47 protein-coding genes (2 of these 47 cut by a window edge) are annotated in these 57,671 nt (G+C 40.1%); 43 read left to right on the top strand and 4 right to left on the bottom strand.

What is annotated here, in order from left to right:
• The 33 genes from glmM to DW650_RS06085 form a co-directional block, all read left to right on the top strand.
• Positions 1–737: the 3' portion of a phosphoglucosamine mutase gene (glmM, locus tag DW650_RS06245; protein ID WP_117920382.1), read on the top strand. It extends 613 nt beyond the left edge of the window; the window shows 737 of its 1,350 coding nt (coding positions 614–1,350); its start codon lies off the left edge, out of view; its stop codon occupies positions 735–737.
• 69 nt (positions 738–806) lie between these two features.
• Positions 807–1,070 (top strand): HPr family phosphocarrier protein, encoded by a 264-nt coding sequence (locus tag DW650_RS06240; RefSeq protein WP_118209362.1) that lies wholly within the window; start codon positions 807–809, stop codon positions 1,068–1,070.
• A 45-nt stretch (positions 1,071–1,115) separates the two neighbouring features.
• Positions 1,116–1,988 carry a dTDP-4-dehydrorhamnose reductase gene (rfbD, locus tag DW650_RS06235; protein WP_118209361.1) on the top strand — a complete coding sequence of 291 codons (873 nt, stop codon included), beginning with the start codon at positions 1,116–1,118 and terminating at the stop codon, positions 1,986–1,988.
• Positions 1,989–1,992: 4 nt separating this feature from the next.
• On the top strand, positions 1,993–3,624 hold the full coding sequence (locus tag DW650_RS06230; RefSeq protein WP_118209360.1) for a glucosyltransferase domain-containing protein: 1,632 nt from the start codon (positions 1,993–1,995) through the stop codon (positions 3,622–3,624).
• Between the two features lie 109 nt (positions 3,625–3,733).
• Positions 3,734–4,816 (top strand): dTDP-glucose 4,6-dehydratase, encoded by a 1,083-nt coding sequence (gene rfbB / locus DW650_RS06225; protein WP_022112668.1) that lies wholly within the window; start codon positions 3,734–3,736, stop codon positions 4,814–4,816.
• Positions 4,817–4,972: 156 nt separating this feature from the next.
• Positions 4,973–5,851, top strand: coding sequence for a glucose-1-phosphate thymidylyltransferase RfbA (rfbA, locus tag DW650_RS06220; RefSeq protein ID WP_118209393.1), 879 nt, complete (start codon positions 4,973–4,975; stop codon positions 5,849–5,851).
• Between the two features lie 27 nt (positions 5,852–5,878).
• Complete coding sequence (gene rfbC, locus DW650_RS06215) at positions 5,879–6,463, top strand: dTDP-4-dehydrorhamnose 3,5-epimerase (RefSeq protein WP_022112666.1); 585 nt, start codon at positions 5,879–5,881, stop codon at positions 6,461–6,463.
• A gap of 10 nt (positions 6,464–6,473) precedes the next feature.
• The gene (locus DW650_RS06210; RefSeq protein ID WP_022112665.1) at positions 6,474–7,307 is read left to right on the top strand and encodes an ABC transporter permease; all 834 of its coding nucleotides are present in this window, start codon (positions 6,474–6,476) and stop codon (positions 7,305–7,307) included.
• A 59-nt stretch (positions 7,308–7,366) separates the two neighbouring features.
• Positions 7,367–8,644: an ABC transporter ATP-binding protein gene (locus DW650_RS06205; RefSeq protein ID WP_117920392.1), complete on the top strand. Its 1,278-nt coding sequence runs from the start codon at positions 7,367–7,369 to the stop codon at positions 8,642–8,644.
• Positions 8,645–8,670: 26 nt separating this feature from the next.
• A complete protein-coding gene (locus tag DW650_RS06200; protein WP_118209359.1) occupies positions 8,671–10,722 on the top strand; it encodes a hypothetical protein in 2,052 nt (683 codons plus the stop codon).
• A gap of 55 nt (positions 10,723–10,777) precedes the next feature.
• The gene (locus DW650_RS06195) at positions 10,778–12,199 is read left to right on the top strand and encodes a sugar transferase (RefSeq protein ID WP_243102872.1); all 1,422 of its coding nucleotides are present in this window, start codon (positions 10,778–10,780) and stop codon (positions 12,197–12,199) included.
• Positions 12,200–12,213: 14 nt separating this feature from the next.
• Positions 12,214–13,500, top strand: coding sequence for a hypothetical protein (locus DW650_RS06190; protein WP_118209358.1), 1,287 nt, complete (start codon positions 12,214–12,216; stop codon positions 13,498–13,500).
• Positions 13,490–14,563: a DUF6077 domain-containing protein gene (locus tag DW650_RS06185; protein ID WP_118209357.1), complete on the top strand. Its 1,074-nt coding sequence runs from the start codon at positions 13,490–13,492 to the stop codon at positions 14,561–14,563. The genes DW650_RS06190 and DW650_RS06185 overlap by 11 nt, the downstream gene beginning before the upstream one ends.
• A 12-nt stretch (positions 14,564–14,575) precedes the next feature.
• A complete protein-coding gene (locus DW650_RS06180; RefSeq protein ID WP_118209356.1) occupies positions 14,576–15,376 on the top strand; it encodes a hypothetical protein in 801 nt (266 codons plus the stop codon).
• Entirely contained in the window at positions 15,377–16,555 is a 1,179-nt protein-coding gene (locus DW650_RS06175) for a hypothetical protein (protein ID WP_118209355.1), read from the top strand.
• Positions 16,524–17,729 (top strand): glycosyltransferase family 4 protein, encoded by a 1,206-nt coding sequence (locus DW650_RS06170; RefSeq protein WP_117920403.1) that lies wholly within the window; start codon positions 16,524–16,526, stop codon positions 17,727–17,729. Before DW650_RS06175 ends, DW650_RS06170 begins: the two co-directional genes overlap by 32 nt.
• Positions 17,726–18,886 (top strand): glycosyltransferase family 4 protein, encoded by a 1,161-nt coding sequence (locus DW650_RS06165; protein ID WP_118209354.1) that lies wholly within the window; start codon positions 17,726–17,728, stop codon positions 18,884–18,886. The genes DW650_RS06170 and DW650_RS06165 overlap by 4 nt, the downstream gene beginning before the upstream one ends.
• Before the next feature lie 67 nt (positions 18,887–18,953).
• Complete coding sequence (locus DW650_RS06160) at positions 18,954–20,108, top strand: glycosyltransferase (RefSeq protein ID WP_118209353.1); 1,155 nt, start codon at positions 18,954–18,956, stop codon at positions 20,106–20,108.
• An 11-nt stretch (positions 20,109–20,119) separates the two neighbouring features.
• On the top strand, positions 20,120–21,034 hold the full coding sequence (locus DW650_RS06155; RefSeq protein WP_118209352.1) for an NAD-dependent epimerase/dehydratase family protein: 915 nt from the start codon (positions 20,120–20,122) through the stop codon (positions 21,032–21,034).
• A 13-nt stretch (positions 21,035–21,047) separates the two neighbouring features.
• A complete protein-coding gene (locus tag DW650_RS06150; RefSeq protein ID WP_118209351.1) occupies positions 21,048–21,992 on the top strand; it encodes a glycosyltransferase in 945 nt (314 codons plus the stop codon).
• Positions 21,993–22,024: 32 nt separating this feature from the next.
• On the top strand, positions 22,025–22,858 hold the full coding sequence (locus DW650_RS06145) for a glycosyltransferase family 2 protein (protein WP_118209350.1): 834 nt from the start codon (positions 22,025–22,027) through the stop codon (positions 22,856–22,858).
• A gap of 41 nt (positions 22,859–22,899) precedes the next feature.
• Complete coding sequence (locus tag DW650_RS06140; RefSeq protein ID WP_243102868.1) at positions 22,900–23,832, top strand: glycosyltransferase family 2 protein; 933 nt, start codon at positions 22,900–22,902, stop codon at positions 23,830–23,832.
• Between the two features lie 8 nt (positions 23,833–23,840).
• Positions 23,841–24,617: a glycosyltransferase gene (locus DW650_RS06135; protein ID WP_118209348.1), complete on the top strand. Its 777-nt coding sequence runs from the start codon at positions 23,841–23,843 to the stop codon at positions 24,615–24,617.
• A 2-nt stretch (positions 24,618–24,619) separates the two neighbouring features.
• A complete protein-coding gene (locus DW650_RS06130) occupies positions 24,620–26,104 on the top strand; it encodes a flippase (RefSeq protein WP_118209347.1) in 1,485 nt (494 codons plus the stop codon).
• A 61-nt stretch (positions 26,105–26,165) separates the two neighbouring features.
• On the top strand, positions 26,166–27,188 hold the full coding sequence (locus DW650_RS06125; protein WP_118209346.1) for a DUF6077 domain-containing protein: 1,023 nt from the start codon (positions 26,166–26,168) through the stop codon (positions 27,186–27,188).
• A gap of 15 nt (positions 27,189–27,203) precedes the next feature.
• Positions 27,204–28,013, top strand: coding sequence for a hypothetical protein (locus tag DW650_RS06120; protein ID WP_118209345.1), 810 nt, complete (start codon positions 27,204–27,206; stop codon positions 28,011–28,013).
• A 13-nt stretch (positions 28,014–28,026) separates the two neighbouring features.
• A complete protein-coding gene (locus DW650_RS06115; protein ID WP_118209344.1) occupies positions 28,027–29,031 on the top strand; it encodes a DUF6077 domain-containing protein in 1,005 nt (334 codons plus the stop codon).
• The gene (locus DW650_RS06110; protein ID WP_118209343.1) at positions 29,015–29,809 is read left to right on the top strand and encodes a hypothetical protein; all 795 of its coding nucleotides are present in this window, start codon (positions 29,015–29,017) and stop codon (positions 29,807–29,809) included. The genes DW650_RS06115 and DW650_RS06110 overlap by 17 nt, the downstream gene beginning before the upstream one ends.
• A gap of 77 nt (positions 29,810–29,886) precedes the next feature.
• Positions 29,887–33,219 (top strand): hypothetical protein, encoded by a 3,333-nt coding sequence (locus DW650_RS06105; protein WP_118209342.1) that lies wholly within the window; start codon positions 29,887–29,889, stop codon positions 33,217–33,219.
• A gap of 152 nt (positions 33,220–33,371) precedes the next feature.
• Complete coding sequence (locus tag DW650_RS06100; RefSeq protein WP_015559560.1) at positions 33,372–34,733, top strand: sugar transferase; 1,362 nt, start codon at positions 33,372–33,374, stop codon at positions 34,731–34,733.
• Between the two features lie 221 nt (positions 34,734–34,954).
• A complete protein-coding gene (locus DW650_RS06095) occupies positions 34,955–39,328 on the top strand; it encodes an N-acetylmuramoyl-L-alanine amidase (protein ID WP_118209341.1) in 4,374 nt (1,457 codons plus the stop codon).
• A gap of 22 nt (positions 39,329–39,350) precedes the next feature.
• Entirely contained in the window at positions 39,351–40,172 is an 822-nt protein-coding gene (locus tag DW650_RS06090) for a glycosyltransferase (RefSeq protein WP_118209340.1), read from the top strand.
• A 231-nt stretch (positions 40,173–40,403) separates the two neighbouring features.
• Positions 40,404–40,619 (top strand): hypothetical protein, encoded by a 216-nt coding sequence (locus DW650_RS06085; protein WP_118209391.1) that lies wholly within the window; start codon positions 40,404–40,406, stop codon positions 40,617–40,619.
• Between the two features lie 417 nt (positions 40,620–41,036).
• Here the strand turns inward: DW650_RS06085 and DW650_RS06075 are convergent, their stop codons facing one another.
• Positions 41,037–41,513 (bottom strand): hypothetical protein, encoded by a 477-nt coding sequence (locus tag DW650_RS06075; protein WP_118209339.1) that lies wholly within the window; start codon positions 41,511–41,513, stop codon positions 41,037–41,039.
• Positions 41,514–41,766: 253 nt separating this feature from the next.
• Here DW650_RS06075 and DW650_RS06070 point away from each other — a divergent pair, with 253 nt between their 5' ends.
• The 8 genes from DW650_RS06070 (at position 41,767) to DW650_RS06035 (ending at position 50,651) form a co-directional block, all read left to right on the top strand.
• Complete coding sequence (locus tag DW650_RS06070; protein ID WP_118209338.1) at positions 41,767–43,521, top strand: CDP-glycerol glycerophosphotransferase family protein; 1,755 nt, start codon at positions 41,767–41,769, stop codon at positions 43,519–43,521.
• A gap of 290 nt (positions 43,522–43,811) precedes the next feature.
• The gene (locus DW650_RS06065; protein ID WP_006856667.1) at positions 43,812–44,600 is read left to right on the top strand and encodes a LicD family protein; all 789 of its coding nucleotides are present in this window, start codon (positions 43,812–43,814) and stop codon (positions 44,598–44,600) included.
• Between the two features lie 21 nt (positions 44,601–44,621).
• Positions 44,622–45,899 carry a CDP-glycerol--poly(glycerophosphate) glycerophosphotransferase gene (locus DW650_RS06060; RefSeq protein WP_006856666.1) on the top strand — a complete coding sequence of 426 codons (1,278 nt, stop codon included), beginning with the start codon at positions 44,622–44,624 and terminating at the stop codon, positions 45,897–45,899.
• Entirely contained in the window at positions 45,896–46,681 is a 786-nt protein-coding gene (locus DW650_RS06055) for an ABC transporter permease (RefSeq protein ID WP_006856665.1), read from the top strand. Before DW650_RS06060 ends, DW650_RS06055 begins: the two co-directional genes overlap by 4 nt.
• Before the next feature lie 8 nt (positions 46,682–46,689).
• Complete coding sequence (locus DW650_RS06050) at positions 46,690–47,541, top strand: ABC transporter ATP-binding protein (protein ID WP_006856664.1); 852 nt, start codon at positions 46,690–46,692, stop codon at positions 47,539–47,541.
• On the top strand, positions 47,538–48,299 hold the full coding sequence (locus DW650_RS06045; protein WP_006856663.1) for an IspD/TarI family cytidylyltransferase: 762 nt from the start codon (positions 47,538–47,540) through the stop codon (positions 48,297–48,299). Before DW650_RS06050 ends, DW650_RS06045 begins: the two co-directional genes overlap by 4 nt.
• Positions 48,300–48,339: 40 nt before the next feature.
• Positions 48,340–49,401 carry an NAD-dependent epimerase/dehydratase family protein gene (locus DW650_RS06040; protein WP_015559565.1) on the top strand — a complete coding sequence of 354 codons (1,062 nt, stop codon included), beginning with the start codon at positions 48,340–48,342 and terminating at the stop codon, positions 49,399–49,401.
• A 20-nt stretch (positions 49,402–49,421) separates the two neighbouring features.
• The gene (locus tag DW650_RS06035; RefSeq protein ID WP_006856661.1) at positions 49,422–50,651 is read left to right on the top strand and encodes a polysaccharide pyruvyl transferase family protein; all 1,230 of its coding nucleotides are present in this window, start codon (positions 49,422–49,424) and stop codon (positions 50,649–50,651) included.
• Between the two features lie 83 nt (positions 50,652–50,734).
• On the opposite strand, the gene DW650_RS06030 is transcribed toward DW650_RS06035, so the two are convergent.
• Positions 50,735–53,584: a right-handed parallel beta-helix repeat-containing protein gene (locus DW650_RS06030; protein ID WP_118209336.1), complete on the bottom strand. Its 2,850-nt coding sequence runs from the start codon at positions 53,582–53,584 to the stop codon at positions 50,735–50,737.
• 207 nt (positions 53,585–53,791) lie between these two features.
• On the opposite strand from DW650_RS06030, the gene DW650_RS06025 reads away from it, so the two are divergent.
• A complete protein-coding gene (locus DW650_RS06025; RefSeq protein ID WP_118209335.1) occupies positions 53,792–55,534 on the top strand; it encodes an IS1634 family transposase in 1,743 nt (580 codons plus the stop codon).
• Between the two features lie 203 nt (positions 55,535–55,737).
• A complete protein-coding gene (locus tag DW650_RS06020; protein WP_033121501.1) occupies positions 55,738–55,986 on the top strand; it encodes a DUF6061 family protein in 249 nt (82 codons plus the stop codon).
• Positions 55,987–56,035: 49 nt separating this feature from the next.
• Here the strand turns inward: DW650_RS06020 and DW650_RS06015 are convergent, their stop codons facing one another.
• Positions 56,036–57,061: a sensor histidine kinase gene (locus tag DW650_RS06015; protein WP_055228679.1), complete on the bottom strand. Its 1,026-nt coding sequence runs from the start codon at positions 57,059–57,061 to the stop codon at positions 56,036–56,038.
• Positions 57,058–57,671, bottom strand: the 3' portion of a protein-coding gene (locus tag DW650_RS06010; RefSeq protein ID WP_055228678.1) for a response regulator transcription factor. 64 nt of this gene lie beyond the right edge of the window; 614 of the gene's 678 nt are visible here — the last part of the coding sequence; the start codon falls outside the window, past its right edge; the stop codon is at positions 57,058–57,060. The genes DW650_RS06015 and DW650_RS06010 overlap by 4 nt, the downstream gene beginning before the upstream one ends.

Genomic DNA, 57,671 nt, shown 5'->3' with positions numbered 1-57,671 from the left:
ATACAGAACCGGATGGAACCAATATCAATGCAAACTGTGGTTCGACGCATATGGACGAATTAAAAGCCAGAGTAGTTTATGAAAATGCCGCCGTTGGTATTGCATTCGATGGGGATGCAGACCGTATGCTTGCTGTGGACGAAAAGGGCGAACTGGTCGATGGAGATCAGATCATGGCGATCTGCGGTAATTATATGAAACAGAAAGGCACCTTAAAAAAGAATACGATCGTTGTCACTGTAATGACAAATCTTGGTTTTTCATTGATGGGAGAGCGTGAAGGCATTCATGTGGAAAAGACAAAGGTTGGAGACAGATACGTCCTTGAAAATATGAGAGAACATGGATATAATATCGGAGGCGAACAGTCAGGACACGTTATCTTCCTCGATGATAATACAACGGGAGACGGACTGCTTTCCGCACTTCATCTGCTTGAAGTTATGGTAAAAACGAAAAAGCCATTATCAGAACTTGCATCTGTCATGGAAGTATTGCCGCAGGCACTTGTAAATGCAAAGGTGCCAAACCATAAAAAAGATAATTTCATGGATTATCAGGAGATCGCGGATGCCGTTGCAAAATTAGAGCAGAAATTTAATGGAGAAGGAAGAGTGCTGATCCGTCCATCCGGTACAGAACCGCTTGTCCGTGTAATGATCGAGGGAAAAGATCAGCACGTGATCGATGAGGAAGCAAAAAAATTAGCAGACCTGATCACAAAGATCATGCTTTAAGATCTGTATGAAATCAAAGCGGCTGCAGAAAAATGCAGTGATAAAATAAACAGTCTGGAGGGATTTACTATGGTAAGTCAGAAAGTAACGATCAAGAATCCAACGGGGCTTCATTTGAGACCGGCTGGAATTTTATGCAAGGAGGCTATGCAGTTTAAATCTCATGTGACATTTCGGTACAGAGAGAATACAGCAAATGCAAAGAGTGTATTGAGCGTGCTTGGTGCATGTATCAAGTCCGGGGATGAGATAGAACTTGTCTGCGAAGGTGAAGACGAAAAGGAAGCGCTTACTGCAATTGTGACAGCGATTGAAAATGGGCTGGGTGAGTAGTCTGAATATATTATTTTCATAAAAAAGTACAGCAATGGAGAAAAAATGAAGAAGATATTAGTGACAGGATGTAACGGACAGTTAGGACGTGCAATCCGACAGGAGTATAAAGATGAAGATGTTTCCTTTATCAATACAGATGTTGCTGAAGGTGAAGGTATCGTAGCACTTGACATTACAGATGTGAATGCAGTCCTTCGGCTGGTTCGTACAGAAAAACCGGATGTTATTATAAACTGTGCAGCACATACCAATGTGGATGCCTGTGAACAGCAGTGGGATGCTGCATACCGGATCAATGCGATCGGACCGAGAAATTTAAGTATTGCAGCAAGAGAAGCCGGAGCAAAAATGATTCACGTTTCCACAGATTATGTATTTGAAGGAAATGGAACAAGACCGTATACGGAGTTTGATGAGATCCATCCGGTCAGTGCTTATGGAAAGACAAAAGCAGAGGGAGAAAAATTTGTCCGTGAATTTGCAGACAGATATTTCATTTTCCGTACAGCGTGGCTCTATGGAGATGGGAAAAATTTTGTCAAGACAATGCTTCGTCTTGCGGAGTCACACGATGAAGTCAGCGTAGTATGCGATCAGCAGGGTTCTCCGACAAGTGCGGTGGAACTTGCAAGAACAATACATCATTTTGAACCGACAGAAAATTACGGTACATTTCATGCAACCTGTGAGGGCGATACGAACTGGGCGGCTTTTGCGGAAGCAATCTTCAAACGTGCAGGGAAAACAACAAAAGTTAACCATGTCACAAGTGAACAGTATGCTAAAATGAATCCGGCTTCTGCGAACAGACCTGCATACTCGATCCTTGAGAACTATATGATGAAACTGACAGATGGCTACAAAATGGCTGACTGGCAGGCTGCACTTGATGAATATATGAAAACACTGGAATAATACAATGACAGAATATATCAAAAAACATTACCGGCTGATTTTGCTGTCTGTAATTGCAGCACTGGTCTGCTTTGGATATCAGGCGTTTAATACGAATATCAGGATCGATACGGAGGAACTGATCAATCATCCCGGATCTACATTAGGATGGCTTACCATTGGAAGGTTCGGGTTGGTTCTTTTAAAACGGATTCTTGGTCTTGGGGTACACAAAGCGGTAAAGAGCGGTATTCTGATGCTTTTGTTTTTTATCCTTGGTGGTAACGTGCTGACATATGGCTGTTATTATTTTTCCGGGAAAAAGGATGAAAAACCTTATTGGATATTTACCCTGCTTTATATGACATCAAATATATGGAGTTTTCAGTTTTATTTTTCCATGCAGCAGGCGGAGATCGCACTGGCAATGCTCCTGGTGGCAGTTACGGGATTCTGGATGTGTGATATCTGTTTTCTAGAGGAATATAAAGAAAACAGAAGTGCAAAAAATCTGTGTAAAACAGTGCTGTCTGTGGCATTTCTTGTAATAGCGCTTGGAACTTATCAGGCACTGGCAGCTTATTATATCACAGTCTGCACCATGTTTTTCTTATTGATCTTCTGGCAGGTCAATGGAAAAAGAAAAAAATGGGGGCTGCGCATCGTTTTTCTGGCAGTTCACTTTGGAGTTGCTTATCTGATATACAAAATGATCGCAGATACCTGGTTCATGGCGGCTGGTGACTATATGGAAGGACAGAGCAACTGGGGAATGCTGCCGGTCGCTGAGTGTATAAAGAATGTTCTTCGTGTTGTAAAAAACCAGCTTCTTACAGTCGGGCCAAGAAATTTTTCATTTTACGTGATCGGTATATTGCTTGCATTCTTTGCAATATGGGCTGTATGGAACAAAAAGGCAGAAATAGGCCGCACCGGTTTTGGAATATTTACAGCAGGAATGCTTTTTATGCTTATTACGCCATTTTTAATGACAATATATGCTGGTGCAATGCTGGTAACAAGAACGCAGTTAGCACTTCCGGTTGCGGCGGCATTTCTGGCAATGTTTGGTGTGATGACCCTGAAAGAGCGGCAGGCTTCTGTGGCACAATCAGAAAAAGCAGAACAGGACAGAAAAGTGTGTCATAAGCTGCAAATGATAAGCAATGCTGTAGTACTGCTTGTCATTGTGACTGCAGGCGGGCAGATCTGCTATAATTTCAGAATGCATAATGCAGATCAGGTGAGATATGAACAGGATGCACTGCTTGCAGATCAGATTGCAGATGCCTTAAAAAGGGAGAGCTCCAAAGTGGATGCAGATCCTGTGGATAAAAAGGTGATATTTATCGGATACCGTGAGCCGCAGTTAAATGGCTGGAACCGTCGCACCGAAATGTATGGCTGGTCATTTTTTGAATGGGATTATACCAAAGAGCATCCGGCAGGTGCAACACACCGGATCACCGGATTTTTAGAGGCACATAACGGAGTACATCTGGATGATGGCTATTCCTGGGATATGGAAAATAAAGCTGCGGCATTATCGGAAGATATGCCGGTATTTCCGGCGGATGGGGCAATTCGCATGGAGGACGATATGGTGATCGTAAAATTGTCCGAAATTACGGAACGCCCGGCAGTGGACTGGTGGTAGAGACAGTCTGCCTGCAGGATAGATACCTGCTGGTGGTAGTTACTTGTACAGATAATAAAAGTATGGTAAAATGACGAGAGATTTTGCAGATCATAGAATGGAGAAAATTATGAGAACTTATTTGGTAACCGGTGGAGCCGGATTTATTGGATCTAACTATATTCATTACATGTTTCGCAAATATGACAATGAGATCAGGATCATCAATGTGGATGTGCTTACCTATGCAGGTAACCTGGAAAATTTAAAAGACGTTGAAAATCGTGATAACTATACCTTTGTGCGTGCAGATATTACAGATAAAGAGGCAATTACAAAGATTTTTGCAGAAAATGACATTGACCGCGTTGTACATTTTGCGGCAGAGAGTCATGTAGACCGCAGTATCAAAAATCCGGAAGTATTTGTAAAGACGAATGTGCTTGGAACAGCAGTTATGTTGAACTGTGCAAAAGCTGCATGGGAACTGCCGGATGGCAGTTTTAAAGAAGGAAAGAAATTCCTTCATGTATCAACAGATGAGGTATATGGTTCCTTAGAGGATGATGGAACATACTTTTATGAGACAACACCATATGCACCGCACAGCCCATATTCAGCAAGCAAGGCATCTTCGGACATGCTTGTAAAGGCTTATATTGACACTTACCATTTCCCGGCAAACATTACGAACTGTTCTAATAACTATGGACCGTATCAGTTCCCGGAGAAACTGATTCCACTTATCATCAATAATGCGCTGCATGGAAAGAAACTCCCGGTATATGGCGATGGAAAGAATGTCCGTGACTGGCTGTATGTGGATGATCATGCAAAAGCGATCGATATGGTTCAGGAAAACGGCCGTCTTGGTGAGACTTATAATGTTGGCGGACACAATGAAAAACAGAATATCGAGATTATCAATATCATCATAGATACACTGCTTGAGATGCTTCCGGCAGATGATCCGAGACGTGCACTTGTAAGCAAAGATCTGATCACTTACGTGGAGGATCGAAAAGGTCATGACAGACGTTATGCGATCGCACCGGATAAGATCAAGGCTGAGATCGGCTGGGAGCCGGAGACAATGTTCAAAGAGGGTATCAGAAAGACGATCGCATGGTACTTTGAACATGAGGACTGGATGAAAAACGTTACCAGCGGTGATTATCAGAAATATTATGAGGATATGTATCAGAACAGGTAAGAAGATGCAGGCAGCAGTACCGTCAGATGGGGCGATACTGCTTGTTTGCGTTTTATAATGGACGTGAAAACAAGGAGGAAAATCCTCTGCTCACCAGAGGGCAAATTTTACATGATAAAATTGCATTTTCCTGCGGAAAACATGGAGGATTGAATGATGAAGGGTATTATTTTAGCAGGTGGTTCCGGAACGAGGTTATATCCGTTAACAAAAGCGATTTCAAAACAGATCATGCCGGTGTATGATAAACCGATGATCTATTATCCATTATCAACACTGATGTTAGCTGGGATAAGAGAGGTTCTGATCATTTCCACACCGAGAGATCTGCCGGTATTTGAAGAGTTGTTTGGGGATGGAAGCCAGCTTGGAATGAGTTTTTCATATGCAGTGCAGGAGCAGCCGAGAGGACTTGCGGATGCATTTATTATCGGAGAGAAGTTTATTGGAAATGATGCTGTTGCATTGGTTCTTGGAGACAATATCTTTTACGGACAGAGTTTTTCAAAGGTTCTGCGCAGTGCAGCAGATCGTACACAGAATGAAAAGGGTGCAACGATCTTCGGTTATTATGTCAGAGATCCGAGAGAGTATGGCGTGGTAGAGTTTGATGAGAATGGAAAGGCCCTTTCCATTGAGGAAAAGCCGGAGCATCCGAAGTCAAATTATGCGGTGCCAGGACTTTATTTTTATGACAATGATGTTGTACAGATCGCAAAAAATGTAAAGCCGTCTGCAAGAGGTGAGATCGAGATCACATCTGTAAATAATGCGTATTTAGAGCGTGGTGATCTGAGTGTTGAGACACTTGGCAGGGGATTTGCATGGCTTGATACAGGAAACCACGATATGCTGCTTGCGGCTGCAGATTTTGTGTCAGCGATCCAGAAACGTCAGGGACTTTATGTGTCCTGTATCGAGGAGATCGCATACAAACGTGGATTTATCGATAAAGAGCAGTTGTTAAAACTTGCAGAACCGCTTCTTAAGACTGATTACGGCAAATATTTAGTAGAGGTTGCCGAGGGACTTTAAAAAAACAGATAGCGAGGATCAATAATTATGGGAAAAATTAAAGTAACACATGACTGTAATGGAATAGAGGGACTGAAGGTAATTGAACCGGCAGTATTCGGGGATGCCAGGGGATATTTTATGGAGACATACAATTACAACGATTTTAAGGAGGCAGGAATTGACTGCCAGTTCGTACAGGATAACCAGTCTGCCTCAAAAAAAGGTGTGCTCAGGGGCTTACATTTCCAGATCAACCATCCGCAGGATAAACTGGTTCGAGTGGTAAATGGAGAAGTGTTTGACGTTGCAGTGGATTTAAGAGAAGGCTCTGAAACATTCGGAAAATGGTTTGGTATTGTCTTGTCTGCAGAAAATAAAAAACAGTTCTTTGTACCAAAGAATTTTGCACATGGATTCATCGTGCTGTCTGATTATGCAGAGTTCTGCTATAAGGTTACAGATTTCTATCATCCAAATGATGAGGGCGGTATTCTCTGGAATGATCCTGCAGTCGGTGTCGAATGGCCAATGCCGGAAGGAATGACACAGGCAGATCTGATCCTGTCTGATAAGGACAAAGTGCATGGTGGATTTGATGCATACTGCAGGGAACGTGGAATCGTAAGATAGGAGCTTTCATATGACAGAAAACAAAAAAAATGTCTGCCTGCCCAAACGTCTGATCGCCAGCCGGAAACTGATCGTTAATCTTGCAAAAAATGATTTTAAAAAGAAGTTTGCAGGCTCTTATTTCGGTGTGGTATGGGCTTTCATACAGCCGGTGATTACAGTGCTTTTATACTGGTTTGTCTTTGAGTTTGGACTGCATCAGAAAGTAAATGATTTAAGAACAGGGATTGAGGTGCCGTTTGTACTCTGGCTGATGGGTGGCCTTGTGCCCTGGTTTTATTTTCAGGAGGCTTTAAATGGAGGAACCGGCGTCCTGGATGAATACAGTTATCTCGTAAAAAAAGTTGTATTCCAGATCGATGCACTTCCGGTAGTAAAATTAATCTCTGCACTATTTACACATGCATTTTTTGTTGTGTTTATGCTGGTTGTTTTTGCAGTTATGGGATTTTATCCGGATCTTTATGTGCTTCAGATTGTTTATTATTCGTTTTGCATGGTAATCCTTACAGCAGGACTGATTTATGCGACAAGCGCCGTGACGGTATTTTTCCGTGATATGAAAGAGGTTGTTTCCATTCTTTTACAGATCGGAATGTGGGTAACACCGATCATGTGGAATTTTGAGAGCATGCAGGGCATTCCTAAATGGGCTGTGCTCCTGCTTAAGCTAAATCCGATGTATTATATTGTTTCGGGATACAGGGATGCACTGATCAATAAAACGGCATTCTGGGAATATCCGGGACTGACATTGTGGTTCTGGGGAATCACGCTGTTTATTCTCTGGGCAGGAACGACCATGTTTAAGCGTCTGCGTGTACATTTTGCAGACGTGCTGTAAAGCATCGTAAGAATGAAAATGTTGTTTTTATTAGAAAGCAGCGCAAGAATGAGGATAGTATGGATAATTTAGCAATCAGGGTAGAGGATGTCTGCAAGGTCTACAAACTTTATGATAAACCTTCTGACCGGTTAAAGGATGCACTTGGACTGGTCAGAAAGAACCGTTTCAAAGAACATCATGCATTAAAGCATGTGTCGTTTGAAGTAAAAAAAGGTGAGACGATCGGCATCATCGGAACGAATGGTTCCGGAAAATCTACCATTTTAAAAATAATTACAGGTGTTCTGAGTCCGACGAGCGGTGAGGTGGAGATCGATGGAAGAATCTCAGCACTGTTAGAGCTTGGAGCCGGATTTAATATGGAATACACCGGAATTGAGAATGTCTATCTAAACGGTATGATGATGGGTTTTTCCCGCGAAGAGATGGATGCAAGGTTAGATGATATCTTAAAGTTTGCAGACATTGGCGAATTTGTGCATCAGCCGTGTAAGACCTATTCAAGTGGTATGTTTGTCCGGCTTGCATTTGCAGTGGCGATCAATATTGATCCGGAGATCCTTATTGTGGATGAGGCACTGTCAGTCGGAGATGTATTTTTTCAGGCAAAATGTTATAAAAAATTTGAAGATTTCAAGGCACAGGGAAAGACGATCCTGTTTGTAAGCCACGATATCAGCAGTGTGGCAAAATACTGTGACCGTGTGATCCTGCTCAATAAGGGAGACAAGTTAGCAGAGGGAAATGCAAAGGATATGATCAACCTTTACAAAAAGGTTCTTCTCAAAAACTCGGACAAGATTACTGGCGGTAAGATTTTAGAGAATGACGCATCAGATGGAAAGAAACTCTGGAAATCTAATTACCAGCTCAATCCGGATGTCAATGAATATGGAACCGGAGAGGCAGAGATCATTGACTTTGCACTGATCGATGAATATGGAAATTATACGAACTGTATCCAGAAAGGGACGTCTTTTACTATTAAATCAAAGGTAAAATTCCTTTCTGATATACAGGACCCGATATTTACCTATACATTTAAAACAGTGCAGGGGACTGCTGTTACCGGAACAAACACGATGTTTGAAAAAGTGGGGATCGGAATGGCAAAGACGGGAGAAACCTATGTGGCAACGTTTCGTCAGAACATGGATATGCAGGGGGGGGAATATCTGTTATCCATCAGCTGTACCGGTTATGTCGGAGGCGAATTTCGTGCTTACCACAGATTGTATGATGTGGTTGGTGTGACGGTGGTGTCCGACAAAAATACAGTAGGTTTTTATGATATGAACTCGGAAGTTACGATCGAAAAATGTGATGACAAATAGGCAGAGAGTGCGCAAGCAGGAGAACTATGGGACAGGTAATGGTGCCGGAGAGGCTTTTGGAAATCGTACAACAGAATAATGAAAAAGCATATCCACAGATCATCATGGATGAGGCATCTTATCCGTATTTGTTTCATTTGTCGGATATCAGGCAAAATCTGATCGCATTTCTGCCGGTTACAAAACAGATGCGCGTTTTAGAGCGAAACGCAGGCTGTGGTGCATTGACAGGAAAATTACTTTCTATGGCATTGCATGTGACAGCAGCGGTGGAGAGCATGGAGGAAGCAGAAATCCTGCGGGCACGTTACAAAGATGCAGATAATCTTACGGTATCGGTTATTTCAGATGCTGATACAGGAACAGAGAAAAACGTACTTTATCGGGATCAGACGTATGATATGATATTGATCGCCGGAGAATTTTCAAGGTATCAGAAAGAGCTTTCCTGTATGAGAGAACATCTGGCTGACAGCGGAAAACTTTATGTGGCGGATGCCAACCGTCTGGGACTAAAATATTTTGCAGGGTGTCAGGAGGAATACCGCGGTGGATATTTTACCGGACTGGAAAATTACGATGAAAATCCCAGAATATTCACAGCGGATGAGGGGGATGTAAAACCCAGGGTTTACACCAGAAAAGAGTATGAACAGATCTTAAAAGAAGCTGGATTTCCTGAAATTTATGTATATTACCCATATCCGGATCACAAGTTTCCTGCCTGTATCTACTCAGATGAATATCTTCCGGGAAAGGGAGAACTTTCAGATAACCGGAGAAATTTTGACAGGGACAGAGTACAGCTTTTTGATGAAAAAAAAGTTTTTGATACGGTGCTGGCAGAAGGGCTGTTTGGGGAACTTACGAATTCATTTCTGATTGAGGCAGGAAATAAGACAGAAGAAAAACGTGTTATCTACTCGAAATATTCAAATGAGAGAGCAAGGCAGTTTGCCATCCGTACGGATATCTGCAAGAATACAGATGGGGAAAAAAATGTAAAAAAATATGCACTTTATCCGGAGGGAAAAGAACATATCTGTCATATGGAAATGGCATACGAAAGGCTGACGTCATGCTATGAGGATGGCAGAGACAAAATTGCATTTTGCGCCTGTCATACAAAAAATGATGTGTCTGTATCTGCTTTTGATTTGGGAACCACGTTACAGGATGTAATGGAGCGGGCGCTTGAAGCAAACCAGACAGAGCTGGTGAAGAATATTCTTGATGATTATGCAAAGCGTATTATGGAATACGGTGGAAAAAAGAGGTTTTTACTGACCGAAGATTTCAAAAAGGTATTTGGTGAGATAGATTTTACAGAAGAACCAGAAGCGGTGGATACATGCGATATTGATATGATATTTGCCAATATTTTAATACCGAAGGGCAGCGAAAATAAAATCGGGCAGGCTAAGTGGACAGTCATTGATTATGAATGGACTTTTTTCTTCCCGGTACCAAAGTTATTTGTTTTATACCGTGCTCTTTATTTTGCATACTACCAGATAATGGGGGGCAGGGGAACATCCCTTGATGAACTGTTAGCGTCTTATGGGATTGATCAGACATTAAAAGAGCAGTTTGGCAGGATGGAAGAAAATTTTCAGGCATATCTGGGAAAGGGAAATGTTCCGGTGCGTAATATGCAGCGTGTAATGGGAACGAAGATCATTCCGTTCGAACAACTGACTGACCAGGATACAAAGTGCGCAAAGACAGAAGAAAAAATACAGAATGAGCCTGCCGGGGTAAGAAAAATCTTATACCATATTGACAGACAGGAGTATCAGGACGGCAGTGTGGTCTGTAGTGGATGGGCACTTGCAAAGACATGGAGCGGAAAAATACTTCCGGTTGATATAAAAGCCGTGATGCAGGATGGCACTGCGGTTACAGTGGAACTGGCCAGATATGCGAGAACAGACGTTGCCGATGCGTTAAAACTGCGCAGGGCATGTGATGTTAACTGGGGATTTGACTGTGTGTTTGTTGCTCCACGCGAAGAAAGATGGAAACTGGTCTTTTCGTTGGGAAAGCGAAGTGCAGAATACTGTTACCGGAACGAATGACAGTGGGCAGCCGTGCCATCTGACTGTGAAACCGGGGGAAAGGAAAGGACTTGACATGTACCAGACAAGAGAAAAAATTCAGAGTATCATTTTACTGCTGGCAGATTTGGTATGCTTTGCCGTGAGTTATTTCGGGGGCGGGTACCTGTGGCTGGTAGGCTATCGAAATGTTTCCGTTGCGAACATGAAAATAGAGCTGATGGAGAGCTTTGGCATTGTAATGGTTATTTACATGCTGGTAATGCTTTTTTCGGATATTGAAAATCGCTTCATTGACCGCAGTGTATTTCAGGAATTGTGGGCAGCAATCAAAGCCAGTGTTGTACTGATCTTTGTGACAGCACTGACCATCTTTTTGCAGCATAATAATGCGGAGGCGTCACGAGGCGTATATTTTTGTATCGCACTGGTAAATATGTGCCTGTATTTTGGCGTGCATATTGTAATTAAATATTATCTGCTGCGTGTTTACCGGAATAAAAAAGCAAATAATCAGGTCTTTTTGGTCACAACGGCAGACCGCGTGGAAAAGGTCATCGCGGATGCTGACCATTCCGGTGACTGGATACATCGTCTTGCAAGTATTGCGATCATTGATGACAACCAGATCGGAAAATGGTATCACGGTGTTCAGGTCGTTGCGAATTATGATAACATGTTCCAGTATGTAAAAGAACAGATCGTTGATGAGGTTTTCATCAGTGTGCCTTATGAGTCTGGAGATTCTCTCGCGGAAGTTGTTAACCGTTTTGAAGATATGGGGGCAATGGTACATGTGACCATTGAGATCTTAAACAAGTTCGACGATTATCATAAGAGTTTTAATATGATGGGAAATATTCCGGTTGTTACATTTTCCAACCAGTCCTATGACTGGAAAATGCTTTTTATCAAGCGTGTGATGGATATCATAGGTTCGATCATTGGACTTGCGATCACTGCGGTTGTGACAGTATTTTTAGCACCGCCGCTTCTGATCGAGTCTCCGGGACCACTGTTTTTTGCGCAGAAACGTGTCGGTAAGAACGGCAGGTTTTTTAAGATCTATAAGTTCCGCTCGATGTATAAGGACGCGGAGGAGCGGAAAAAGGAACTGGAAAGCCAGAATGAGATGAATGGTCTGATGTTTAAAATGAAAGATGATCCGCGTATCACGAAAGTCGGAAAATTCATCCGCAAGACCAGTATTGATGAACTTCCACAGTTCTTCAATGTTTTAAAAGGCGATATGAGTTTAGTCGGAACAAGACCACCGACGGTAGATGAGTTCAAACAGTATGAATCTCATCAGAAACGCCGTTTAAGTGCCAAACCTGGTATTACCGGGTTGTGGCAGGTCAGTGGACGAAATGAGATCAGTGATTTTGAGGAAGTTGTGAAACTGGATGTGCAGTATATAGATAACTGGAGTATTGGTCTGGATATCAAGATTATCTTAAAGACAATAAAAGTGGTATTTGAAAAAGGCGGAGAATAGAAAGGAGACCTGATATGAGTCAGAGATATGAGAGCAGAAAAGAATACAGTTTGATGGATGTTCTGAAGTATAACTTAAGAAAATGGTGGCTTGCAGCTATTATGGCAGTTCTTTTTGCAGTTATTGTAGGGGGATATAAGGCGAAAACCCTGATGCCTTATATTGAGGCGGAAACTTATGATGAAAAAATGCAGGTGGAAGCATCGGTGCTTTTAACAGAATATAATTCTGAAGGTCTGGTGGAACGTGGCACTAATATTATGAAGATCGCAAAGAGCAGAAGTGTATATCAGGAATTCTGCAAACTGACAGGAATCGAGCTGACACAACAGGCGTTTACAGATATGTTTGACGGTGAGCAGACAGAGGCATCGGACGTTGTTACTTTTTTTGTTGTATATCCAAGAACGAGCTGGGATTATGCTGTAGATGATGAGGAACAGGCAATTACATTTATGAACGGGCTGATCCAGGCATTGGATACTGTGACACAAAAGGGATATGGAACAAAGTGTTTTTCGGTACTTGATGAGCCGGCATCCGTGCGCAGGGTAGAAAAAGTTGCTTCTTATACTATTTCAAATTCAGAGTTCCGGCAGGCAGTGTTAAAGGCGGTCACGGCAGGAATCCTGCTTGGAATTTTACTGGAAGTTGTATGTTACACACTCTGGATCATGATTTATAAGAAACCAAAGGATGCACAGGAAATACAGGAATGTCTGGAAACACAGATCGTTGATGTGATCACGAAAAAGAATGAAGAAGAGGAAACCTACAAAAAAGCAGCATTGTTTTTAAGCAATTCGAAAGGGCAGGGATGTCAGAAAATTAATTGTCTGACTGTCGGAAGATTTGCCGATACGACTGCGTCATGTCTTGCCATGTGTTATGCAAATGAAAAGAAAAAAACACTGCTGATCGATCTGAATGCAGCCGAAAGCGAAGAAGCATCTTTAAGTGCCTATATTATGGGAGATACAACGGAATTAAAACTGCAGCAGATGAATGAATATCTGGATACGGTAAAACGAAATATCAAGCAGGAAAAGGGATTTGATCTTGTAGGTAATGAAAAATTCAAAGAGCTGTTAGAACGTTTTTCAAAACAGTATGAGTATATTATCATTAATGGAAGAGATGCAGAAAAAGTGTCAGAAGGATATAAGGCAGCAGCACTCTGTGACAAAAATCTTGTGGTTTGCGGCCGCAGAAATACAAGAATGGAAACTCTTTACATGATAAAAAATACAACCGAAATTAATCATATCCATCTGGATGGAGTGTTAGTGTATGATTTATAAAGATTTTATTTATATGCTTGTATTATTTGTACTGCTTCCTGTGTGGTTTGGATTGTTGTGGGTTGTGTATCTGGATATAAAAGGAGCCTGTATACGTTTTTGCAGTGCATGGGTACTTGGATTGGTCAGCATGTTTGCATTGGGACAGATATTACTTGTACCAATGATACTGACTGGGAAAACACTGACACAGGCAATAAATCTGTGGAAAATACTTCTCGCAATACTTTCTGTTGTTGAGTTTATCCTGTTGTTAAAAAGACAGGGAAATCTGGCAGCGGAGAAAGACAGGGAAAAAATTAAAAAGAAAATAGACGGACAGACAGTCATATTTGCAGTACTTGCAGCCGTTCTGATCTTTACGCAGGCATGGATATCGTATCATTACCAGCATATTGATGATGATGATGCAAGATTTGTTTCCGAAGAAGTCTCTGCGGTAGTACATGATACGATGCTTGTGGATGATCCGATCACGGATGAATATATGTACTGGGATGTAGGGGAAGTAAGGAAAGATGTAACTTCTCCGTGGACAATGTATGTGTCTATGTACTGCAGGATATCAGGAATTGCCCCTGCAATATTTTCACATACCTATTTCCCATTTTTTATGATCATTATCTGTTATGTGCTGTATGGGATGATCGGAAATATTCTGTTTCGTGGCAATCCGGAGAAAACGGCATTATTTCTGATTGTTTTATCCATATTTCATATTTGGGATTTTACATCAACACATACACTCTCAGCGATGTTTTTACTGCGTATCTGGCAGGGGAAAGCAGTCGTGGCAGGATTTATTCTGCCGTTATTGATGTATTTGTTTTATTCGATCTTTCAGAGTGGAAAGCAGAGTATGAGATGGGTGGCACCATTGTATGTTGTGGGTTTTGCATCGTCCCTTTTATCAGGTATGGGAATTATTATGGCACCTGTCATGATGGGATTATATGGACTTTTAGATGGAATATATTACAGAAATTTTAAACGCGTGCTTTGTATATGGATAGCAGCACTGCCATGTGCTGTTTATATGATTTATTATACAGCGGGAATTTAAAAGGAAAGAAATATGGCAGCAGATTTTTATTCAATACTGGACAATTTTAAAAATTTTATTGGCGGACGTACCGGTCTTTTACACTGGGTACTGTTTTGTGCTGCGGTTGTGGCGATATTTTTCCTTGGAAAAAAGTACAAAGAGGAAAAACAGGCAGTGCGTTTTCTTGTGTGGCCGTCTGTTTTGGTACTGTTATTTATATTTAATCCATTGTTTTACCGTTACGTCGGCAGTCGTTTTTTTGCCGGTGTATACTGGAGATTATTCTGGATGCTTCCAATTTCATTTTCTGTAGCATATGTGATAGTATGGCTGATCTGCAGATGGAAAAAACAGGCAGTGCGTGTGGCAGTCTTTGTGGCGGCACTTGTTACGATCATGGTCAGTGGACAAAGGATTTACAGCGAAAAGACCTTTACAGAGGCAGAAAATGAATATAAACTTCCGCAGGCGGCGATAGATGTTGCTGATATTATAGGAAATTCAGGTTACAGCTGGAAAGTAAAAGCTGTTGTGCCAGATGAGTTATTCTGTTATATCAGACAGTATCGCTGTGATATTGGACTGTTTTACGGCAGAAATGTCGGTGGATTTATCTCCGGCATTGGCGAGGATGAGGATGCTATGCATCAGCAGATGTGCCAGGAAAAACCGGATATGGAAGTAGTGACGGAGATTGCAAAACGAAACGGGCTCGTATTTTTGTGCTTTAACCGCGAGGAGAAGGAACTGCCGGATAATATGACACCGTATGGGTATCACTATTATATGGAAACCGGAGATTATATCATTTATATACGTGGAGAAGAATAGATGGATCAGATCAGGAAATGGATACAGGAAAATGATTGGAAAAGTATAGGGATCATTGCGTATTATGGCTATTTTGCAATCAATGTGTTAGTAAAGGCATTTGGCTATGACAGCAGTGACCAGATCTATAAATTTTTCATGTTATCGGGAATTATCCTTCTTGGTATCAAATTTATTACGACAAGATATACTTTGAGAGAAGTTGTGATCATTGCACTTTTATTGGGTGCCGGAATGTTCATCTGGGTCATGACAAAAAAGGCAACACTGTTGTTTTTGTTCCTGACCATCATAGGAATGAAAGATGTGCAATTTGGGAAATTGATTGGAATTTCGGTATGGATACGGTTATTCGTAGCGGCTGTTATGGTGATAGGATCGGTATACGGGGTTTACGATATTGGTTATAAGACAACCCCGAATGCACAATATGTCGAGGTGCCGGTATACAGCTTTGGATTTAATGAGCCGAATACCGCATACCTTACGATTTTCCTTCTGCTTATCCTGCTGGTTTATTCTTACTATGAAAAACTAAATGGATGGTGGTTTATTTGTACCTTTGCGGCGGCGTTTCTTTTTTATGAGCTGACATTCTGTCGTACCGGTATTCTTGTTTTCATATTTGCATGGGTTCTGATTGCATATGATAAACTGATAAAAAATAAATATGCAAAATTTATTTTTGTGCTGTCAGTTCCAGTTGGAGCATTGTTTAGTTTTGTTATGATGGTATTTTTTGACAATGAAAATTCCGTGATGAAGATGATTGACCGGTATGTATCAGGAAGGGTACATATCATGGGAGAATATTATCAGGATCAGGGACTTGCACTGCTTCCAAGGAATCAGGAACTTTTTTATGCAAGCTATCATGGATTGATCGATAACTCTTACATGCATATTTTACTGTATTGTGGATGGATCTTTGCACTGGTGTTTTTTGCGGTGATCGTTCTGGCAATGGTAAAACTTTATCAGGCAGGCTGTTATAAAGAACTTGTCATGCTTTCTGTATTTTCATTGTATGCGATCATGGAGCAGTTTGTACTGAATGGATTTATGAATCCGTTTATCTTATTGGTGGGGATTCTTTTATATCCGAATCTGTCAAATCAGATCAAAGAAGGTAAAAAAGAGGAGAAACATGGAAAAATATCGTATTCTTCAAATTCATAATTTTTATCAGATCCCGGGTGGGGAAGATGTTGTGGTACGCAATGAAAAGAAACTTTTAGAAGATCACGGGCATGAGGTTTTTACTTATTACCGCAGCAACAAAGAGCTGAATGAAGGAGGAAAGTTAAAAAAACTTCTGATTCCATTTACTGCGATTTATTCATTTAAGACCTGCCGGGAAGTAAAAAAGATCATTCGCGAAAATAAAATTGATATCGTGCATGTACACAATACGCTGATGATGGTAAGCCCATCTGTATTTTATGCAGCATTTGGGTGTAAGGTGCCGGTGGTACAGACGCTTCATAACTTCCGCATGCTCTGTCCGGCAGGATCTTTTTTCCGCAATGATGTGATCTGCGAGGAGTGTGTGGACGGTGGTTTAAAATGTGCGATCAGGCATAAATGCTACCGTGGAAGTAAGATACAGACAATGGTAAGCTCAGCAATTCTTTGGATTCATCGTTTCCTTGGAACTTATTATCGTGTGAACTTTATCTGTCTGACCGAGTTTAATAAAAACAAACTGTTAAGTTCCCTGGATCCTGGAAAAAAGATTGTTGATCCGAAGCGTGTTTATATCAAACCAAACTTTACTTTTGCGGATGGACTCGTTCCGGTCAGGAAGCAGCCCAAAGAGGAATATTATCTTTTTGCAGGAAGAGTCGAAGCATTAAAGGGAATTGATGTTGCGGTAAAGGCATTTGAAAAACTGCCGGATAAAATGCTTTATGTTGCAGGAACAGGACCAATGATGGATGAGATGCAGTCATATGTCAGCACCCATAATATGAAAAATGTCCGGTTTTTAGGTTATCTGCAGAAAGAAGAAATGACTGAGAAATTTTATAATGCAAAGGCAGTCATTATGACCTCCCAGTGTTATGAGGCGTTTGCAATGACGATCGCGGAGGCATATTCCTTTGGTGTTCCGGTAATTGCAGGTCGTGTCGGAAATATGGACGGTATGGTGAATGAGGGTGTGACAGGCGTAAAATTTGAGTACAATTCCGTCGAGGATCTTGCAAAAAAAGTCTGTGAATTTGAACAGATGGATCTGAATACCTTAAAGGAAAATGCGAGAGAGTTTTACCAGCACCGCTTAAGACCAGAGGATAACTATCAGAAACTTATCAGTATCTACCACAGCATTTCAGAGGAAAAAGAACAATGAAAAAAAAGGCAGTATTTATCACAAATATACCATCGCCATACCGGGTGGATTTCTTTTCTTATATGCAGAAAAACTTCCCGGAATATGAATTTCATATTATTTTTTCCGGCGCAGGCATGGAAAACCGGAAGTGGAATGTAGAGATGGAGGAGATCGAACATTATCATTTCTTAAAGTCAAAGACGATCATTATCAGAAAAAGATTTGATGACCGTTATGTGTTTATTCCGACAGGGGTGGAAAAAACTTTGAAAGAGATCGCGCCGGATGCGGTTTTTGCCATGGAGTACAACCCGACGATCCTTCGTGCAGTACATTGGTGCCGGAAGAAAAAGATACCGTTTATCAGCTGGACGGATGGTACCTTAAATTCCGAAAAAAATATCGGAAAAGTACAGCGGCTGTCGAGAAGCTATATCATAAAGAGGGCTGCAGCTTTTATCGCGAGCAGCACAGCATCGAAAAAAGCACAGATCGCTTACGGTGCCGATGAAAAGAAATGTTTTATTTCATATCTGACTGTGGATATTGATAAATATCTGTATAAAAGACCGGATACACCACAAAAAAGCGTGCCGGACAGAAGCACAGATGCTGCTTGTGCAGTACAGGATATGCAGGTTCAGCTTTTATATGTCGGAAGCCTGATCCAGCGTAAGGGACTTGACCTGTTACTGCCGGCAATCGCAAAAACACCGCAGAATGTGAGACTCTGGATCGTCGGAGAGGGGCAGGAAAAAGATCTGCTGAAAAAGCAGTGCGCAGAACTTGGAATTTCCGACCGTGTGGAATTTTTGGGATATCAGGAGGGTGAACCGCTGCAGAAATTATACCGCACGGCGGATGCCTTTGTACTTCCGACAAGGGAAGATTGTTTTGGACTTGTACTTTTAGAGGCAATGTGTGCGTCACTTCCGATCATTTCATCGAAGTATGCAGATGGAGCTTTCGATCTTGTCGAAGATGGCAGAAACGGATATATCATTGATCCGGAAAATACGGATGAATTTGCGGAGACAATAAAAAAGGTTTCTGCGGGAGATACGGCATCTGCCATGGGAAAAAGGAGTTACGAAAAGGCGCATGAATTTTCTTTTGAACAGGTATCAAAGGGCTGTATCGAGGCACTTTCGTATGTGTTGATGCAGAAAAAATGAGCTGCTCAGAACTTAGGATTATCGTGTGAAAAATTATATTTTCCACACACAGGATTGGAGTTTCATAATGAAAAAAAAGATTTTATTTAACGGACTTGGAAACAGAGGATGGATCGGTGGACTTTATTATATTAAGAACATTATATTCAGCTGCCTGCAGAATGAAAATATCATGGAGCGCTTTTCACTGGTGCTTTTGATCGATCCGGAACACGCAGATATCTTTGACTGCTTTAAAGGTAACTCAAATGTCGATGTCCGTATTTTTGATGGAAATAATAAAATAAAACTGGCACTCTATGAGATGCGTCTGATCTGGTTTGGCGGAGTGAAATACTGCTATGCCTTAGAACTCAACAAGATCGGAAAACTCTTTAAAAAGAAAGGTATCTTCTGGATACCTGACTTTCAGCACAGAACCCTGCCGGAGTTTTTCGGCGCAGAGGAGTTGGCACACAAAGAAAAAAATGATCTTGCCATGACAGGAAGCGATAATCCGATGGTTTTAAGCAGTTTCGATGCGGCAAGGGATTTAGAGCGTTTCTATCCGGGACACCGATGCTCGGTTGAAGTGGTACATTTTGTATCTTACATTGAACCGGAAGTGCGTGCCATTACACCGGAATTAGAGCAGAGTGTCCGTGAAAAGTTTGATCTGAAGCGAAAATATATTTATATTCCGAACCAGTTCTGGCAGCATAAAAATCATATCGTTATGGTAGAAGCAATCGAATGTCTGTTAAAAGAGGGCAGACTCTGTGATTATGATTTTGTATTTACCGGCAATCTGAAAGATTACCGTAACCCGGAATATATCGATAAATTGAGAAAGATCATGGAATCAGATGCAGTTTGTGCTAATATAAAATTGTTAGGATTTGTGGAGCGTACCGAGCAGCTTGCGATCATGAAGAATGCACAGTTTATCGTACAGCCATCACTCTGTGAGGGATGGGGGACGGTCTTAGAGGATGCAAAAGTACTTGATAAAGTTGTACTTTTGTCAAACATCCCGGTACATCAGGAACAGCAGAACAAAAAATGTGTTCTTTTTGATCCACATGATCCGAAACAGCTTGCCGAAACGATCGCGCGCACTGCAGCGCGCGCATCCCTGCCAGAGCATGAAGCTGAATATGCCGGCGACATGGAACAGGGAATCGCAAATATGTACCACGAGGCGAGAGAGTATTCGAGGGCACTTGAGAGAGTGTTTTTATAGGAGGTTTGTCCATGAAAAAAATGATCATCACCGGCGTAAATGGTTTTATCGGAAGATGCGCCATGGAATATTTCAGCAAAGATTACGAGATCACCGGCATCGACTTAGCCGACCGTTACTGCGAGGATAGAGCAGAGATCCACTACTATCAGTGTAATATGTCAAAGGACTCGCAGGAACTCGCCAATATATTTACCGGAGTACAGCCGGATGTGATCTTACACTGTGCCGGCAGTGCAAATGTCGGAGCATCGATTGTAAATCCGATGGCGGACTTAGACGGAAATCTGCACAGTTTATATCAGCTGCTTTTAGCATTGCAGTCATTTGAAAAAAGACCGAAGATCATCTTCTTTTCGAGTGCAGGTGTCTACGGCAATCCGAAGCAGCTTCCAATTACGGAAAAGGATGCACTTTCACCGATCTCCCCATATGGTCTTCATAAACAGATGGGCGAGGAACTGTGCAGTTATTATAACAGGGTGCATGGATATCACATCCGCTGTGTGCGCATTTTTTCTGCATATGGAAGCGGTCTGCGCAAACAGCTTTTATGGGACATCTATCAGAAATATTTAAATACCGGACGGATCGATCTGTTCGGAACCGGAAATGAGACACGTGATTTTATCCATATTTCAGATATTTTGCGTGCCTTAGAGCTGATCTTAGGATATCAGGGGTCGGAGGAGATCTTTAACGTTGCAAACGGCGAGGAAGTGTCTATCCGGGAACTGGCTGAGATTTATGCCGCACAGCTTGGAGAAAAAATGGATATCGTGCGGTTCAACGGTGAGACGAAGGTCGGTGATCCGCAGAACTGGCGTGCAGATATCTCTCTTTTGAAAAAGATCGGATATGAGAAAAAAATGGATCTTACCGAAGGAATCCGTGATTATGTAAGCTGGGTAAAACAGCAGGCATAGAAAGGAAAATAGAATGGAAGAAACAAGATGTTTAGCACCGGTCATATTATTTACCTACAACCGGCCGGAGCATACAAAACGTACCATTCAGGCACTTGCAGCGAATGAACTGGCAGAAGAAACCGATCTGTACGTATTTTCTGATGCTGCAAAAAAAGATGCAGATAAAGGAAAAGTGCAGGAAATCCGTGATTATGTAAAGACTGTGCAGGGATTCCGTCACGTGGAACTGACTGCAAGGGAGCAGAACTATGGGCTTGCAAAAAACGTAATCGAAGGTGTGACTGCAATCGTAAATAAATATGGAAAAGTAATCGTGTTAGAGGATGATCTTGTCACAAACCGCTATTTCCTTTTGTTTATGAACGATGGATTAGACCGTTATGAACAGGAAAAGAAAGTGACAGGAATTACCGGATTTTCCCATTTCGGAGATACATTCTCCTATCCGTGTGAATCCTATTTTAATACATTATCAGGTACAAGCTGGTCATGGGGAACCTGGAGTGACCGCTGGAAATATTTTGATGCAGACTGTGATGACTGGACGGATATGGTTTCCGATAAAAAACTGCGGAAAGCATTTAATTATGACAACACCTATGATTTTTACAAGATCATGAAAATGCAGAAAACTGATACAAAAACCAATTCCTGGGCGATCCGCTGGTACTGGACGAATTTCAGAAAGCAGGGACTGATCTTATCCCCGACAAAGTCATTAGTCAGCAACGAGGGCTGGGATGGAACAGGAATCCACTGCGGCAATGAAAAAGGACCGGTATTCGACCACAGACTGACCACGGATCACAGAATTGTGGAATTTCCACAGGAGATCTGTGAAAAGCCCCAAATTCATAAGGCAATGAAAAGAGCACTGATCCATGAGTCACAGCCGAATCTGATCAAACGGATCTACCACATAGTATTCCGGAAAAATTATATCGGACAGGCATAGAATAAATGTGAAATCGGGCAGGAAGGATGAATATGAAGATACTTGCAATTTTTACCTGTTTTAACAGGAGAGAACTGACAGAACGGGGGATGGCAACTCTTTCTGAAAATAAAAATGTTACCTTTGATTATGTGATCTTAGATGACAATAGTTCTGATGGAACACGTGAGATGTTAAAGAAGATGCGTGATGATGGAACATATCAGATCGATCTGATCGAGGGAGACGGAAACAATTTCTGGAATGGCGGCATGCATAAGGCAATCGAGCATATCAAAAAAACACATATGGATTACGATTACTATATGCTGATGAATGATGACACGAAGTTTTTTCCGGGCATTTTTGACGAGATGGCACCGCATCTGAAAAAAGATGAGGTCACTGTCGGAGCCATCTGTGGAGAAAACGGTGGTTTAAGTTATGGTGGCATCAAATATACCAAAGGGATCAAGTATAAAAAGTTAGGACCGGATGCACCGGATGTGAACTGTGACACGTTTAATGCAAACTGTGCGGTCATTCCGAGGGAGATTTTTGAAAAAGTCGGTATCGATCCGTTTTATCAGCACAGCATCGGCGATTTTGATTATGGTTTACAAATCAGCAGGCTTGGATATAAGATCCATATTTATCCAAAGTTTGTGGGTGAGTGCAATGATAATACGCTGCAGAAAACATGGCAGGACGAGACACTGCCGCGCATGGAGCGTATCCGCTTAAAGGAGAGCCGCAAGGGACTTCCGTTCCGTGACTGGTTCCACTTCCTGCATAAAAACTTCGGACTGGGAACGGCAATTGTACGTTCCATCACACCGTATGTCCGTATCATACTTGGAACAAAGACGAGATATTCCGGCGCATAGAATGCCGGTATGACAATGGCATTATTTGAATGAGGATTTATATGGGAACAATCTGTTTTGTGATTTTAAATTATAAAACCTGGCGAGAGGCTGCCGCATGTGCGGAGTCAGTTCTCTCTACACAGCAGGGACAGGATATCCGCATTGTTCTGGTGGATAACGGTTCCGGCAATGGCAGTGAGGAGTCACTTCGGGAAGAATTTGCCGGGGAAAAAAGAGTACACGTGATCGCAAGTGAAAAAAATCTTGGGTTTGCGCGTGGCAATAATCTGGGCATCCAGTACGCAAAATCTCATTTTGAGCCGGATTTTATCGTGGCAGCAAACAGTGATATCATCTTTGAGCAGAAAGATTATTGTGAGAAATTACGTGAGATTTATGCGGAAGAACGTTTTGACATTTTAGGCGGTGATATCGTGGATGCAAGCCGCAGCAGACATTTTAATCCGGTGGCGAGAAACAGGCAGTATACATTAAACTATATGCGAAAGCAGATTGCGGTTTCCTGGGCAAAATGTAAAATGTTCCAGATGATCAAATTATTGCATTTAAAGAAAGCCATTGCTGGTCATTATGGAGTTGTTTCCGATGAAGAGGGACGTGATGTCAAAGATGGAAGCAAGAATCTTACCACGCGCGAGGAGGATGGAAAATCTGTATCTGCGGACAGCCGTGTGAATGAACGGATGAGAGATGTCCTTCTGCATGGCTGCTGTCTGGTATTTTCAAAAGATTTTTTTGGAAAGATGGACGGATTTTATGACGGGACGTTTCTCTATGCAGAGGAGGAGATCCTCTATTATCTTGCAAAGAAAAAAGGCATGACGCTATTGTATGCACCGGAGGTCGGCTGCATGCACAAGGAGGCAGTGTCCACTAATTTTGTGATGAAAGATTTTTGTGATGCGAAGATTTTTTATTTCGGGAATATCACGAAATCCTATCGGACATTTTTGAAGTTGATGAAAGAGTGACAGGGAATATGGACAGAGCAGATGTGACGGTGGTATGCTGTTATAATGATCCAAAACAGTACAGAAAGCTGACGGAGGATCTGGCAAGACAGCATTACAACTATACGCTGATAGGAATCGATAACTGCGGGAAGCAGTACAGCTCCTGTGCAAAAGCATTGAATGCGGCAACCGCACAGGTGAAAACAGAATATGTGATATATTCTCATCAGGATATAGAACTGCCGGATGCAGATATGCTGGAGAAGTTTGTAAATTATCTTTTGATGACGCAGAAGGAAGATATTCTTGGAGTGGCAGGTGCTGTGGAGGATAATGACAGACAGGCAAGAGAACATACCTGTGTGTTATCAAGAGTCCGTCATGGCAGGAAACAGGTAGTGGCAGGAGAAAGGGAGTACAGCGGCATGACTGGCTGTGAGACAGTGGATGAGTGTTTTTTTGGCGGTCATACGGAGTTCTTTTTGCAGCATCCGTTTGATGAGATAATTTGTGATAACTGGCATTTATATGGCGTGGAGCGCTGTATGTATACCCGTGCAAAAGGAAACAAAGTCTATGTATGTGATATCCCATTGATCCACACATCTACAGGAACGATTGGCAGGGAATATAATAAGGGATTTTACCGGGTGGCAAAGTGTTATGCCAAAGCTGATAAAAAAGAGGGAACAATGTCTTTGAAATGGCTTCGCACTGTGTGTGGAAGCAGCCGGACTGACCTTATGCACAGGTTATTGTTTTACTGGAAACGTGAGATATTGATACGATTGAACAGGTACTGAAAATGGGAAAAAAATCTCTTGCAAAAAATTCAATATTCAACATGGCATATAAGGGCTTTACGGCCCTTTTTCCACTGATAACGACTTCGTATGTATCGCATGTTCTGCTGCCGGCAGGCGTGGGACGTGTATCGTATGCAAATACGATCGCGGCATATTTTGTGCTGATTGCTTCTTTAGGCCTGCCAAGTTATGGTGTCAAGGCGATTGCGCAGAGCAATGTCGACAAGGAGCAGAGGAGCAGGACTTTTTTGGAATTGTTTCTTATCAATTTTGCTGCAACTGTTCTTTGCGCGATCGCATATTATTTATTTGTCAATTATTTTCCGCATTTTGCTGACCGCAAGCCGTTATTCAATGTTATGGGATTGATGCTTATCCTCAATATTTTTAACATTGACTGGTTTTATCAGGGAATGGAAGAATATGTCTATATTTCCGTGCGCAGTTTTATTGTAAAGATTGCATCGTTTGGACTGATGCTTTTTTTTGTAAAGGACGAGAGCGATTATCTGATCTATGCGCTGATCTTATGTATTGCAACGGCTGGAAATAACCTCTGGAATGCATGGAATTTAAGAAAATATATTTCTCTGGAGGAAATCTGCCACAGCAGACAGGGAAAAGCGGCAGATACAGGACTACATATAGGAAAACATATGCGTCCGGTCATGATACTTCTTGCATCATCGATTGCAACTGATATCTATACAATGCTTGATTCGGTGATGCTGGAATACTATTATGGGGAAACAAATGTAGGATATTATTCGAATGCTGTAAAGATTGTCAGAATGACGTATACGGTAGTGATTGCACTTGTAGCAGTTTTTTATCCAAGGATCAGCATGTGTTATAAACAGAAAGATTATAAGACGGGGAATGCGCTGATCAACAGAGGAACACAGATTTTGCTGCTTTTAGCACTGCCCTGTGCAGCAGGACTTTTAGCAACGGCTGAATATGTAGTGCCTCTTTTATTTGGCAGGGCATTTGATCCTGCAATCCCAACACTGAGAATTTTGAGTGTTCTGATATTGATTTTTTCAATCGCATATTTTCTGGGACATATCATCTTAACTGCGACTGGAATGGAAAAAATGATCCTGCGTGCTACGGTTACAGGGGCTGTGGTAAATGTATGTGCGAATTTTGCATTGATCCCCGTATTAAAACAGGATGGGGCGGCTATTGCATCTGTGTTATCGGAAGCAGTCGTTACGGTAATTTTGCTGGTGCATGCGAAAAAGTATTATATATTAAAATTCAGCAGACATTATATACTTACACTGACGGTCGCACTTTTAGCAATGTTAGCAGTGACTTTCGGATTGGAACAGCTGATTACGAACCGTGTATGGATGATTCTTTTTGTCATTGCAGCTGCAGGAGTGGTATACTTTGTAGTGTTGATCATATTACGCAATGAAATCGTGGAAGAACTTTGGAAAAAGGTGCGTGTTTATGCAAAACGCAGACAGGGGTGAGTCTTGTTTGTGACAGAATGGCATGATATACTTATAGCCAGAGTAATGGAGAGGTGCAGATATGAATTCAATTACAGGCATTATAATTGCTTTATTTGTGCTTAGCGCTGTGTTTTTTATATTGGGCAGCAGTTTTTGCTGTATATTTGGAACGGAAGAAACGACAGCATTTGAATATCTGTCCGGATTTGTAATATTTCTTACGGTTTTTGCATTAATAGAGATTCCAATTGAGCTATCGGGTATGGCATTTCATGTACTGGTATATGCAGAAACGGCAGTTTTTGTCATAATACTGACAGGATGTATTACATACCTTTTGAGGCAGAACAGAAAAAATAAAAAAATAATTTTTAAGAAACCGGATCAGGTGACGATAATCCTGTTTGTACTGATTTTGCTGCAGATCTTTTATGGAATGAACAATGGAAGCCGGATCAATGGTTATGATACATCTTATTATAACGGACATGCAGCAAATGCTTTGTATACAGATACTATTTACCAGTATAATGCAAGAACAGGCGAATATATCGGGCAGGAAAACTATGTGCATGATTGTTATCCGATGCTGATCGCATTTTTAGCAAGGATATTTGGAATGCATCCGCTTGTGGCGAGCAGCCGGGTACTGGCATGTGTAGAGATTCTGACCGCCAGTCTGATCGTGTATGAAATCGCAAGACGTCTTTCTGACGGCAGAAGAGACATTGCAGACTGGACAGTTGGAATTTATGGATTTATGAGTATTTTATGCTATGAGTTTGAGGAAACATCAGCATTTTATCTGTGGCAGAGAACGGCAGAATCAAAGTCAATGCTGGCTAATCTGTATCTCCCAATGGTACTTTTGGCGATGGTACTTTTAGCAAAAAAAATAGAAAGCAAAAGAAACTGGCTGATACTCTGTCTGATCGCATTTGCAGGTGTATCAATGTCTATCAGCGGTATTTTTATTATCACGGTAATGGTAGGAGCGGGATTACTGTCCATCATATTTGTACAGAAAAAATGGCGGTATCTGTTCCGGGCATTTGTGTGCATGATACCGGGGATAGTAATGGCAATGATTCGGATTTTGTAATGAAAGAGGGATGAAATGCTCGAAGAATGGTTTAATCTAAGTTATTTTCATACAACTTTTCTGGGGTTCTGGTGGAATGTTCTCTATATTGTGCCATATCTGGGATGTTTATTTTATATTATCAAAAAAAAGGACGAGGTATTAAAACAGATATTTGTATGGCCGTTTTTTATTTCACTGGTTACCATTTTTAATCCGTTTATTATGGAATGGGTGTTGAAAAAACTGGGATGGAGAGACCGCTACAGCAGATTTTACTGGATTCTTCCGGTAATGTTTCTGTGTGCATTTATGGGAGCAAAGCTGATCGTAAGGCAGAAGAAAGGTGCTGAGAGAAATATTCTGTTTCTGTTTCTGCTGTGTTTTTTGTATCTGTGCAGCGGCAGGGCAACGGCAATCGAACTTGATGATAATGTTTATAAGATAGATCAGTCAGTCATTGAGGTGTCAGACATGATCGGGAGAAATAAAGATACCAAAAATCCGGTTGTGCTTTGTGATGCGGATCTGTATTACTGGCTGCGTCAGTATGATCCGTCAGTTGTGCTTGCAGTGTCAAATAAAGTAATGGATCTGTACCAGTTTCAGTCAGCTTCCGGTATAGATCCGGAAGAACAGTATAAAAACAATAAAAGGGCATTATCCATGTTTACCAGAGGAGTGGAAATCGATCCTGAGACAGCAAATAAGCTGTTAAAAAAGAATAAAGTACAATATTTTGTCCGGAATACAGAGTATTATTCGGATTATTATATGGATCTGCTTGATCTGGTCTATGTTGATAAGGTAGACGGGTACGAATTATATCGCTGTAATAACGATTAGGAGGCTCAGAAAATTGCTTATTGTTTTTAAATTGCTTGTACTTACAGGCATCTGGTATATTTTCCCCACAGCGGTGGGATTTGTGGTGGAAAAACAAAGTGGTGCCCAAAATATAGATTTTCTGCAGTGTTATCTGAAGGGAATCATAATATTATTTGGACTGTTTTATCTGATCGCACGGATTGTGATTATGCAAAAGTTATCTTTGTCCGTACTGACAGAAATATGGTGCAAAGTTATGATACTTGTGATCATTTTGGCGCTGGCATTTATTTTTTGGAAAAGAAAAGAAATACGCTTGTCAGATATCATCAGGGAAGTGAAAAAACTGATACCAGGTATACTGGTTGTGATCATACTTACTGTATTTAGTGTGGGAGCAGTGACGGTCAGCCAGAAAGATAATACGGTAGAATCCGTGCTGACTATGTATACTTTTGATACGCTGTATCAGATCAATCCGATGACAGGAAAAGCACCGATGTTGCCGGTAGAAAAAGAATTGTTAGCACAGATGGCAGGATCTCCGTTAGATGCATATTATGCAGTCTGTTTGAAAATATGTAACCTGAATCCGGCTAAATTCATCCGGATGATCCTACCGTTTTTTATGTTTCCGATATATTATGCTGTCTATGTTCTCTGGGCAAGATTTTTATTCCCTGGGGAAAAAGCGGGGAAAAGATATCTGTTTCTTGCGATGATATGGGTATTGTATGCAATTCCGCTGGCAGCAGACAAGGCATTTTATTTCAGTGTTTTTCAAAATGAATGGAATGGAGAACCGTTGTTTTTCCTGGCTCTGCTGCCGTGGTCGATATTACAGATTTTCGGAAAGGAAAAAGAGCTGCGCAGTCTGAAAAATTATGCATCTGTGCCGGTACTGATCTGTTATGTGGCATCGGCGCTGGCAGGACAACTGATGTATGAAAAAGGATTTTTTATGATAACATTTGCATGGGTGGCAGTTATAGTTATGACAGGTATTATGAGGTGGAAAAATGGAAGCAGCATTTGAAGCACTCAGAGAGCAGTTTCGAAATTTTGGTACAGATGGAATAAGTCTGGCACTGACAGGTTTTGCAGTTCTTTTTCTTGTAGCAGAGAAAGAACGACTTGACTGGCGTATCGGACGGCTGGTAAAATATGAAATTTTGTTTTTTCTGCTTCTTGGAAATCCGTTTGGTTACAATAATATAAGCAGTTTCTGGATGCAGGAAGATTATGCGAAAATATTTATGCTGCTCATGCCGGCTGTTGTAATAGCAGTTCTCGTAACAGAGCTGATTTCAGCAGTTAAAAACTTTTTCACAAAGGTATTATGTATAGCTGGGTGTGTGTGCCTTATAGTTGTCAGCATGTATTTTCGTTTTGGCGAGGTAAAAATACAACTGTTACAGAATACATATAAGGTTTCAGAAGATATTGTGGAACTTGATACCCTGCTGCGTAGTGAAAATCCTGCAATTACGAATATGATTGCGCCAAGGGAAGTATGTGCACAGATCCGTGAATTAAATGAGTCGGTGCAGCTTTTGTATGGGGAAGATCTGATCAGACAGATGATAGATGGAAAAGATGTCTCTGAAGACGAAGAAGAAAAAGAATTTTATGAGGCCTGTGCAACCATTGTGGCGGTTCCACAGGCGGTAGATCATCAGATTGATGTTGCTGAGCGCTATGGCAGCAACTGTATTGTACTACGGATTTCAGATGATGATAAACCTAAAATGGAGGAAGCAGGGTATACATGTTTTGGAAAGACAGACAGTTATGTCGTGTATTTGAAAGATTAAAAATGCGACTGGTATAACCAATATAGTACGCACAAACTTGAGATGCGCTTGAAAGCAGCGCAGGAATGGAGAATAATATGAAAAAAAGACATCAGGCAGGAAAAAGGATCGCTGCTTGGCTTATGGTATTGAGCCTTTGCGTGACAGCAGTTCCGGCAGAGCAGGTGGTATATGCAGCCGGTGAACAAAATGAAACAGAGATTACAGAACTAACACAGAATCCTGAGGTGACAGAGAGCACGGAGGCGATGGGAGACTCTGAAAACGCAGAGGGGAACGAAGCAGGAGATAGTGGCGAAGATCAGATTTCTGAGACAACGGAAAATACCGGAACAGAAGAAAATTCTGAGATGCCGGCGGATACGGAGAGTACAGAAATTCCTGAGACGACTGAAAATACAGAGAGTACGCAGGCAACAGAAGATTCAGAGATGACTGACGATACAGAAAGTACAGAGGCACTTATCGGGGATAACGAAGCGGCAGACACGGAGAAAGAAGAAAGTGAGGATATTCTAAAGAAAGATGGAAATGTGACTCCGGGAAGTACCTATGCGGCAGCAACATCGATTGGACTGAATACAACTTATAATGCAACGACATCCAGAACATCTGTTACACATTGGTATAAATTTACGATGAGCAAAGCCGGTATGGTACAACTGAAATTTGCACATGCGAATTTATCGAGCGCAAGCAACAGTACGGCCTGGAGGATTGATTTTATTGCCGATCAGGTTGGTGGGTTAGTCACTGTAACAAGCGGAATGCAGGATACACAGAACCAGACGGCGAAAATAGGACTTGATGCCGGTACCTATTATGTACAGATTACCGGAACCGGAGTACTTACAGTCGGGTCTGCAGCTTACAGCTTCAGCGTACAGTATGAAGATACCTATTGTGAGACAGAACAAAATAATACGATTGCCACAGCAGATAATTATGACAGATTAGGTCAGACGATAACAGGAAGCATTTCCTCTGCATCGGATACCGATTATTATAAGATCACATCCACCACGAAAGGATATCTTTCATTTCAGTTACAGCACGATAAAGTGAGCGGCAGGCTTTCAACAGATATTTACAGTGTAGCAGTCTGCGATGCTGCCGGAAATACGTTGTATACAATGACAAGTAAGAAAGATGAGGAGAAATCCGAGTCGGTTAATTTTGGACTTGACGCCGGAACCTATTATCTGAAAGTATCAGGAATCCAATATATGGATGCGTCAGGTTCACTGACAGTTCAGGGAGCAAATGGAGAGACGTACAAGCTGAAGGTATCCTGGACGAATGCAGACAACTGGGAGAGCGAGAGCAATGATGATATAAATACAGCAGACACAATGACATCAGGCAAGGCAGTTTACGGAAGTCTGTATGGTGTCAGTGATTCTGATTATTATGGTTTTCAGACAACAAAAGACGGATATATCGTGATCAATCTGCAGCATTCGAAAGTTACAGGATGGCAGAATAAGGCTATTTATGCAGTTACAGTCTGTGATACTTCCGGCAATTCGATCTACGAAATGACCAGTAAAGCGGAAGATGAAGCCACGGATTCCATTAAACTGGGACTGTCAGCAGGTAAATATTATATTAAGGTGGCAGGTCAGAATGCATATTACGGCGGAAACTATGTGATCAAAACTACCTTTAAGGCGTGCAGTACCTGGGAGCACGAGAGCAATGATACTTACGATACAGCAAATACGGCTGTTTCCGGCACAACATACAGCGGAGATATCCGTACCTACAGTGATGTGGATTATTTTAAAACATCACTTTCTGCAAATGGTTATATCAATGTGAAACTGACGCATCCGGTTGTGAGCGGACAGGAAACAACAAACATGTTTGTGCTCAGCGTGATCCGCAAAGTGGATAAAGACCAGTATACAGAAGTCTACACTACGAAGATCCGTGGCGGGGACACAAGCATTTCCACGCCGAACCTTGGACTGCCGAAAGGTGAGTATTACATTAAGATCGCAGGAACCGGAAATACGACGGGAACATTATTGAGCGGAACGAGTTATCCTGTAAACTATGATGTATGTATCAAAGCAAAGACAGCAAGTGACCGGGAAGTGGAGTCGAATGATTCTGCTGCCACTGCAAATACCGTAAAGAACGGAAAAACTTATTACGGAAGCACAAGCAGTTCCTCGGACAAAGATTACTATAAGATCAAAATGTCAAAAGCAGGCTATCTGCAGATTAAGTTTGGACATAAAAACAGTCAGAGTACAGCAAGCTGTTATAATGTTGTTCTTTACAATAAGGATAACAGTGAAATTTATAAATTTACGAATACCGGGACAGAGACTTCTTATACATCCTGTAAATTAGGACTGGATGCGGGGGAATATTACGTATGCGTCAGTCAGGCTTCGACCCTTTATACCGGAGACTACACGATCTGCCTGACACAGAAAGCAGCTTCCGGCTGGGAGACAGAGAATAACGGTGACTGGGCATCCGCAGATAATATACAGGTAGGCAAAGCGGTAAAGGGTGTGATCACAGGCTATTCATCAGACGAAGACTATTATCGTTTTACACTTACAAAAGCACAGTATATCAATTTCAGTCTGGCACATGAAAAGATCAATGATGCGGGAAGAAGCTGGTATGTAACACTTTATAATGCAAATGCTAAGAGAGGTTATCAGGATTATGACCATATCTATTCTTATGCAGGAAGTACTTATACAGAATCATCTGCAGTCAAATTAAGCAGAGGAACCTATTATCTGAAAGTGCAGGCATTTGCAAAAAATGCTGTAGATAAAGAATATACCCTCTGTGTAAATAAGATTGGAAATAAAAAGACAAGCGTAACTTCCGTAAAATCGACAGCATACAATAAACTGAAAGTTTCATGGAAAGTTGTGCCGGCTGCAGCTTCCTATCAGATTTACCGCAGCACGAAAAAAGATGGAGATTACCAGAATATAAAAACCATCGACAGTGTGGGAACCAGTTCCTGGACGGATAGCAGTGTAAAAACCGGAAAAACATACTATTACAAGATCAAAGTAGTTGTTAAGACGCAGAATGGAAATCAGACCAGTGGATTTTCCAATGTAAAATCTGCAAAAGCTGTACCGGCAAAGACAACACTAAAAGCGAAAGCATCCAATGCAAAGAACGTAAAGCTGACCTGGTCAAAGGTAAAAGGCGCAAATGGCTATGAGATTTACCGCAGCAACAGAAAAGATGGAAAATACCAGAAAGTAAAAACTATATCCAAAGGCGGTACGACATCTTATAAAGATGGAAAACTGAAAAAATCAACGACTTACTATTATAAGATCCGTGCATATCGTAAAGTGGATAGAAAGAAAGTATATGGAAGTTATTCTTCCGTTGTTTCCGTAAAGACCAAAGCAAAATAAAAGTAAAAAGAGATACCCCGGTGGGATGATCATCATACATTCTGCCAGGGTATTTTTAAGATTTTATGAAAATTCTGGTAAGATATATTCAAAGGTTAGGTTTTATGATAAAATAATATAGATTATGCAAAGGTATGAATGTGAGGTACTTCATGAGGAAAAGGGAAAGATATAAACATTTGCTGAATTTATTTGCTAATTTTGTAATGCTTGTGGCTGAGACAGCAATGTTTGCATTTATATGGTATAAAATGTATGTGCCGGAATTGGAGGATAAGTTCTGGAATAGAGGAAACTGGGCAGTAATCGGAATGTATGCATTGGTATTGTTCTTTTTTATCCGTACATTTGGCGGATACCGGATCGGATACCTTAGAATTACAGATATTTGTTTGTCGCAGATCCTTGGAATTTTGTTTGCAAATATTATCGAGTATTTTCAGATTTGTATGATTGCAAATGATTATATGTCAGCATCACCGCTTCTGTTATTGACGACAGCTGAGATTGCAGTGACACTGCCTACCGTTTTTGTTGTAAGATATTTTTATGTCAGATTATATCCGCCAAGACGTATGATCGTAATATACGGGGAACATTCTCCGGAAGAACTGATTTCCAAGATTAATTCCAGAAAAGATAAGTACAATGTTTGTGCAACTGCCAGCGCCTATATGGGATATGAGGCATTGTATTCTAAAATATTAGAGTATGAAGCGGTAGTTTTATGTGATCTTCCGGCAAGTATCCGTAATAAAATTTTAAAGTTCTGTTATGATCAGAATAAAAGAACCTATATTACACCGAAGATATCGGATATTATTTTAAATGGAACGGAACGAATCCATTTGTTTGATACACCTCTTATGTTGTCAAGAAATCAGGGACTTACGATAGAGCAGAGATTTGTAAAGAGGACTATGGATATCGTGTTTGCACTGCTCGCGATTGTTATTTCATCGCCGTTTTTACTGGTCATTGCAGTTGCAATCAAACTGTATGATGGGGGACCGGTATTCTATAAGCAGGAGCGTCTGACGAGAGACCGCGAGACGTTTCAGATTATCAAGTTTCGCAGCATGAAAGTAGATTCGGAAAAACAGGGAGCACAGCTTGCCAAAAAAGATGATGACAGGATCACACCGGTTGGAAAAATAATTCGAAGAACGCATTTAGACGAGCTTCCTCAGATTTTTAATATTTTAAAGGGAGAAATGTCTTTTGTTGGTCCTAGACCGGAAAGACAGGAAATTGCTGAAAAATATGAAGAAATTGTTCCGGAATTTAGGTTCCGCCTGAAAGTAAAAGCCGGATTGACAGGGTATGCACAGGTATATGGAAAATATAATACAACACCATATGATAAATTAAAACTGGATCTGACTTATATACAGACATATTCAGCGTGGTTAGATGTGAAATTAATGCTTATGACATTTAAGATTATGTTTCAGAAAGAAAACACAGAAGGTGTAGATGAAAAGCAGACGACAGCGATCAAAAAGGAATCATAGAGATGGAACAGACAAGCGAAGTACAGATATCTGTTATTATGCCGGTTTATAATGCACGGGATTATGTGGAGCAGTGACGGAAAGTCGCGCAATAAATACAAGTCAGCTAAAATGCAGTGGAAAGTTTACCGTTTTATAGGAAAGAACCGGCTAAATGCATTGCGTTATATGGTACATTACACATTAAATAGTGTCAAAAAATATACAAGAGGGTAAGGAAAATGAAAAAAAGGATTTTAGCAGTAATCATGGCAGTCTGCGTGAGTATGACAGCACTGCCTGCAGATGTAAGTGCAGCAGAAGACAGTGCAGTTCAGACAGAAAGCACGCAGAAAACATCACCGGCAGAGAAATCAGCCCAGACAGAAAACGCTGGGAATGCAGCAGAAGAACTGACCGGAACGGAGATGACAGAGACAGAAGAAACGACCGAGACGGTAACAATCGAAACAGAGACGATTGAGACAGAAGAGCCGGCAGAGACAGAAACCTCGGAAACAGAGAAACCGGCAGAGACAGAAACTTCGGAAACAGAGAAACCGGCAGAGACAGAAACAATCGAAACAGAAACTACGGAAACAGAGAGCACCGAGACGGAGACAGCTGAAACGGAGACAGAGGAGTCAACCGAAACGGAAACAACTGAAACAGAGACAGAAGAGCCGACCGAAACGGAGACTGCGGAGACAGAGACTGTCCAGGCAGCAGAACTTAACTACATGATGGTAGAGTCACCGTACGTTGAGACACCGGGAACGCAGAATGTGGTCTTAAGTCTTGGAACAGGCGATGAGCAGCTTTCGGATATCGTCTTAAATTATAAGAATCTGACCACCGGAAAAGCATATCAGACAAAAACTGCAGGAATAGAAGAGGATATGATCCGGTTTACCATGGATTTTTCAGAAAATGGACAGGCAGGAGAGTATCAGATCACTTCCGTGCAGTTTACACAGGAGAAAACAAAACAGGAAATTCTGCTATCAGACCTTGGCATGGATGTAAGATTTGGTGTCAATGAACAGGCAGAGACGAACCCGGATCAGGTACTTTATGATGAAGATGCCTATGCGGATGTGGATGCTGATGTTGTTACTATGAGCGCAGATGGAGAAGTTATTTCCGAAAACACTGTGGAAAATGTGCTGGAGCAGGGAATCTCAGATGCTGTCGCCAGTGTTGCGGATAACTTAAAAGGTGCGAACAGTAATGTGAAAGTCGTACTCGATCCGGGACATGATGGCACCCATGCAGGAGCATCCGGTTTTGGAGTACAGGAAGCGGATCTGACACTTAAGATCGCCACATACTGTAAAGAAGAATTATCTACCTATAATGGTATTACTGTTTATATGACAAGAGAGAGTGCAAGCTGTCCGGCAGGCGGCGGAGATAATATTGCATGTCTGGATGCCCGTGCAAACCTTGCAAAGAATGTGGGGGCAAATGTGTTAGTAAGTTTCCATTTAAATACTGCAAACGGAACAGCGAGAGGTGTGGAAGTTTATTATCCGAACAGCAACTATAATGCACAGGTAGGAAGCAATGGACAGGCACTTGCAAAGAAAATATGCGATAAATTGGCAGCACTTGGATTGAATTATCGTGGAACTTTGATTAGAAATGCATCTTATGATAAATATCCGGACGGCTCTGCCGCAGATTATTATGGCCTGATCCGCCGTTGTAAAAACAATGGTATTCCGGGACTGATCATCGAGCATGCATTTTTAGACAATGCAAATGACTACTATACATATTTAAGCTCTGATGATAAATTAAAGGCACTTGGTGTTGCAGATGCTACTGCGATCGCAGAATATTTCGGTCTGACAAAAGGTGCTCAGACAGTTACCTGTACCTATACGCAGTCAAGAGCGGATGGAAGTCTGAAAATCAAATGGAGCGGACTTGATAATGTTGATTATTATGAGATCTGGCGTGATACTAAAGATGCCTATGATTATGAAAAGATCGATGAAGTATCTGATGCGACATCTTTTATCGATGATACCGTAGAATTGGGAACAAGATATTACTATTTGGTTCGTCCGGTATTTAATGACGGAACTACGGGAGAATACTCCAAATCCATCTCTGGTGTGGCATTAGCAAAGACAAACTTTACGAAAATCGAGGCAAAGAGCGGAAAGAAGGTCGCTTTAACCTGGAAAAAAGTTTCACAGGCAGAAGGATATCTCATTTATCGCAAAGACAGTGAGGATGGAAAGTATAATCAGATCGGTAAAGTGACTTCAGGAAAGACTCTGACATACACAGATACTGTGAAATCCAATAACAAAACATATACTTATAAAATACAGGCGTATAACACAAATAATGGTAAACAGGGTGTCGGTGCATATTCCTCCACGAAATCAGCAAAGACACTTGCAAAAGCAAAAATTACAGGCATCACGTCCTCAAATGAGGAAGTATTAAAAATTTCCTGGAATAAGGTAAGCGGTGCAAAGGGATATATCATTTCCCGCAGCACAAAGAAAGATAGTGGTTATAGTGAAATAGATACAGTATCAGGAGAAAAGACAACATCCTACACAGATGATACTGTAAAAGCAGGAAAGACCTATTACTATAAGGTCGAAGCATATAATGTCAACAGCGGTACAAAAGGATACGGCGGTGCATCAGACGCGGTGGCAGGAAAAACTGCAAAACGTACAAAGATCACATCAATCGTTTCCACAAATGAAAAAACACTGACGATCAAGTGGAATAAGATCACAGGAGCTTATGGTTATCGTATCAAACGAAGTACCGATGAAGATGGTACTTACAAAGTTGTTAAGACGATTAAATCCGGAAACACGACCAGCTACAAAGACACCAGTGTAAAAGCAGGAAAGACCTATTATTACACGGTTGAAACGATGGTAAAGACAGGAGACAATATCTGTTATAGCGGTGATTCAGCGTCCATGGAAGGAAGAACAGCGAAAAAAGCGAAGATCAAGTATGCTGTTTCAAATGGAAGTAATCAGATTGAAGTAAACTGGGGAGCAGTGAGAGGTGCCTACGGCTACCGGATCAAACGCAGTACGTCAAAGAATGGTACTTATAAAGTGGTTGCCACTTTAAAAGGAAAAAATAATACGACCTATCAGGATAAAAAGTTAAAAACTGCAAAGACCTACTATTATAAGGTAGAGACGATCAACAAGGTAAATGGCAAAAAAGGATACAGCGGTAATTCGGCAGCTGTGTCGGCAAAGACTTTGAAAACTACATCCATTACAGCAGTAAAGGCAACCGGAAGTACTTCCGTAAGACTGGAATGGAAAGCTGTGGATGGGGCATCCGGTTATCAGATTTACCGGAGTACGTCAAAAGACAGTGGTTATAAAAAGGTCGGACAGGTCAAAGGTAAAAATACGAAAAAATATGAGGATAAAACATTAGAAGCCGGAAAAACTTACTATTATCAGGTTCGTGCATATAAGAGCAACAGTGCTAAAAACGGTGTGGCATCTTTCTCAAAAGCACAGAAGGCATGGACGATCAAACAGGTGGTATTCTCCCAGATCACAAGTGACAGCAAAAATCAGGTCACACTTGGCTGGAAGAAAGTTTCAAAAGCACAGGGGTATGATATTTACCGGAGCGACGAGTCAAACAGTGGATTTGAAAAGATCGCTTCAATTTCATCCGGATCTACACTGACTTACACGGATAAGGGCGTAAAGAGCGGCAATACGTATTACTATAAAATTGCAGCAACTTATAAGATCAAAGGCAGTGCAGGCAGAGGAAGTTATAGTAAGGTAACAGAGGTTGCAGTCTTAAAACAGGGAAGTATTTCTTCTATCACACTCGGAGATAATAATGTATTAAATATCTCATGGAACAGTGTTGCAAATGCAAGTGGCTATGAACTTGCCGGTGCGGTCAGCGAAAAAGGAACTTATACCACATTACAGACTTCTGGTGCAACATCCTTTACACACAGTAATCTGGTACAGGGAACGACATATTACTATAAAGTAAGAGCATACAAAGATTTAAGCAACGGAATCCGTATGTACGGACCATGGTCAGCGGTAAAAGCAAAAGCTGCAGCGCATGAGATCATGGGTACAAGCAGTGTGACAGTCGACCAGATGGTATCTTACTATAATAAACGTTATACCTTCCCGGCAGATACTTACCGTGATAAGGGAGCAGATTCTGCGGAGGCATTCTTTAAGATCTTAAAAGAAGAGGCAGAAGCCGAGGGTGTAAGAGCAGATGTATTGTTTGCGCAGGTTATGTTAGAGACCGGAGGATTAAAATTCGGCGGTGATGTGCAGCCGAGTCAGTGTAACTTTGGAGGACTCGGTGCAGTCGGTGGCGGTGCAGCAGGTGAGACTTTTGCAGATGTAAGAACCGGACTCCGTGCGCAGGTACAGCACTTAAAAGCATACGCAAGTACAGATGGATTAAACAATGCATGTGTGGATAAGCGTTTCCAGTATGTATCGCGTGGAACAGCCAGATACGTGGAGTGGCTTGCGATTCCGCAGAATCCATATGGAAAAGGCTGGGCAGCAGATGCGGATTATGGTACGAAGCTGCTTCGGATCATGGATAGTTTATAAACGAAAAAGTATGGTGATATAAATGATAGAACAGAATTATTCCGTTTTAATGTCTGTATATAGAAAAGAAAAAGCTGAGTATTTGCAAAAAAGCATTGACAGCATGCTCTCCCAGACAGTACCACCGCAGGATTTCGTGATTGTATGTGATGGATTGCTGGGGGATGAATTAAATCAGGTACTCCAAAAAAAAAAGCAGGAGTATCCGGAATGTTTTCAGATAGTTCAACTGCCTGAAAACCGAGGACTGGGAGAAGCACTCAAAGAAGGACTGGTTTATTGTAAAAATGAACTGGTTGCACGAATGGACAGCGATGATATCAGTGTTCCAGAGCGTTGTGAATGGCAGTTAAAAGCTTTTGCCCAAAATAATGTATCGATTATCAGTGGAGCTGTGCAGGAATTTATGGATGATACAGCACAGGCAGGTACTGTCAGATATGTTCCGGAATCATCAGAAAAGATAGCGGTATATGCAAAAAAAAGGAATCCTTTCAATCATCCGGCAGTGATGTTTAAAAAAAGTGATGTTATAAAAGCTGGAAGTTATATGGATTTTCATGGATTTGAGGATTACTATCTATGGCTCCGTATGCTCTCAGGCGGGATGAAGGGATATAATCTATCTGAAGTGCTAGTGTACATGAGAGTCGGTAATGGCATGTATGCGAGGCGCGGAGGAGTTTCATACTTGAAAGATATGGCAGAGTTTCGGAAAATCATGTTAAATAGCGGATACATTAATTTACTGGAATTTCTGACATCTGTCATAGCCCGTGGAATTGTAATCCTGATGCCTGCGAATCTGAGAAAAACAGTATATTCGGTCTTTCTCAGAAAGTAATCCTTGGCTTAAAGACAGAGATTTCGCTTTTAAAAATATAATCCCTGGTTTTGCCTGTGAATTTCAGGAAAAACAGGGGATATCCATTTTCAATATAAAATCCCACAAAAAATCAAGTGTTTAACGGACAAAAGAAAATCTATTCCATTGTTCAACATTGTCATGCCGGTACTGCTTTTTCTGATGCTGCAGTATGAGAGCTTCCATACCATTTTTTCAGACCCTGAAAGCATGTCAAAAAGACTGAAAAACTGTATCAGTGGAAGGATTCCAAAAGTTGATGCAGTCCGCGACCTTCTCTCCAGAATAAACCCGGATGAAATACGCAGCATACATGAAGAAATGATTGATATCATAAAACGTAACCGGATATTCCGGAATGGAACGATAAGCGGTCAGCTTAAGGCAGAGTTGACGATATGCCGGACGTTTTGTCCGGAACCATAGCCTGACGCCTTCTTTTGCATACGATAGTATGCCAGAGATACCTTTAGCTAACCGGTAATAGCAGAAATATACTTTTTTCTTTACAGGGTCTGCTTTTTGTATAATTGAAACCTTAAGGGCATTTGTTTCTGACTTCATAGATATATGTGCAAGAAAAGCCATGCATAAGGTGATATAAAAATTTAACGTATTGATGGCAGACAGCTTTCGTACTCGAAAGTTTTCAAACTGAAACATCTGTTTTTTTGCAGCGGAAATATTCCTCTATTTTCCATCTCGAAAAGTACTGCTTTGCAACAGCGATTACATCTTCTTTTGATTTAATATCTTTATTGGTTGCAAGCATCATTGGATGTTCGGTTAAACCATAGACGAGCACCAGGTCAATATCTTTTTTAGAAGCGGTTATCTGAACTTTTACATGAGACAGATATGCTTCATGGGATGATTGTTGCCAGTAAGAACACAGGCTTCTGTTACGTGATAGCCTTTTTCATAAACGGTTTTAGTATTAGTGCTTTTAGAACCATCACGAACAAGTCCAAGTGCCTCGAACCTGCGGCCTTCCGGTTTTATCACATTACTATCATCGATATGGATAATGGGATTGCTGGAAACCATTGTACGAACAAAGGTCAGATATGACTTTTGAGCATCTTTCGGAATTCCTTTGTTGAGATGTCTTGTAAGACGCTCCACAGAATTAACTTTTTTAGAATTCTCATGAAGCTGGTCAACAATGTCTGTCAGAAGACAGCTTTGAGAGGCAAGCATGCCGTAGGTCATATCAGCGGTAAACTTTCTTTCTGGTTTGGAAAGATGTTTTGAAATTTTTTTGGAAAAAGTTAAAATTTCCCGTTTCAAAGTATAAGTATTTGTTGTAGAATTAAGCATAAGGAGTCCTCCTGTTTTTTTGTTTAGTATTATTTTGATTTGACACATTAATTTTACTACAAAACAGGAAAGGATTCCTTATAATTTGGGCATTTTTTGAAAGTTGTTTATGACGATGATTATGAAAACGGGGCTTTGTGGATAAAAGTACGGAAACTCAAGAGAGAGTAGAATAAATTGACGTGAAATAGCTTGTATGATATAATTGTGCAGTCTTTTGGAATACATGGAATAGATAAAAAGGAGTTAGAAAATGAATTGGAGAATCAATGAGAGTGGTGTATCAGCGACAATTGAAAATATTGAATGGGAAAGAATACACTTGATTCTTACAGTAAGGCTGCATATTGACGGGCAGAAAACGTATGATATAGATAAGATGGAATTTTATGCGGTAAATAATTTTGGGGGATGTGGAGTTAAGTTCGATGTACGCAGGAAAGAAGATATCATCAAACTTCATGTTAATGTAACAAATAATGGTGACCTACGTTGTATTCCGAGGGGAACATATCGTATTTTTGTATGTGAAAAAGATTGTGTTCTGGCAGAGTGTGAAACCAGTCCTGATATTGCAGATCAATTAGAAGCAATGTCCAGAAACTTTTTGTACGGTGAAAGGGGAAAATCTTACAATGTTACATTTTATATAGAAGATGGAACGGATACACTGCCATTCCGTATGCATTGTATCGCATTAGGGGCAGTAGGGGTTACATTTCCACAGAATCCAAGCTTCCTCAAAAAAATAAATTTGATAAAAGCATTGAAAGACTGCTATTTATCTAGCAGATCTGTTTTAAGAAGAGTATATAAATGGTATTCATTTTTGTATAAAAGCAGACGAAAAAATACAGTCCTTTTTATGACAGAACAGAATCAGAAAATTGCATCAAATTTAAAAGCAGTTTCAGACAGAATGGTTGACAGACAGCTGGATCAGCAATATCGGTTATTGTATTCTGCACGTCCTGCAGCGGCAGAGCCGCAAAGTAAAAAAAGCTGGATTGGTCTTATGAAATTACTAGCACAGAGCGGCACTATTTTTATTGACGATCATGCACCGGTACTGGATTGGCTAAAACTGGATGATGATACAACGCTGATTCAATTATGGCATGCAGGAGCAGGGTTTAAATCATCAGGCTACAGTCGCTGGGGACATGAAGGATGTCCTTCACCGCAGTCCTGTCACAGACAATATAAGTACGGAATTGCTGGCTCAAAAAATATCGCACCGTTTTTTTCGGAAGTATGGGGAATTAATGATGAGCAAGTATTGCCAACAGGAATGCCCCGTATGGATGAGTATTTGGATGAGCAGCATAGGAATGAAAAAATAAAAGAATTGTATGAGCAGTTTCCAATGTGCAGAGGTAAAAAAGTCATACTTTTTGCACCTACCTACCGTGGAAGAAATAAAAAAACAGCATATTATCCGTATGAATTGATCGATTTTGAAAAGTTATATCAGATCTGTGGAGATGAATATGTAGTTTTATTTAAAATGCATCCATGGGTAAATAAAGATATTGTGATTGAAAAAAAATATGCGGATAAATTCTTGGATGTAAAAAAATACCCGAATATTAATGATCTGTTCTATATTGTTGATTTATTAATTACAGATTATTCGTCGAATATTTTTGAATATTCACTCATGAGAAAACCGATGCTGTTTTTTGCATTCGACAAGATTCAGTATTCTTTTTCCAGAGGATTTCATAGAGATTATGAAGAATCTGCACCGGGTAAGGTATGTTATTCATTTGAGGAGGTGCTTTCTGCAATTACAGATAAGGACTTTGAATATGAAAAAGTTGAACAATATATCACACATCATTTTGATTATATAGACAGCGGTGCATCGGATCGTGTGATAGATTGGATTTTACTTGGAAAGATGCCTGAGAATATCAGTAATGCGATTAAGAAAAAACAGGAAGAAATACAGCGTATGCATGAGCTTGATTTTGCTACAGGTATGTTGGTACAACAGGATGACTAAGCTACTGTTCACACACTGTGTGAGCAGTAGCAATTACAGCCCCATGCATCTTCGATGCATGGGGCTGTAATCTGGCATAATATAGTCTTTGGCGCACAGTTTGACAGCAAGTGTCAAACTTGCGAGTGAACAGTAACATGACTAATACAGATACAAAAGGTATAGACAGACGCAAAATTGACGGAAAAATTGGTGTATGCTATAATTCATGGTAAGAGAATATGCGCAAAGCGTGCATTCTATTATCTATGGTAATAAGGTTGCATTAGTCGTAATGGAGAGTGAATGCAATGGAAAATGGATTAAAAGAATTGCAGCAACGTTTAGTTGAAATGCTGTCGTCTTTTCAGAAATTTACACAACAGAATGGAATGATTTTTTTTCTGGTAGGCGGAAGTGCGTTAGGTGCAGTCAGACATCAGGGATTTATACCATGGGACGACGACGTGGATATTGCAATGATGCGGGAAGATTTCGAAAAAATGGAATACCTGATGAGTCTGCAGCATGACCGGCTGGGTGAATTTATATATTCACCGGTCGAGAAGCATATGATACCGGATGCGCCAATTGGTTATTTATATGATACCTTGCATGCAGATGCCGGATATGAAAATACGGCAAAAATAGACATACATCCGATTGATGGTGTTCCAAAATCGGGAGTATTAAAGAAGGTTCAGAAGTGGACATCACTTATTTATTATTTGTCAGAATATCGTCTTCCAGTTAAAAATAAAGGAAAAGCAATCCGGAATATTTCAAAGGTAATTCTTAAAATAACCCCCGGTTTTATATTCCGGTTTTATATGAGAGTGTGTAAAAAGATCATGACATCATGGAGAACTTCGGATAGTGAGTATATCTGTAGCTTATTTGGGGTTGCCGGGTATGAGAGGGAAGTGATGCCGAAAAGTTATCTGCTTCCATTAAAAGAGGCTGATTTTGAGAATAAAGTTTTTATGATACCGGGAAATTATGATCCGTATTTGAAAAGGCTGTATGGAGATTATAAGAAAATGCCTCCTGAGATGGAGCAGCATCCCAGACATAAGATACATGAGCTATATAAAAAATAACCGGGTGGTGTAAAGAAAATCGTGCAGGCAATCAAAAAAAAGTTAAAACGAATAATAAAGTTATTTATAACATATAAAATCGAAAATGATACCAGAGTATATCAGTTAAAGTACACACCGTTTACTGTTAAAAAATCATTAATAAAAAAAACATTTCAACAATATGGTAATACTTCCATAAACACAAAAAAGATTATATTTGATAATTATATGGGACATGGATACGGATGCAATTGTAAGTATGTGACGGAAGAATTAATACGTCGCGGAACGGATTTTGATTTAGTTTGGATTGTGAAAGATGCAAATGCACATAAAGGGGAATTTCCCCCCAAGGTGAGGCTGGTTGAATATGGATCTAAAGAAGCTATGTTTGAATATTATACAGCGGCTGTATGGGTATGTAATTATCATTTGATTCATTATTGGAATCAGGGACTGGTAAAAAGATTTGGACAGTATTATATTCAGATGTGGCATGGATCATTTGGAATAAAAAAGATCGAAAAAAACTGTGATTGTTTAACCAATAGTCAAAGTTGGACATATCTTGCCAAAAAAAATTCGCAGAATACCGATTTTTGGATTTCGAATAGTTTTTTCGAAGATGAAGTATATCAGAATGCTTTTTGGTCGGTAAAAAATATTTTGAAATTAGGTCATCCCAGAAATGATATCTTTTTTAAGGATGGACAGGATCTTGTGGAGAAAAAAGTGCGCAAGAGTTTATCAATTGATGGAAAAGATAAAATTTTGCTATATGTGCCGACTTTCCGAGAAAAGCTTGATTTTCCTAATTATAAACTGGATATTGAAAAATTAAAAAAAGCTTTGGAAAAGAAAACAGACCAATCCTGGAAAATTGTTGTAAGACTGCATCCAAGGATGCAGAATTCGTTGGAAAAGGTTTGTATAGATGAAAAAAAACAGATTGTGAAAGCAGATGCTTATCCTGATATTCAGGAGTTATTAGCAGCAGCACAAGTGGTGATCACAGATTACTCCAGTTGTATTTTTGATTTTTTATTAACAGTAAGACCTGGCTTTTTATTTGTGCCTGATTTAGAACATTATGATCAGGAACGAGGGTTTTATTATAAATTGGAAGAAACTCCTTTTCCAATCGCACATACAAATGAAGAACTTATTCATAATATAGAAAATTTTAATCAGGAAAAATATAGCATGCAGGTGGAAGATTTCTTAAAGAAAAAAGGATCGGTGGAAGATGGAGAAGCATCTGTACGTGTATGCAACTTAATAGAAAGTATAGTGTCAGAAAAGGAAATTAGAGGATGAGTATTAATAAGAAACATGTGAAGACATTTTGGAATCGTCGATTTCTGTTATATGAGCTGGTAAAAAAGGGAATTAAATTAAAATATCGTCGTTCGTATCTTGGTATTTTATGGTCTATGTTAGAACCGATATTAACCACAATTGTATTAACAATTGTATTTGGAACGTTGTTTGGAAATAATGATAAGGAATTTCCATTATATATCTTATGTGGAAGGCTGGTATATTCTTTTTTTGCAACGGGAACTAAAACAGCATCCAAATCTATCAGGTTAAATGCAGCGATGATAAAAAAGGTATACATTCCGAAATATTTATATCCGCTATCCTGTGTATTATATAATTATGTGATTTTTGCTATTTCGTTAATTGTAATGGTTCCGTTGGCGGTATATTGTAATGTAACTGTGACATGGCATATCATTGAGGCAATTATCCCACTGTTACTTCTTTTTATTTTAACATTTGGAGTTGGAATGATATTGACAACGATCAATGTATTCTTTCGGGATATGGAATATATATGGGAAGTGCTTTTAATGCTTATTATGTATTCAAGTGCAATTTTTTATTATCCGGAACGTTTAATGAACAGCGGGTATGCGTGGATTTTAAAATGGAATCCGTTGTATTGTATGATCCAGAGTTTTCGTAATGCAATGTTTGGGGAAGCTATGGACATGGGGTTGACGGCATATGCAGCAGTATGTTCTATTGTAGTGTTGATTTTAGGTGTGATTTGTTTTTATAAAAAACAGGATGATTTTATTTTGCAGATATAGAGGTTAAGATGGCAAAGGAATTATTACGTGTAGAACACATAGGAATGAAATTTAATCTAAGTAAAGAACGAGTGAATGATTTTCGTGAATATGTAATAAGAATGCTCAAAGGTAAAAAGTTAGAGAAGGATGAGTTTTGGGCACTTAAAGATATTAATTTTAGTATTCATGAAGGAGAACGAATAGGAATTCTTGGACTAAATGGAGCAGGAAAAAGTACGTTACTCAAAGTGGTTGCAGGAGTATTTAAACCCACAGAGGGCAGAGTAATAAGAAATGGAAAAATAGTACCATTATTAGAGCTTGGAGCAGGATTTGATAAGAACTATACAGGCCGGGAAAATATATTTTTATATGGAGCAGTGCTTGGATATGGTCGTCAATACATGGAAGAAAAATATGATCAGATTGTAGAGTTTTCCGGATTAGAGGATTTTATGGATGTACCTATTAAAAACTATTCATCAGGTATGAAATCAAAGTTGGGATTTGCAATCGCAACGATAGCTGAACCGGAAATTTTAATTTTAGATGAAGTACTTTCTGTAGGAGATGGTAAGTTCAGAAAGAAGAGTGAAAAGAAAATCCTTGATATGATGCAGGATGGTACGGCGGTTTTATTTGTGTCACATTCACTTGCACAGGTAAAACGTATCTGCAATAAAGCTATGATCCTTGAAGGGGGAAAAATGATTGCTTTTGGGGATGTAGATGAAGTGGCACAGGTTTATGCAGAAATGACGGGTGAACTGGATGAGTTAACAGTGGGTCAGAAAAATCTTGTGAAAAAAAAGAATAAAAAAAAGAAAACAGAAAAAATCAAACAGGAAGATAAAAGGGAGGTTATGGAAGAATCATGAATATAGCGATTGTTTTTGCTGGTGGAAGCGGAGTCAGAATGGGAGCCGGTGTCCCGAAACAGTTTTTGGAAATAAATGGGAAACCGATTATTGTTCATACACTTCAACTTTTTCAGTGCCATGATATGATTGATAAAATATATATTTCAGTACTTGCTGATTATATCCCTTATATGAAAGAATTGGTAGATGAATACCGTTTGAATAAGGTGGCAGATGTTATTCCAGGTGGAGAGACTGCACAGGATTCGATTTATAATGCGTTAAAAAAAGCAGAAAGTGAAAATGCAGAGGATTCTATCGTACTATTGCATGATGGTGTACGCCCATTTGTATCTTATGAAGTGATCAGTAATAATATTCGCTCTGTACAGGAAAAAGGCAATGCAATTACCTGTACTCCTTGTTTTGAAACAATCATGATCAGTAAGGATGGGAGTCACGTCGACTCTGTTCCATATCGTAAGGAAACGTTTGCAGCGCAGGCACCACAGAGCTTTTACTTAAAAGATATTATTGCTGCACATGATGCAGTTAGAAGTACACCTACAAAATATGAAAATATGGTTGATGCGTGTACGATTATTCGCAGCCAGGGGATTGAAGCACATATGGTGGAAGGAAACAGAGGCAATATTAAAGTTACGACACCGGAAGATGTGTATACGTTTCGTGCATTGTTACAGTACAAAGAGAATGAACAGGCATTTGGACTGGGTATTACAAATCGTATAGGAAATGGAAGAAAGCCTTTATAGAAAAGGTAAGTATAAACATATGGAGAATGGAGAAGTTGAAATGAACGAGTGCATGGAAAATGAAATTATGCAGCAAGATCTGGAGATGCTTGTAGATAGTGATCTGCCAATTACAGCATTAGAGGGTAAGTCGGTACTTGTGACAGGTGCGACAGGATTGATTGGTTCGCAGATGGTATATTTGCTTGCATGTTATAACCGAATGCGTAACCTTCAGATTCATATTATTGCTATGGTGCGTAATGAAGAAAAAGGGAAAAAGATGTTTTCGCATCTGATTGGGCGTGGGGATGTTGAATTGCTTGTTGGTGATATAAATAGACCAGTGGTATATTCGGATTCTGTAGATTACATTATACACGGAGCCAGTGCAACCAGTTCAAAATATTTTGTGTCTAATCCTGTTGAAACAATTTATACGGCATTGGATGGAACGTCAAATATCTTAAAGTTTGCTACAGAAAAAAAGATAAATGGGATGGTGTATCTGTCATCTTTGGAGGTATATGGAACACCGGAGAAAGATGCAGATCTGATTACAGAAAATGATTATGGATATATTGAACCGCTCAGTGTAAGAAGCAGCTATTCCGAAGGAAAACGTATGGTAGAGTGTTTGTGTGCATCTTATGCACACGAATATAGTGTACCGGTTAAGATTGCCAGACTTTCTCAGACCTTTGGACCGGGAGTTGCATACGAAGATGGAAGGGTGTTTGCGGAATTTGCACGCTGTGCATTGGAACAGCGGGATATTGTACTGCATACGCAGGGACATACGGTAAGAAGTTATTGTTACACAAAAGATGCACTTTCTGCATTATTATACATTTTAATTTCCGGTAAAGCAGGGGAAGCATATAATGTTACGAATATGGATACTGCGGTGTCGATTAAGGAAATGGCAGAATTGGTCTGTGAGACAATTGGAAGTGGAAAAATCAAAACTGTGATCGATATTCCTGAGGATTTAGCCTCTTTCGGATATAATCCGGAAATGATAATCCGATTGGATAGTAAAAAATTAATGCAGCTTGGCTGGAAAGCAACAATTGGATTAGAAGAGATGTTTGAGCGTTTGATAAAGGGAATGAAGAAATAATTTGAAAGGAGATCTACAATATGAAATTTGGTGTAGTGATTCACAAACCGACAATGAATTTGGGGGATGATATTCAGACCTATGCAGCAGCTAAATTATTGCCTCATGTTGATTATCAGATAGATAGAGAATATATTAGTGATTTTAAAAGTGAAAATGATGAACCGGTAGCTGTTATCATGAATGCATGGTGGATGTGGAAAAAATGGAACTGGCCGCCTGCAGACTGTATTATCCCCAAATTACTGAGCATGCATATTAATAATTATGGGGTTGCAAGAAAATCATCTCCAATTTATGCCGAATGGGCGCAGGGATGTGGAGGAGAGTTTTTTAAGAAGTATGGTCCGGTGGGATGCAGAGATATGGCATCGCTTGATTTTTTTAAAGAACAGGGTATAGATTGCTATTTTAGCGGGTGTCTTACATTAACAATTCCGAAACAGGAGAAAACGGAAGATGCGGGAACATATGTCTGTTTGGTTGATTTAAACGATAAGATCAGAGCGAAAGCAATGGAATATCTGAAAGATACAGGACTAGAAATTCGGGTTATAAGTCATAATTGTGATTATAGAAAATCGAACGCAACATTTGAAGAGAGAATGGCAAAAGCAGAGGAGATACTTACTTTATATCAAAATGCTAAATTTGTTATTACGCGAAGGCTGCATGTAACATTGCCTTGTCTTGCACTAGAGACCCCCGTTTTGTCAATCGTTGATCTCAAGGATGCGGAAGGAAATGGGACACGCTGGGGATGTTATATGGATACGGTTCGTTGTATTGATAATGAAGATTTCTTATCTGGTAATTTTGAGTATGATTTCAATAATCCGCCAGAAAATAAAAAAGGATATCTTGCTTTACGCGAAAAGCTGATTCAGGATGTACAGGATTTTGTTGCCGAGTATGAGAATTGTGATCTGCCATTAGAACAGGTGCGGAAGACTACCTATACACCGTTGGAGCGTTTAGAGTGGCAGAATAACATGAAAACAGAAGTGTTAGAGAAGTGGTTAAAGAAAAGCAGAAAACTTCTGGATGATAAAAAATTATTTGAAAAAAAATATAAGGATACATTAAAAAACCTGAGAAAGTACAAAAAATATGTAGATGAATTACAAAGTCAGGGAATTATTAGTGAAATTAAGCTTCCTGATGTGGAGGATACACCGAAATCAGAGCAGCAATTGCAGCGAGATGCTTTCAAAAATAAAATTTGGAAGAAAATTAAAAAAATGTTTTGATTATAAAAAGCAGATGGTTTATTTGAAAGATTCAAATGCCATCTGCTTTTGTTATGATAGTGTAGTTGTATTATAAAAATTGGTTATTTGATCTTGATGGATACAATCTTACTATCTAGTCCATAAACTGTAGTTTTTCCTATTGTAGTGTATGGAACAATTTTATAGTAATAAGTAGACTTCCTCTTTAATTTAGAATCTTTATAGGTAATGGTTTTATTCTTTTTTATCGTAGAAATTTTTGTATAGCTGCCATTTTTGGAGGCTGAACGATAAACAACATAGCCGGAAGCTGATGAAAGTTTTTTCCAATTTAATGTAGCTGTTTTTGCTGACTTTGATTTTCCGGAAAGTGATTTTACAGTTAATGTTTTAACATAACTGGAATTAACTTTTACATTATTATAAGTATTCTTTTTGAAAGTATTCGGATAAACAGTCCCCTTTACTTTGGAAGAAAGAATAATCGCCCTACTACAGGAAGAGATTGTATTGCTGCTAAGAATAAGTTTACCTGAGTCAGCACGGATACCATCAATTTTTTTTGAATTGCCTGTTATGATATTTTTCTTCAACGTAATTGCGTAGGAGGTAGAGGCAGGGTTGCAATAAATAGGGTAAGCCTTGCATTTTTTTATTGTATTTCCACTGATCGTCATTTTGCACTTTACAGAGTTGATCGCAATTCCTTTATCTTTTCCAGAGGTAATGGTATTGTCGGATATTGTACCTGTTTTGCTTTTGGTAAAGATAAAAATACCTGTATTGGCAGGTTTGCTGATTGAGTTGCCAGAGATAGTTCTTGCAGTACTCTTTTCGGCACAGATGCCATACTTACCAGGTGAGGTAATTTGATTATTCGCAATGGTAGAAACTTTGCTGTTGTTATATACATGTACACCAGTAATAGCAGGTGATTGTATCGTATTGGCTTTTATGGTTTTGGCAGTAGCACAATCGATAAATACACCATGTTTTCCAGAAGCATTAATGGTATTACTGGAAAGTTTATTTACTGTACATTTGTTATGCAAAAATACACTGTTTGTTTTTGCAGAAGAAAGCGTATTTTTACTTATTTCAGTGACTGTGCTTCCGTCAATGTTAATGTTGACATTTCCGGCAGAAATATTGTTGTCTGTGATTAAGTCAACATTAGAATTATTATAAATAAATATTCCGTTGATACCAGGCTTGTTAACCGTATTTGAAGAAATATTCGTAGCACTGGCATTTTCTATCATAATAGCATTGTTAGTTGGTGTAGTTACTGTATTCCCTGAAATGGATTTTGCAGAGGATTTTTCAAATATATGTATGCCGGAAAGGGGCTTATTGATTGTATTATTGTCAATGATTCCATTGGTAGAGGATTCGCGTAACTGTATGCCATAGAAGGTATTTTTAGGCTTTGAAACCTGAGAATAAGTTATTGTATTTCCAGTTATTGTTGAGTTCCTGGCGTCTTGCAGACGGATTCCATGTCCATCCGTATTGATCGTATTATCGGAGATGGTTATGCCGCTGATAAAATAATTACCTGCAGGAATTGTATCTCCAGAGCCGGTAGTGGCAGAACCTAGATTTAAACCACTGACAAAAATAGCGGCATTTTCGTAATCTTCATAAGGGTCATTACCTGAAGCTGCAATTGTATTATTGCTGATAACCATTTTTTGATTGTTCACAGGAGTTTGATATGTAACCGGGGTTGATGATGGAATATGTCCTTCTTTTACTGCTGTGGAAGCAAGAAAAGTACCACTTTCACGAACGGAATATATCATGATACCTTGCGGAGTATCAGTTATGGTATTGCCTGTAATAGTACAGTTGATGTAATTCATTGCCTGTATAGCTAGACTCTTAAGACTGGTAAATGTATTGTTGGAAATTTCTATCGTGTCTACTGGATTGTTTAGTATTGCAGTGTGACTACCAATACCACGTGGAACATTTTTAAAGGAGCAACCGGTAATTTTTACATTCTTTAAAGGAAGATCTTCAGATAGATAACCGGACAAGTGAGATTCTAGTAAAATATCAAGCTGAATGGCTTCATAGGTATAGGGTTTGGCACTTGTCGATAATGCCTGATCGGCAAAATTACAATTTTGAATTGTGATACCGTTATTGCCAGCAATCTCCATAAGGTGAGAATTGGAACAATTTTTCAATGTGGCATTCATCAGAGTAATGTTCTGTGTATGACAGATCTTGATGGCGGTATTGCTATTGCCATTTTCGTTCCAGATACCGCCATCAATGGTAATATTTTGGTAATAATAACCTGAATGTGTATCATTACTGTCGCCTACTTTTATCATGTTGTAATTGCTTCCCTTGTTTTGAGTAAGGGTAACACCTGTCAGGCAAAGATAAGTGTTGCTGTAAATACGAAGTCCTTGTGTGAGAGAATATTTTCCGGGATCTACAAAAACTTTGTATGGTAAGTCTGTTGTTGCATTTTCCTGAGCTTCATCTAGTGCAGATTGTATAGCGGCATATGCACTGGTGGAAGAAATTTCACTTTTGGTTACATTAATAACATAATACCCATTGGAAACAGCTCCTTTGGGAGTATCAAATTGTTCGGAAATTTCAGTATCTTCCGTTAATTCGATAATTTCGAAATTATCATTGTTCTCTGATTCTTCGATAGTTTCTGATGATTCAGTAGTTTCTGATGATTCAGTAGTTTCTGATGATTCAGTAGTTTCTGATGATTCAGTAGTTTCTGATGATTCGGTCATTTCCGACACTTCAGTTGTTTTCAATTCCTCGGATTTTTTGAACATTTCAGATACTGTATCCGCAATAGAATCGATATCTTGAATATTCGGTGATGCATATGATGATGAAGTGGATGACAGTAATAAAGCTGTACCCAGAATACAACTGCATACTGTCTTAAAAAAACATTTCTTTTTCATAAATATACCTCCATAAATAATATTATAGTGCTAGTGTACCACCTGAGGTACTATGTGACAAGATAATCACGGGAGTTTGACAGTTGAATATCTAAAAAAGTTATCGCAGGTCGCATAAAATCTGCATTTTTTATGTCAAATTTTTCGTTTTAATATGTACTTATTTGTAATAGTTTGGTATACTTAAAAGAAAAAGGATTTTGTGTTATGTATATTGCAGTTACAGGTAGTAAAAATAATAAAGATGTTTACATTTATCAATCATTCCGAAAAAAAGACGGAAAATCATCCTCTCGTATTTATAAGAAGCTTGGAAAATACAACACCTTGTTGGAACAGTTTGATGGTGATAATGAAAAACTTATGGCTTGGGCGAAAAGCGAAGCTGCCAAAGAAACAGATCTCTACAATGAGCGTACGGGGAAAGTAACGGTTGAATTCTCTCAAGCTGCCTGCATTCCTATGAACGAGACACGTTCTTTTCATGCCGGTTATCTATTTCTTCAACAATTATGTACGGAGCTACGCCTTGATAACATCTGCCGTGTGATTAAAGGGCGCCATAAATTTAAGTATGATCTTCATGCGATTCTGACTGATCTCGTTTACGCAAGTGTTCTCTCTCCTTTAAGCAAGCTCAGCAGTTATAACTTTTGCAAAACGCTTCTTGAACCACCAAAGTATGAGATTCAGGATGTTTACAGAGCTTTATCTGTAATCGCGGAAGAGTCGGATTTTATCCAAAGTGAACTATACAAAAATTCAAACTTCATCCATCCAAGAAATCAGAAGATACTTTACTATGACTGTACGAATTATTACTTTGAGATTGAGGAAGAAAGCGGTTTGAAGCACTATGGAAAAGGCAAGGAGAACCGTCCAAATCCGATTGTTGGTATGGGGCTGTTTATGGATGCTGATGGCATTCCACTTGCATTTGATGTTTTTCCAGGTAACCAAAACGAGCAGACAACGCTTAAGCCTCTGGAGAAGAAAATCATAAAAGATTTTAACTGTAGTGAATTTATTTTCTGTTCAGATGCCGGCCTTGGAAGTGCAAATAACCGAGCGTTTAACAGCATCGGGAATCGGGCTTATGTCATCACGCATTCCCTTAAAAATATGAAGCAGGAAGACCGTGATATTGCCCTGAATCCAACACAGTTCAGAAAAGCTGGTTCGACAGATTTTATAGATATCAGGACTGTGGACGAAACTGATGATGAAGTTTTTAACTCCATTTACTACAAGGAAGTCCCTGTTGTTACCGGAGATTTGGATGAGACGCTGATCGTTACATACTCACCGAAATATAAAGCTTATCAGCAAAGAATACGGTCACGTCAAATCGAGCGTGCAGAGATGATTATCAACTCTCCTTGCAAAAAACAAAAGGGCAAAAATCAAAATGATCCAATGCGTTTTGTGAAAAATACTGCCGTAACAAACGATGGTGAGATTGCAGAAAAGAAAGTATATGAGATTGATGAGGAACAGATAGCCAAAGAAGAACTTTACGATGGCTTCTACGCGGTTATGACAAATCTGGAGGGAAATATCGAGGAAATCATAAAGATCAATAAGCAGCGCTGGGAAATTGAAGAAAACTTCAGAATCATGAAAACAGAATTCGAAGCCAGACCTGTTTATGTCAGAAGAGATGACCGTATCAAGGCACATTTCATGACCTGTTACATCAGCCTTCTTCTCTACCGTCTGTTAGAAAAGAAAATAGGAAATAGCTATACAACAGAGCAGATCATAGAGACTCTGCGATCCATGAAAATGACACTGTTAAATACCGCTAATGGCTATGTTCCATCCTACACCCGAACTGAAATAACGAACTCTTTACACAAAACTTTTGGTTTTCGGACAGACTATGAATTTATAAAAAAATCTACGATGCGAAGCATCATCAAGCAAACAAAAGAAATAGATTTACCATAGTGTAAAAAATATAGCACAATAACACATATCACTGCGAAACAAAAAACGGCTGTAAGCCTTGGCTTAACAGTGATAAGGAACTAATTTACTTATCAACTGTTAGCTGACGGTTTCCGGGGTGCATACGGACAAATCCCGTCTGATTTCTAACAGGAAGTCAGACGGGATTTTCGCTTTATATTACGAATTATGGAGGACATACCATGAAAACCTTAATATCTTGTGCCTACAATATGGATAATTGCTGTGTGGAAGTGAAATTCAGCGACGGCAGTATGATTGCGATTGACACTATCGTCGTTGAGAACGAGATTGCTGACAATATGTATCAGCGGTCAGAGCTGGATTATTTGATCTACAACGCTCCTTTGGAGTATGCAGACCTTATCTTGAACGGCGATCCCGAAACCTATTTGAAAACTGTAACAGAATACAAGCCTTGGGATAGCTGACAACACGCTGCCCGCAGGAGAAAATCCTGCGGGCGTTTTTCTGTTTATATTATTTCCCTCCGTTGGATCTCAATTTAGGAAAGAAGATGACAATCTTGAAGCTCTTTCCCCACTGGGAAGCTGCTTCCAGATGAAGATTTAGATCGTCGGCCATCTTCTTAACCAGGTAAAGTCCCATACCGGTAGCCTTCTTTCTGCTGTCAGTAGAATCCCCGGTAAAGCCCTTTTGAAAAATGTACGGCAGATTATATTTTTTTACGCCAATGCCGTTATCTTCAACAGAAAGGATATCTGCAGTCTCCGAATGTATCACGGAAATTGTAAGCATGGGACTATCGCTGCTATATTTGATGGCATTGCTAACGATTTGTCCCAACATAAACTGAAGTCCTCTACGGTCTGTATAGACTGTTTCAGATTGCAGTTTGTTGAGAATGACAAAATGCTTCTCTTCAAGAAGTGGGGCATAGTCCTCCAGAACTTCACCCAAGCAGTCATTCAAATTGACATCCTCAAATCGGTAATCCTTTGTACTGCTCTTCAACCGGGCATAGTACAGCATCTGCGTGACATCCTCCTGAAGCTGACTGCGGACATAATCCAGCTTTGCTTGCAGGGAAGGAGAGATTTCATCGTTCCGGTTATCCAAGAGCATGGTCAGCAACGATAGGGGCGTTTTCGCTTCATGTGCCCAGCCCTCCACGTATTCTTCATAGTCCCGTAGGGCATCCGCCATATTGTTACTCTCGTTTTTGTATTCCCGTAAAACCGAAGCCAAAAATCGGACAGATTCTCCTTCTTTCTGACTAATGGCACTGAGCAGCCGTTCTTCATTGCAGATGGTAGGATCACTGAGGAAATCTCGGAACAGTTCCATGTGGGTGTTCTCCCTCTTGTTTAGTACAAACAGAATCGCTGAAAACAAAAGGATGCTCGTCAGAACTACTAACCCGATCAAGGTTTGAAATACCTGAATGTCAGAAATCCAAAGAATGACAGCGCAAAAGCAATCCACGCCCAGCAGCAACAGAAGCCAGGGGTAGTACCGTTCTATCATGTGCCAAAGCTGCTTCATAGAGACACCTCCGCTTCCAAACGGTAGCCCATTCCTCGAACTGCAACGATTCGCTGCTTCATTTCAAGGGCGGACATCGTTTTTTTCAGCCGGGTTAGGTTAACCTGCAAGGCATTTTCATCTATGTATTCCGTGGTTCCCCATAGTGCCATGCAAAGCTGCTCCGTCGTGACCAGAGCATCGCCGCCGGACAAAAGAGCGACCAACAGTTTTCCCTGATTTTTTGGAAGCACCACAGAGGTATTATGAATATAAAGCGTGTAGGTCTGCTGGTCTAACAGGAAATCTGGTCCCTCTATGAGATTGGTACGGCCTTCATACCTTTTGAGAATATTGGATACCCTGGCAAGAAGTCGATCTTTTCTGCACGGCTTCGTCAAATATTCATCGGCACCCAACTGGAACGCTTGCAGTTCATCCTTTACCTGATCTCTGGAAGTCAGCACCAGGACGGGGATAGCAGTTTTATTCTTTAGCTCCTGGCAGATTTGAAAGCCACTGATCTCCGGCAAGTTCAGGTCTAAGATCACAAGGTCAGGGCGGAGGGCTGCCAAGAGCCGAGCGGCATCTTCAAACTCGGTAATTGCCTCCACAAGATAGCCGTCCTTTT

It is taken from the genome of Roseburia sp. AM23-20, assembly GCF_003470905.1.
Taxonomy (GTDB): domain Bacteria; phylum Bacillota; class Clostridia; order Lachnospirales; family Lachnospiraceae; genus Roseburia; species Roseburia rectibacter.
The sequence above is the reverse complement of the archived record's forward strand: the minus strand, read 5'-3'. Positions and strand labels throughout refer to the sequence as shown.

What these genes read in the sequence shown, in the direction of transcription:
- DW650_RS06240 (WP_118209362.1), top strand. Translation starts at nt 807, where the DNA reads ATGGTAAGTCAGAAAGTAACGATCAAGAATCCAACGGGGCTTCATTTG.
- rfbD (WP_118209361.1), top strand. Translation starts at nt 1,116, where the DNA reads ATGAAGAAGATATTAGTGACAGGATGTAACGGACAGTTAGGACGTGCA.
- DW650_RS06230 (WP_118209360.1), top strand. Translation starts at nt 1,993, where the DNA reads ATGACAGAATATATCAAAAAACATTACCGGCTGATTTTGCTGTCTGTA.
- rfbB (WP_022112668.1), top strand. Translation starts at nt 3,734, where the DNA reads ATGAGAACTTATTTGGTAACCGGTGGAGCCGGATTTATTGGATCTAAC.
- rfbA (WP_118209393.1), top strand. Translation starts at nt 4,973, where the DNA reads ATGAAGGGTATTATTTTAGCAGGTGGTTCCGGAACGAGGTTATATCCG.
- rfbC (WP_022112666.1), top strand. Translation starts at nt 5,879, where the DNA reads ATGGGAAAAATTAAAGTAACACATGACTGTAATGGAATAGAGGGACTG.
- DW650_RS06210 (WP_022112665.1), top strand. Translation starts at nt 6,474, where the DNA reads ATGACAGAAAACAAAAAAAATGTCTGCCTGCCCAAACGTCTGATCGCC.
- DW650_RS06205 (WP_117920392.1), top strand. Translation starts at nt 7,367, where the DNA reads ATGGATAATTTAGCAATCAGGGTAGAGGATGTCTGCAAGGTCTACAAA.
- DW650_RS06200 (WP_118209359.1), top strand. Translation starts at nt 8,671, where the DNA reads ATGGGACAGGTAATGGTGCCGGAGAGGCTTTTGGAAATCGTACAACAG.
- DW650_RS06195 (WP_243102872.1), top strand. Translation starts at nt 10,778, where the DNA reads ATGTACCAGACAAGAGAAAAAATTCAGAGTATCATTTTACTGCTGGCA.
- DW650_RS06190 (WP_118209358.1), top strand. Translation starts at nt 12,214, where the DNA reads ATGAGTCAGAGATATGAGAGCAGAAAAGAATACAGTTTGATGGATGTT.
- DW650_RS06185 (WP_118209357.1), top strand. Translation starts at nt 13,490, where the DNA reads ATGATTTATAAAGATTTTATTTATATGCTTGTATTATTTGTACTGCTT.
- DW650_RS06180 (WP_118209356.1), top strand. Translation starts at nt 14,576, where the DNA reads ATGGCAGCAGATTTTTATTCAATACTGGACAATTTTAAAAATTTTATT.
- DW650_RS06175 (WP_118209355.1), top strand. Translation starts at nt 15,377, where the DNA reads ATGGATCAGATCAGGAAATGGATACAGGAAAATGATTGGAAAAGTATA.
- DW650_RS06170 (WP_117920403.1), top strand. Translation starts at nt 16,524, where the DNA reads ATGGAAAAATATCGTATTCTTCAAATTCATAATTTTTATCAGATCCCG.
- DW650_RS06165 (WP_118209354.1), top strand. Translation starts at nt 17,726, where the DNA reads ATGAAAAAAAAGGCAGTATTTATCACAAATATACCATCGCCATACCGG.
- DW650_RS06160 (WP_118209353.1), top strand. Translation starts at nt 18,954, where the DNA reads ATGAAAAAAAAGATTTTATTTAACGGACTTGGAAACAGAGGATGGATC.
- DW650_RS06155 (WP_118209352.1), top strand. Translation starts at nt 20,120, where the DNA reads ATGAAAAAAATGATCATCACCGGCGTAAATGGTTTTATCGGAAGATGC.
- DW650_RS06150 (WP_118209351.1), top strand. Translation starts at nt 21,048, where the DNA reads ATGGAAGAAACAAGATGTTTAGCACCGGTCATATTATTTACCTACAAC.
- DW650_RS06145 (WP_118209350.1), top strand. Translation starts at nt 22,025, where the DNA reads ATGAAGATACTTGCAATTTTTACCTGTTTTAACAGGAGAGAACTGACA.
- DW650_RS06140 (WP_243102868.1), top strand. Translation starts at nt 22,900, where the DNA reads ATGGGAACAATCTGTTTTGTGATTTTAAATTATAAAACCTGGCGAGAG.
- DW650_RS06135 (WP_118209348.1), top strand. Translation starts at nt 23,841, where the DNA reads ATGGACAGAGCAGATGTGACGGTGGTATGCTGTTATAATGATCCAAAA.
- DW650_RS06130 (WP_118209347.1), top strand. Translation starts at nt 24,620, where the DNA reads ATGGGAAAAAAATCTCTTGCAAAAAATTCAATATTCAACATGGCATAT.
- DW650_RS06125 (WP_118209346.1), top strand. Translation starts at nt 26,166, where the DNA reads ATGAATTCAATTACAGGCATTATAATTGCTTTATTTGTGCTTAGCGCT.
- DW650_RS06120 (WP_118209345.1), top strand. Translation starts at nt 27,204, where the DNA reads ATGCTCGAAGAATGGTTTAATCTAAGTTATTTTCATACAACTTTTCTG.
- DW650_RS06110 (WP_118209343.1), top strand. Translation starts at nt 29,015, where the DNA reads ATGGAAGCAGCATTTGAAGCACTCAGAGAGCAGTTTCGAAATTTTGGT.
- DW650_RS06105 (WP_118209342.1), top strand. Translation starts at nt 29,887, where the DNA reads ATGAAAAAAAGACATCAGGCAGGAAAAAGGATCGCTGCTTGGCTTATG.
- DW650_RS06100 (WP_015559560.1), top strand. Translation starts at nt 33,372, where the DNA reads ATGAGGAAAAGGGAAAGATATAAACATTTGCTGAATTTATTTGCTAAT.
- DW650_RS06095 (WP_118209341.1), top strand. Translation starts at nt 34,955, where the DNA reads ATGAAAAAAAGGATTTTAGCAGTAATCATGGCAGTCTGCGTGAGTATG.
- DW650_RS06090 (WP_118209340.1), top strand. Translation starts at nt 39,351, where the DNA reads ATGATAGAACAGAATTATTCCGTTTTAATGTCTGTATATAGAAAAGAA.
- DW650_RS06085 (WP_118209391.1), top strand. Translation starts at nt 40,404, where the DNA reads ATGTCAAAAAGACTGAAAAACTGTATCAGTGGAAGGATTCCAAAAGTT.
- DW650_RS06075 (WP_118209339.1), bottom strand. Translation starts at nt 41,513, where the DNA reads ATGCTTAATTCTACAACAAATACTTATACTTTGAAACGGGAAATTTTA.
- DW650_RS06070 (WP_118209338.1), top strand. Translation starts at nt 41,767, where the DNA reads ATGAATTGGAGAATCAATGAGAGTGGTGTATCAGCGACAATTGAAAAT.
- DW650_RS06065 (WP_006856667.1), top strand. Translation starts at nt 43,812, where the DNA reads ATGGAAAATGGATTAAAAGAATTGCAGCAACGTTTAGTTGAAATGCTG.
- DW650_RS06055 (WP_006856665.1), top strand. Translation starts at nt 45,896, where the DNA reads ATGAGTATTAATAAGAAACATGTGAAGACATTTTGGAATCGTCGATTT.
- DW650_RS06050 (WP_006856664.1), top strand. Translation starts at nt 46,690, where the DNA reads ATGGCAAAGGAATTATTACGTGTAGAACACATAGGAATGAAATTTAAT.
- DW650_RS06045 (WP_006856663.1), top strand. Translation starts at nt 47,538, where the DNA reads ATGAATATAGCGATTGTTTTTGCTGGTGGAAGCGGAGTCAGAATGGGA.
- DW650_RS06040 (WP_015559565.1), top strand. Translation starts at nt 48,340, where the DNA reads ATGAACGAGTGCATGGAAAATGAAATTATGCAGCAAGATCTGGAGATG.
- DW650_RS06035 (WP_006856661.1), top strand. Translation starts at nt 49,422, where the DNA reads ATGAAATTTGGTGTAGTGATTCACAAACCGACAATGAATTTGGGGGAT.
- DW650_RS06030 (WP_118209336.1), bottom strand. Translation starts at nt 53,584, where the DNA reads ATGAAAAAGAAATGTTTTTTTAAGACAGTATGCAGTTGTATTCTGGGT.
- DW650_RS06025 (WP_118209335.1), top strand. Translation starts at nt 53,792, where the DNA reads ATGTATATTGCAGTTACAGGTAGTAAAAATAATAAAGATGTTTACATT.
- DW650_RS06020 (WP_033121501.1), top strand. Translation starts at nt 55,738, where the DNA reads ATGAAAACCTTAATATCTTGTGCCTACAATATGGATAATTGCTGTGTG.
- DW650_RS06015 (WP_055228679.1), bottom strand. Translation starts at nt 57,061, where the DNA reads ATGAAGCAGCTTTGGCACATGATAGAACGGTACTACCCCTGGCTTCTG.